We start from the raw sequence: 57,018 nt of genomic DNA, 5'->3' as shown, positions 1-57,018 counted from the left end.
GATCGAGCCCCAGGCGAAGGCGCGGTCCCACCAGTGGCGGTTGGCCCGGCTCTTGAAGCGGAACTCGAACGCGACGCCGCGGAAGATCAGCGCGAGCAGCATCAGGAGCAGCGGCAGGTAGAACGCCGGGAGCAGCACGGCATAGGCCAGAGGAAACGCCCCCAACATCCCCGCCCCGCCGAGCACGAGCCAGGTCTCGTTGCCGTCCCAGACCGGCGCCACGGTGTTCATCATCACGTCCCGGTCCTCGTCGTAAGGCGGGAACGGGAACAGGATGCCGATGCCGAGATCGAACCCGTCCATGATCACGTACATGATGACGCCGAACGCGATGATCCCGGCCCAGATCAGCGGCAGGTCGATCTGCATGGCGGTCACTCCGCGGGTTCCGGCCGGATGCCGGGCTCGTCGGCGGCCGCGAGAGGGCGCTGCCCGCCGGGCTCGGCCGGGGTCTCGTGCGCCTCGCTCGGGACGGCACGCATGAGGCGGAGCAGGTAGACCGTGCCCACGCCGAAGACGAGCGTGTAGACTAGGACGAACAGGACGAGCGAGGTGGCCACGCTCGCGAGCGGCAGAAGCGTCACCCCGTCGGCGGTGCGCAGGATGCCGGTGACGATCCAGGGCTGGCGGCCGTGCTCGGTGGTGATCCAACCGAAGGTCACGGCGAAGAAGCCGATCGGGGCGGCGATGGTGCAGACGCGTAAGAACCATTCGGTGGCGTAGAGGCGTCCCATCCAGCGCAGCACCAGCGAGATCACGCCGATCGCGACCATGATGACACCGAGCGCCACCATCAGCCGGAAGGTCCAGAACAGCACGGGCGCATTCGGACGTTGATCCGGCGGGAAGGCCTCGAGGCCCTTGATCTCGCCGTTCCACGCGTGGGTCAGGATCAGGCTGCCGAGCTTCGGGATGCCGATCTTGTAACGGGTCTCCTCGGCCTGCATGTCGGGCAGGCCGAACAGGAGGAGCGGCGCGCCGCGCTCGGTCGCGAAATGGCCCTCCATGGCGGCGATCTTGGCGGGCTGATGCTCGAGCGTGTTGAGGCCGTGCAGGTCGCCGGCCACGAGCTGCAAGGGCGCTACCAAGGCTGCCATCCACATCGCCATCGAGAACATGCGCTGGCTGGGGCCGTCCCAATGCCCCTTCAGGAGGTGCCAGGCACCGACACCGCCGACGACGAACGCCGTGGTGAGATAGGCGGCGAGGACGGTGTGGACGAAGCGGTAGGGGAAGGACGGGTTGAAGATGATTTGCCACCAGTCGACGGGCACGACCAGGCCGTTCTCGATCGCGAAGCCTGTGGGCGTGTGCATCCAGCTATTGGCGGAGAGGATCCAGAAGGCCGAGAACAGGGTGCCGAGCGCCACCATGCAGGTGGCGAAGAAATGCAGCCCCTCGCCCACCTTCTTCCAGCCGAACAGCATGATGCCGAGAAAGCCGGCCTCGAGGAAGAAGGCGGTGAGCACCTCGTAGGCCATCACCGGGCCCATGACGGCCCCCACCATGTCGCTCATCCGGCTCCAGTTGGTCCCGAACTGGTAGCTCATGACGATGCCGGACACGACGCCCATGGCGAAGGAGACGGCGAAGATCTTGAGCCAGAACTGGTAGAGCTGGCGGTAGACCGCGTCGCGGGTCCAGAGCCACAAGCCCTCGAGCACGGCAAGGTAGCTCGCGAGCCCGATGGTGAAGGCCGGAAACAGGAAGTGGAAGGAGATCGTGAAGGCGAACTGGAGCCGGGCGAGTACCAGAGGATCGGTGAGGTCCATGACGAGGTCCCGCGCTGCAGTCGACCCGAAGCCGACGACGCTCTGGCATATAGAAGCCACCTTTCCCGCGAACAGGAGAGAACTGCAACAGGGTCATGTCTGCGGCGCAAGGCTGGTGGCACGCCCGTCCGAATGTCGTTCCGGACATGGCGCTACCGGAGCCAGGACACGGGATGGCGCTGGATGTCGGCATCGGCAGTCACGAGGACGAGGCCGTCCTCGATCACCTGGGCGATCAGCATGCGGTCGAACGGGTCGCCGTGAACGGGCGGCAGGCGCGCGGTTGCCTCGATATGGGTGAGGCTGATGGGCAGGAGATCCGTGTCGGCATCATGCACGAGATCGCCGAGCGCCCCGGCCGGGAGCAGGCGCCCCAGAGCCATCCTGGTCGTCAGCTCCCATATCGAGGCATGGCTGAGCCACAGCTCGTGCTCGCGTCGCTCGAGAGCGGCCTTCGCTCCGGGCGAAAGCCGATCGGGATCCGATGCGGCCCAGAGCAGGACGTGGCTATCGAGCAGGAGGCGCATCGAGTGAATCGCCCGGATCGGGCTCGCCTGCGAGCGCTCGCCCGATGTCCTCGGGCCAGGGCGCATCGAAGTCGTCGGCGATCCATACCTTCCCGCGCCACTGGCCGAGCGGCCGCTTGCCAGTGACAGCGGGCTTTTCGGGCAAGGGGACCAGCCGCGCCTCGGGCTTGCCGTTCTTTGCGATGGTGATCTCCTCGCCGGCGGCCGCCTCCTCTACCAGCGCCGAGAGACGGGTTTTCGCCTCGTAAAGGCTCAGCGTCTTGGCCATGGCTCGCTCTCGTTCGGAACGAAGCTACGGCTCTTGACCAGATTGGCCAGTAGCCAACCACTCGGAGAGCAGAGAGTCCCTCGCCTTCAGAGCTCGGGATAGGGGTGCGTCTCGGCCTTGCCGCCCGGATGGGTCACGGCGCCCTTCTCCGCCGGGCCCACGGTCTGGGCGTAGCGCCAAAGGGCGCCCGAGCCGTAGATCGAAGACCGGGGCCGCCAGCCGCCGCGGCGCGCGGCGAGGTCGGTCTCGCTGAGCTCGACGTCGAGCGTGCCGGCCTCGGCATCGATGGCGACGATGTCACCGTCCTTGAGGAGGCCGATCGGTCCGCCCACCGCGGCTTCCGGGCCGACATGGCCGATGCAGAACCCGCGCGTCGCGCCCGAGAAGCGGCCGTCCGTGATCAGCGCCACCTTGTCGCCCATGCCCTGGCCGTAGAGGGCGGAGGTGACGCCCAGCATCTCGCGCATGCCGGGTCCGCCCTTGGGCCCCTCGTAGCGGATGACCAGAACCTCGCCCTCCTCATAACGCCGCTCCTGGACGGCGCGCATGCAGTCCTCCTCGCAATCGAACACCCGTACCGGTCCGCGGAACTTGAGATTCTTCAGGCCCGCCACCTTCACGATCGCCCCTTCCGGCGCCAGCGTGCCCTTGAGGCCGACCACGCCGCCCATGGGGCTGAGCGGGCGCGAGACCGGCCGCACCACGTCCTGCTTCTCGTCCCAGGCCGTCCCCTCCAGGTTCTCGGCGACGGTGCGGCCGGTGACCGTGATGCAGTCGCCGTGGAGATAGCCGCCATCCAAGAGCGCCTTCATGAGCAGCGGCACACCGCCCGCCTCGGCCAGATCCTTCATGACGTAGCGGCCGGCGGGCTTGAGATCGGCGATGTAGGGCGTGTCGCGGAAGATCGCTGCGACGTCGTGGAGATCGAAGTCGATCCCGGCCTCGTGCGCGATCGCCGGCAGATGCAGTGCTGCGTTGGTCGAGCCGCCCGAGGCCGCGACCACGCGCGCCGCATTCTCGAGGCTCTTTCTCGTGACGATGTCGCGCGGGCGGATGCCTCGCGCCAGGAGCGCCATCACCGCCTCGCCCGACTCTTCCGCCCACTTGTCCCGCGCTTCGAAAGGTGCCGGCGTCCCGGCCGAACCCGGAAGGGCAAGGCCGATGGCTTCTGAGACGCAGGCCATGGTGTTGGCGGTGAACTGGCCGCCGCAGGAGCCGGCCGAAGGGCAGGCCACCTGCTCGAGCTCCTCGAGCTCGGCGTCGCTCAAGCTCCCGACGGCGTGGCGGCCCACGGCCTCGAACACGTCCTGGACGGTGACGTCCCTACCCTGCCATTTCCCGGGCAAGATCGAGCCGCCGTACATGAACACCGAGGGCACGTTCAGTCGCACCATCGCCATCATCAGCCCCGGCAGGGACTTGTCGCAGCCGGCGAGGCCCACGAGCGCGTCGTAGGCGTGGCCGCGCACGGTGAGCTCGACCGAATCCGCGATCACCTCGCGGCTGACGAGCGAGCTCTTCATCCCCTCGTGGCCCATGGCGATGCCGTCGGTCACGGTGATCGTCGTGAACTCGCGCGGCGTGCCACCGGCCTTGGCCACACCGCGCTTGACCGCTTGCGCCTGGCGGTGCAGCGCGATGTTGCAGGGTGCGGCCTCGTTCCAGGTCGTGACCACGCCGACGAACGGCCGGGCGATGTCGTCCTTGGAGAGGCCCATGGCGTAGTAGTAGGAACGGTGCGGCGCCCGCTCGGGCCCGAGCGAGCTGTGACGGCTCGGCAGCTTGGACTTGTCGAACACCGTGATCGCAGCCATAGGGTCCAGCCTCGGGAAAAGAGGACATCGACCGGCATAATGGTCACGAAGGGCGCGCAGGCTCAAGACGGCAGCCGCGGCACGGACGGAGGCAGGGTTTGGCAAGGATCGAGCAGGTGATGCTGCGACCCGAGGAACCGGGCGACGAGGCCGCGATCGGCGCCGTCCTCGCCGCGGCCTTCGGGCGGCAGGACGCAGCCGATCTCGTGGCCCGGCTCCGTGCCGCGGCGGGGCTCACGATCTCGCTCGTGGCGGTGGCGGGCGGCGCGATCGCGGGCCACGCGGCGTTGAGCCCAATCACGATCGAGGGTGCCGAGGCCGGTACGCGCTGGTTCGGGCTGGCGCCGGTGGCCGTGCGGCCGGACCACCAGCGGCAGGGCATCGGCACGAGGCTGGTAGAGGAGATCTTGCAGCAGGCCACGGCGTTGGGTGCGAGCGCGGTGTTCGTCCTGGGTGATCCCGGCTATTATTGGCGATTCGGCTTCGCGGAGGCCGGGCCGCAGGGTTGGCGTTGCCTTTACGATGCGCCATCGGCCGCGTTTCGCGTGGCGCTGCTCGGGCCGCGCACCGACCCGCCACCGCCCGGAGTGGTGCGCTACCACCCGGCGTTCGATGAGCCGTGAGGTGGAGAGATCCCCTCGGTCGCACAGCTTGGCGTCAACGGTGGCGCCTGTCTACGCTGTGGCATCCGCATAGCGAAGGGACCGGCGGGTGCAGGAGCAGAACAGGCGTCAGCAGCGGGTACGACAGCGTCGGCGCGAGGGGCCGCTGCGGCTGGTGCGACGCACGCTCTGGCAGGCCTATTACCGCTTCGAGCAGGACCATGGCTGGGTGCTGGCCGGCCACATCGCCTATATGGGCCTGTTCGCGCTGTTCCCGTTCCTGATCTTCCTCCTCGCCCTCGCCGGCTTTCTCGGCCAGGGCGAGGCCGCCGACACCTCGATCGAGCTGGCGCTGGAACTCCTGCCGCCCGACGTCGCCTCGGCGCTGAAGCCCGCCATCGACGAGGTGCGCAACGCCCCCCATGCGGGCCTGATGACCTTCGGCATCCTCGTCACCTTGTGGGCCTCGTCCTCGGGCCTCGAGAGCCTGCGGCACGCGCTCAACCTCGCCTATGCCGTGGCCGACCGGCCGGCGATGTGGCGGACCAGGCTCGAGAGCCTGCTCCTCACCATCGTCGCCGCGATCGTCGTCATCGTGGTGATGGTCCTTCTCGTCGTGCTGCCGCTCGCCCTCGATGCAGTCCGCTTCCTGCTCCACGAGCCGACGATCCAGGAGTCGTTCTACGACGGCACGCGGCAGAGCCTGGGCTTTCTCCTCCTGCTCGGCCTGCTCATGCTGCTCTACAAGGTCCTGCCCAACGTGCAGCTCCGGCCGATGGAGGTGGTGCCGGGAGCGATCGTGGCCTGGCTGCTCTGGCTCGCCGTGGTCTGGGGCTACACCGTCTATCTGCGCAGCGTGCGCAGCTACAGCGTGACCTACGGCAGCCTCGGCGGCATCATCGTCACCCTGCTCTTCTTCTACATCTCGGCCGTGCTGTTCATCTTCGGCGCCGAGATCAACAGTGTGCTGCGTCGTCGGCGCCAGAGCCGCACGCGCTGACCGTTGCGCGTGGGCATCAGCGCGGCGCTCCCGCATCGCCCGAGATGGTGACGATGTCTCGATCATCGGTCGAGGATACCGGAGTTCCTCTTCCGGACGGAAGGGCACGCGACTAGGATGCGCGCCCCGTCCCCTCGACGACGTCTCGTTTCTGGAGCTCGCGCCGATGACCGAAGCCAAGCCGCTCATGCAAGGCAAGAAGGGCCTGATCATGGGCATCGCCAACGACCGCTCGCTCGCCTGGGGCATCGCGAAGACGGTCCGGGCGCACGGTGCCGAGATCGCGGTCACCTACCAGGGCGAGGCGCTCTTGAAGCGGGTCAGGCCTCTGGCCGAGCAGCTCGGCTCGGAGCTGCTGCTGCCGGCCGACGTCACCGAGCCTGCGAGCCTCGACGCACTGTTCGCCGAGATCCAGGCGAAGTGGGGCCGGCTCGACTTTCTGGTCCATGCCATCGCCTTCTCCGACAAGGAGGAGCTCAAGGGCCGCTACATCGATACCACGGCCGACAACTTCCAGCGCACGATGCTGATCTCGTGCTACTCCTTCACCGACCTCGCCCGGCGCGCCGAGCCTTTGATGACCCAGGGCGGCAGCCTCGTCACCCTCACCTATATCGGCGCCGAGCGGGTGACGCCGCACTACAACGTCATGGGGGTGGCGAAGGCGGCGCTCGAGGCCTCGGTGCGCTATCTCGCGGTCGACATGGGCGGGCGCAACATCCGGGTGAACGCGATCTCGGCAGGGCCGGTGCGCACGCTCGCGGCATCCGGCATCGGCGACTTCCGCTATATCCTGAAATGGAACGAACTCAACGCGCCCCTGAAGCGCAACACCACGCTCGAGGACGTGGGCGGGGCCGGGCTCTATCTCCTCTCCGACCTCGGCAGCGGCACCACGGGCGAGGTGCTGCACGTCGATTCCGGCTACCACGTCGTCGGCATGAAGGCGGTGGACGCCCCCGACATCTCGGTCGTGAAGGACTGATGGCCGGCAATTCCTTCGGCGAGCTGTTTCGCTTCACCACCTGGGGCGAGAGCCACGGGCCGGCGATCGGCGTCGTCGTCGACGGCGTGCCCTCGAAGATCCCGCTCGCGGCCACCGAGATCCAATACTGGCTCGACCGACGCAAGCCCGGTCAGTCGAAATTCACGACCCAGCGCCGCGAGTCCGACCGGGTCGAGATCCTCTCGGGCGTGTTCGAGGGCATGACCACGGGCACGCCCGTCTCGCTCCTGATCCGCAACGAGGATCAGCGCTCCAAGGATTACGGCGAGATCAAGGACCTCTACCGGCCCGGCCACGCCGACTACACCTACGACGTGAAGTACGGCATTCGCGACTATCGCGGCGGCGGGCGCTCGAGTGCGAGAGAGACCGCGTGCCGGGTCGCGGCGGGCGCCATCGCGCGCAAGGTGCTGGGGTCCGAGGTCAGGATCACGGGCTATCTCGTGCAGATCGGGGCGGACGCTATCGACCGCGCGCGGTTCGATCCGGCCGAGATCGAGCGGAACCCGTTCTGGTGCCCGGACGCCGAAGCGGCTGTCCGCTGGGAGGAGCAGCTCACGGCCGTGCGCAAGGCCGGCTCCTCGGTGGGAGCGATCGTCGAGGTGGTGGCGAGCGGCGTGCCGGCGGGCCTGGGCGAGCCGGTCTACGACAAGCTCGATGCCGACCTCGCCAAAGCGATGATGTCGATCAACGCCGTGAAGGGGGTCGAGATCGGGGCGGGTTTCGCGGCGGCAGCGCTGCGCGGCGAGGAGAACGCCGACGAGATCCGGATGGGCAACGACGGCCCGCGCTTCCTCTCGAATCATGCGGGCGGCATCCTCGGCGGGATCAGTACCGGCCAGGACATCGTCGTGCGCTTCGCCGTCAAGCCCACCTCCTCGCTCCTGATCCCGAGAAAGACCATCGACCGCCACGGCAACGAGACCGAGATCGTCACCAAGGGCCGCCACGATCCGTGCGTGGGCATCCGGGCGGTGCCGGTCGGCGAGGCGATGATGGCCTGCGTGCTCGCCGACCATCTCCTGCGCCATCGCGGGATCTATGGCGGGCGCTGAGTCTCAGGTGGCGAGCGCCGCATCGAGCGCTGCCTGCGACGCCGCGAGCTCGAGCCGCGCCGCCTCGTCCCGCACCCGCAGGAGCTCGGCCCGCACCTCGGGGGCGTGCGGATTGCGGGCGTGGGCCGCGAGTGCGCGGGCGCGGGCGGCGAGAAAGCGGCTCCAGGGCAAAGGCTCGGCGGCGGTGTAGCGCTCGAGCGCTGCAGCCTGGCGCAGGGCTTCGTCGGGATCACCGGCGACGAGCGCGGCTTCGATCGCATAGCGTCGGAACCACAGATGGTTGTGGCTGAGCGAGCCTCGCTCGAGCAGCGCCTCGCCCTCGGCGAGCGCCGCCTGCCTCTGGCCGGAATCGTCGGCGGTCCAGGCGATCAGGCCCAGGATCGAAGGGCCGACATAGCTGAGCGTCGTCTCCCGGGCGACCCTCATCGCCTCGTCGGCCAGCTCGGCCGCGGCTTCGCGGCTCCCGCCGAGCAGGCGCGCCTCGGCCAGGAACATCAGGTTCTCGGCCTCGAATCGCCTCGCCCCGATCGCGGCCGTCAGCGCCTGCGCCTCCTCGATCGTCGCCTCGACCGCGGCGAGGTCGAGCCGGAGGAGATGCGCCAAGCCGGCCGCATGAGCGGCGATGATCGCACCGCGCGAATGACCTACCCTGAGCGCCAGATCGCGCGCCGCAGCGGCCTCGCTCAGGATCGCCGCGAGGTCGAGCCGATACCAGGAGGTCACCGCCAACATCGGCAGATTGGCGGCCTCGATCCGACCGAAGCCGTGCGCGTGGGCGAGGTCGCAGCAGCGCTGGAACGCCTCGTGTGCAGTGCGCATCCGGCCACGCGCATAGGCGGCATCGCCGAGACCACCCAAGGCACGTGCCTCGAGCTCGGGCGATGCGGTCCTGCGCGCGAAGGCGAGCGCAGCCTCGTGCGCCCGCGCGCACTCCTCGACCCGGCCGAGCGGGAACAGAAGGTTGCCGCGCAGATGGTGGAGGCGCGAGAGCTCGTCGACGAGGCCCAGCTCTTCCGCCGCCGGCTCGGCCGCATCAAGCTGCGCCATGGCCTCCTCCAGCCGGTCGGCCAGCCGCATGGCGGCGGCAAGGCCCAGCCGGGCGCGGCAGCACTCCCGATCGTCGCCAGCCTCCGTCAGGGCCGTGGCGAACGCCGCCTCTGCCGGCGCGGCACGCCCGAGATCGAGCAGCAGGCGACCGGTGAGGCAGGCGAGCGCCACCCGCTCGCTCCGCTCGCGGGCGAGCTCGAGGCCGCGCGAGGCCAGCTCGAGCGCCGCCTCGCCGCGATAGGCCCGCGCCTGCTGCTCGGCCGCGGCAGCATAGGCCATGGCTGCCGCCGCATCCTCGGCCCGGTCGAGGTGCCGGGCGTGGAGCACGGCATCGCGTCCAGCGAAGAAAGCGGCCGCCCGGCGATGCAGCTCGCAGCGCTGCGTGCGCAGGAGCAGCGCATAGACCGCATCGCGGATGAGCGCGTGCACGAACAGGTAGCCGTCGCCGACGGGCCGGATCAGGAAGCGTCGCACCAGCGTCTCCGGCTGGTAACCCTCCCGGCCGAGGACAGCGCGCAAGCCCGCGAGCGTGAAGCGCTGGCCGAGCACCGCGGCGGCCCGGAGCGCGTCGCGGTCCTCCGGGCGCAGGCGGTCGAGCCGCGCCTGCACCAGGCTCTGCACGGTGGCGGGCACGACGTCGTCCTCGCGGCGCTCGCGCAGGTGACGCAGGAGCTGCTCCAGGAACAAGGGATTGCCCTGCGCGCGTGCCACACAGCGCTCGACGATCCGCTCCTCCTCGCCGGTCAAGAGCCGTCTCGCCAGCAGCCGCGCCTCGGCGTCGCGCAGAGGAGCGAGATCGATCGTGGTCAGGGCCGTGGCCCCTGCCCGAGCACGCCAGGCCTCGTCGATCGGGTCGCCGTCCCGCCGCGTGGTCAGCACGAGCACTGTCGGCAGGGCGGCGCAGGCCTCGGCCAGGGCAGCGAGATCGTCGAGGAGCTCGACCTCGGCCCAGTGCACGTCCTCGACCAGGAGCAGCACGGGTGCCTGCTTCGTCGCCGCCGTCAGGACGGCTGCCACGGCTTCCTGCCGGCGGCGGCGGCGCTGGCTCTCGTCCATGGCATCGACCAGGAGTCGGGCATCGGGTGGCAGGGGCTCGCCCAGAAGGTCGAGCAGGAACGGCTGAAGCGTGACGGCGATGGCCTCCGCCGCCAGGAGCGCCGACACGGCAGCCTGACGCCTAGCCGGATCGGCCGCTTCCAGCCCGAGCAGCCCGCGCACCAGCACACGGATCGGATCGCGGCCCTCGCCCGTGCCGAAGTCGAGCACGAGCGCCTTGTGGCAGGCGAAGCCGCGTGCGGTCGCGAACGCGCGCAGCTCGGCGACGAGCCGTGTCTTGCCGATCCCGGCCTCGCCACGCACGAGCGCTATCTCCCCCTCGCCGGTGCTCTGCGCCCGCTCGAGCAGGATGCCGAGCTGGGCCAGCTCGGTCTGCCGGCCGACGAGCGGGGTCGGCTCCTCGGCCGAAGCGAGGCCGAGGAGCCGGTGCACCCGCATCGCTGCCGCGATACCCCGGATGGCCACCTCGCCCCGATCCTCGAGCCGTGCACGCCCACCCAGCATGAGCCGGATCGCATCCGACACCAGAAGCTCGCCCGCGGCCGCGAGCTCGGTGAGCCGGGCGGCGACGTTCACGGTATCGCCGGTCACGGTGTAGGAGCGGTGCGCCTCGCTGCCGGTAGCACCCGCCACCACCTCGCCGGCGGCCACGCCCATGTGGACGGCGAGCTCACGGCCCACCTGCGGCGACAGGGTCGCGACCGCATCGCGGATCGCGAGCGCCGCCCGCACCGCGCGCTCGGCATCGTCGCCGCGCGCGAGCGGGGCGCCGAACAACGCCATGACACAGTCGCCGATATGCTTGTCGACCATCCCGCCGTGGCGCTCGACGACACCGTCGACAGTGGTGAAGAACGCCTCGAGAAGGCTTCGGGTATCCTCGGCGCCGAGCTCGCTGGTGAGGCGCGTAAAGCCCACGAGATCGACGAACAGCACCGCCACCTGCCGGCGCTCGGGTGCGGTCGTCGCTGGCTGCGGTCGGCCGGCCAGCGCGGCACCGCAGCCACCGCAAAAGCGCGCGCTCGAATCGTTGGCGAAGCCGCAGCTCGGGCAAGACGCGGCGAGCGCAGCTCCACAAGCGCCGCAGAACCGGCGCCCGACGGCATTGTCGGCATTGCAAGCGATACAGCGCGTCACGACTGCGGCCGCCCGAATTTGCTATATTAGCATCATGTTACCGCAGCCCTGCGCGGTGGACAACGCACCCGCCGGCGGGGCGGCGGATCCGCGGGTCGTGATTGCCCTGCCCGAGGTTTCGCACCACTCTGCCGCCCGGCAGTGGCGAGAACGGACGAGGATCGAGGGACGCGATGAGGCTCTATCGCGAGTTCACGACGCAAGAAGAGATCGATGCGGTCTATAACCCGGCGGCCACGGCACCCGATGCGGATGCCGTCATCCAGAGCTGGTTCGACCGCAGCGCCGCCGCAGTGGCGGCGCTCGAAGGCCGGCTCGGCGTCAAGTACGGGCCGACGCGCGAGGAATATTGCGACGTGTTCCCGGCAGGCCCCGATGCTCCGGTCCATGTCTTCATCCACGGCGGCTACTGGCGCCGGTTCTCGGCGCGCGACCACGCCTTCGTCGCCAGGCCCCTGGTCGCGGCCGGGATCACGACGGTGGTGGTGAACTACGCGCTCTGCCCGCGCGTCACGCTCGACGAGATCGTGCGCGAGGTCCGCGCCTCCATTGCCTGGACCTTCGCCCACGCCGAGGACTTCGGCGCCGATCCCGAGCGCCTCACCATCTCCGGCCACTCGGCGGGCGGCCATCTCGTCGCCATGGCGCTCCTGACCGACTGGAAGGGCGACTACGACCTGCCGCGGACGATCATCAAGGGAGCGGTCGCGATCAGCGGCCTCTACGATCTCGGCTTCCTGCCCTGGAGCTACGTTCAGCCCAAGGTCCAGGCCACCTGGGACCAGGTGGCGCGCCTGAGCCCGCTCCATCACCTCCCCCGCGAGGCACCACCCCTCGTGGTCGCGGTCGGTGCGCAGGAGACCGCCGAGTTCCGCCGCCAGTCGCGCGACTTCCATGCGGCCTGGACGGCGAAGGGTCTGCCGGGCTCCTATCTCGAGCCGGCCGGCCGCGACCACTTTACGGTCCTGGACGAGCTGGAGCGCCCGGAAGGCGAGCTGTTCTCGGTTCTCGTCCAGCTCGCGCGAGGGAGCGCCTGACGATCCGCGTCAGTGGATCTCGTCGGCCTCGGCCATGGCGACGCGCAGCTTCTCGATCGAGAAGCCGGGCTGCCGCGCCGCGGCGATGATGGGTGCTTCGCGCCGGGTGACGAGATCGATCGCATGCGGCAGGCGCTCGACCGCATCCGCGGGGATCGTCACGGCACCGTGCTTGTCGGCGTGCAGAAGATCGCCGTGCCGGACCGTCATCCCGTGCACCGTGACCTCCTGCGCGAACGATTCGACGTGCACCCAGGCATGGCTCGGGCCAACGCTGCCGGCAAGAAGCTGGAAGTCGGTCGCGATCATGTCGAGATCGCGGATCGAGCCGTTGGTGATGCAGCCCGCCACGCCCAGCCCTTTGTGGATCGCGGTGTTGACCTCGCCCCAGAACGAGCCGAAGCCGGGCTCGGGATCGAGATCCTGGACCACGACGATCGCGGGTCCGGCGCCACCCGCGACATACTCGTAATAGGCGAGCCGCCTCGCCTTGAGCTCGGCCGCCGGAAGGTCCGGCCGCTCCCTGGCGCGGATCGTGGCGGTGCGGGCGAAGCCCAAGATCGGCGGCATGGAGGGGAAGGCGCAGACGAAGGGCTTCGTGGTGAAGCCGGTGACCCGACGCTCCGGGGCCACGATCTCGAGCGCGTTGCAGATCGTCGGCGTGTCGAACGCCCGCAGGTGATCGAGCAGCTTGGGGTCGATGGTCACGCCGCGGCCCTCCCCTCGTGGTCACGGCGCGCATGGGAGGCGAATGCCGGCGCTCAAGTCAAGGCTCACCCTGCTGCAGAGCGACGTCTCTTCATCCGAAAAGCGAATCGCATCCGGCAGAAAATCGCCCCTTGCGCACTTTCCTTCGGACCGCCTATCATCGTGCTCGAACATTCCGGCGAGCATCCTTCATGGCCATGGATCTGGCTCCCCTGCTGCGGCCGAGCCTCGCGGGCCTGGCGCAGCGGAACCCGGATCAGGATTTCCCCGTCCTCCTGCTCGGAGGGCCTACGCTCCGGTCGACCGTCGAGGAGCTTCTGGCCGATGCCGGGCTCGTCACCGCTCACCTCTCCGCCGTGGCCTCGGTCGAGGAGGCTTTGCAACATCTCGCGGTCGACCGGCCGGCGATCGTGTTCCTCGGCGTCGCCGCACCCGGCACGGGCTGCCTGAACGCGCTCGTGCGCCTGCAGGCGGCCGCACCCGGCATGCCGGTGGTGCCGCTGCCGAACCTCGCCGAGCGCGAGGGCGCATCGCCGCCCTGCGGGGCGGTGGGCGGCTGCCTCGAGCTCGACCGCGAGGAGGTCGTGTCGCTGCTGCAGCAGCTGGCGCTTCTCGACGACCGGTCACGCCAGCTCTTCTATCTCGCGACCCACGACCGCCTGACGGGGCTCGCCAATCGCTGGCTGCTCGAGGAGCGGCTGCGGCAGGCGATCCTGCGCAGCGACCGCACCGGCGTCGCCGGTGCGCTGCTGTTCATCGACCTCGATCGCTTCAAGGCGATCAACGACCGATACGGTCATGCGATCGGCGATCGCATGCTCGTCGTCGCAGCGCAGCGGCTGACGCAGTCGGTGCGGGCATCGGACACGGTAGCGCGCTGGGGCGGCGACGAGTTCGCGGTCATTCTCGAAGGCGTGCACCAGCGCAGCATCGCCGAAGCCAAGGGATGGCAGCTCATGGAACGGCTCGCCGCGCCCACCGAGATCACGGGCGTGACCGGCTGCCTGCGGGCGAGCGTCGGCGTCGCCCTGTTCCCGGACGAGGGCCGCGACATCCATACCCTCTTCGCCAAAGCCGATCGTCGGATGTACCGCGCCAAGGGCCGAGGACTGGTGGCGACGCTGCTCCGCCGCGCGTGATCGTCCGGCCTCAGTGGCTCCGGTAGAGCAGGACGCCGTTCGGCCCCGGCCAGCGCCGCAGCATTCCCTGCCCCAGCAGATAGTTGAGATGGGCCAGCGTCTCGGCGAGCGCGAAGCCGGTCTGATGTGCATCGAGCGCACGGGGGAAGAGCGTCTCGAGCACGCCGGCCGCCGTGGTCGGGTGCCGGCAGGCGGCGAGCGTCGCCTCGAGCCGCTCCTCGTGGTGCGCCACGAGCTCCTCGAGCCGGTGGTGCAGGCCCTGGAACGGCAGGCCGTGCGACGGCAGGACCTCGGTGTCCTCGGGGAGCTGCCGGTACTGCTCGAGCGAACCGAGATAGTCGGCGAGCGGGTCGGCATCGGGCTGCGACGGCCAGACGCCGATCACGGGCGAGATGCGCGGCAGGATCTGATCGGCCGCGATCAGCAGCCTGCGCTCCTCGCAATAGAGGGTCACCTGCTCCGGCGCGTGGCCTTCGCCGATCAGCACCTCGAAGGTGCTGCCGGCGAGCGCGATCCGGTCGCCGGCCCGAAGCCGCACGAAGGCGGGCGGCAGCTCGCCGACGCCGCGTCGGTAGGTGTTGCCGCGGCTGCGCTGCCGCACGATCGCCTCGTCCGGCATGCCGGCCTGGCGGTAGCAGCGCTCGGTCTCGGCGACGGCGCTCTCGGTCGCATCGAGAGCCAGCATCCGGCCGGTGAGCCACTCGGTCCGGCTCATCCACAGCTCGGCCCCGGTCGCCTCGCACAGCCAGCCCGCCTGTCCGACATGGTCGGGATGGAAATGGGTGACGAGGACCCGGCGCACCGGGCGGCCGGCCAGCAGCCTGCCCCGCAGCTCCTGCCACATGGTCCGCGTCGGCGCATCGCCGTAGCCGGTATCGATGACGGTCCAGCCGTCATGATCGCTGCACAGCCAGAGATTGACGTGATCGAGCGCGAACGGCAGGCGGACGCGCAGCCAGAAAATATCGTCCGCGATGGCGACGGGCTCGCCATAGGCCGGAGGCGAGCGCAGCACGACAGGCCGGGCAGCCGAGATATCCACGATATTATTAACATTATGATACATCAAAGCCACGGTTCGAAGCCTCCGCGCTTGCCTCCCTCGCACCCATGAGGGGCATAATATGGGATGCGCATGTCGCAAGGAATCCGGCTGCTGTCAGCTGTGACAAATCGTGGCGCGGCCGATGCGCAACCGTCGAGTTTGGGCTAAGCCGAACGGACAGGAGGCGTAAGCGGAAACGCCGTTCTCCGCGCGCCACTTGACCGCAACCACGTTGCCGGACAGGTTGGCTGGCCATGACTCACGCGGAGCAGGAAGCAGGTCGCACGATCCGCCGTCTGATGCGGTGCTGCGGCCGGGTGAGCCTCGGGACCCTCGAGCGTGACGGCGCGGGCCCTTACGTCTCGCTCGCCATGGTGGCACTCGACCAAGATGCCACACCGCTTCTCTTCCTCTCGGATCTGGCCGACCACACCAGGAACCTGCAGGCCGATCCTCGCGTCTCGCTCCTGTTCGACGGCACGCTCGCGAGCACCGTGCCCTTGGCCGGCGAGCGCGCCACCGTCCAGGGCCGGATCGAGGCGGTGGACGACCGGCGCCTTCTGGCCCGCTACGTGGCGCGGCATCCCGATGCGGCCGGCTATGCCGGCTTCCGCGACTTCCATCTCTACCGGGTCGTCGTCGAGCGCGCCCATCTCGTGGCCGGGTTCGGCCGGATCCACTGGGTGCCGGCGGCGGCGGTCGTGCTCGATCCGGCCCTGACGGCACCGCTCCTGGCTCAGGAGCAGGACATCCTCGAGCACATGAACCGGGATCATGCCGACGCGGTCCGGCTCTATGCGCAGCGCCTGCTCGGGCGGAGCGGCGAGGATTGGATCATGATCGGGATCGACCCCGAGGGCTGCGACCTGCGCTGCGGCGCCGGGGTCGCACGCCTCTGGTTCGACGTCACGGTCACGAACGGGGAGGAAGTGAGAGCGGAGCTGATCCGCCTGGTGCGCCAGGCCCGCTCCGAAGCTGCGGGACCATGAGGCGGCTTCGAGGCGTATGCATCCATCGGCATGCACGCATCAGGAAGTACGAGCGTATGCCGATGCGCTTCGAGTTGTTTGGCAGCGGGGGTTATCCGAGGTGACAGTCACCAGCCTTCATCATCTGGCGACGAAGGGCGTGCTCGCGGAAGCGCGTCCGGGGCGAGCATGGCGCAACCTGCAGCCGGCGCGCCTCGTGAGCGAGGCGATCCGGCGCGAGGAAGTCAGGCTCAGCGCCGACGGCGCCGTGGTCGCCACCACCGGCCGGTTCACCGGCCGCTCACCCAAGGACAAGTTCTTCGTGGCCTGGCCCGAGCTCCAGGACATCGATTGGGGGCCGGTCAACCAGCCGCTCGAGCCCGAGCGTTTCGCGGGCCTACTCCGGCGCGCGATCCGGCACGTCGCCAGTCGCGAGCTGTTCGTCCAGGACCTGTTCGCCGGCGCCGACCCGGCGCACCGGCTCAGGGTGCGCGTCGTCACCGAGCAGGCCTGGCACAGTCTGTTCGCGCGCAACATGTTCATCCGGCCGAGCCGGGCCGAGCTCGAGGGCTTCGAGCCCGACTGGATCGTGCTGCAGCTCCCGAGCTTCGAGGCCGAACCCGCGCTCGACGGCACCCATTCCAGCACGGTGATCGCGGTCGACTTCCGCGAGAAGCTCGTGCTGATCGGCGGCACGGCCTACGCGGGCGAGATCAAGAAGTCGATCTTCACCGTCCTCAACTATCTCCTGCCCGCCGAAGGCGTCATGCCGATGCACTGCTCGGCCAACGTGAACACGGCCGGGCACGTCGCCGTGTTCTTCGGGCTTTCGGGCACAGGGAAAACGACCCTCTCGGCCGATGCCAGCCGCACGCTGATCGGCGACGACGAGCACGGCTGGGGTCCAGACGGTGTGTTCAACTTCGAGGGCGGCTGCTACGCCAAGGTGATCCGCCTCGATCCCGAGGCCGAGCCCGAGATCCACGCCGCCTCGACCCGCTTCGGCGCCGTGCTCGAGAACGTGGTGCTCGACCCGGAGACGGATGCTCCCCGCTTCGAGGACGACAGCCTCACCGAGAACACCCGGAGTTGCTACCCGCTCGACTTCATCCCGAACGCGAGCCGCACGGGCCGCGCCGGGCACCCGACCAGCATCGTCATGCTGACGGCCGACGCGTTCGGCGTGCTGCCGCCGATCAGCCTGCTCTCGCCCGAGCAGGCGATGTACCATTTCCTCTCCGGCTACACGGCCCGGCTCGCCGGCACCGAGCGCGGCGTCACCGAGCCGCAAGCGACCTTCTCGACCTGCTTCGGAGCACCGTTCATGCCGCGCCATCCCAGCGTCTATGCCGGGATGCTGGGCGAGCTCATGCACAAGCACCGGGCGAAATGCTGGCTGATCAACACCGGCTGGACCGGAGGTGCTTACGGCACCGGCCGGCGCATGCCGATCAAGGCCACTCGTGCGCTGCTGCACGCCGCCCTCGACGGCAGCCTCGAGAAAGCGCCTTTGAGCGTCGATCCGGTGTTCGGGCTGCGCGTGCCCCAGGCCTGCCCCGAGGTCGATCCCACACTGCTCAACCCGCGCTCGACCTGGGCGGACAAGGCCGGCTACGACCGCATGGCCCGCGAGGTCGCGGCCCGCTTCGAGCAGAACTTCGCGAAGTTCGCGCCCTTCGTCGGCGACGAGGTGCAGGCGGCGGGTATTCGCGCCGCGGCCTGAGCCGGCAGCGGCGAACGAGGGCGGCGGCCTCGGGCGGGGCCGCCGCCTTTTTCTTCATCCTTCGGCCATCGCCGTGTTCACGGCGTGGAACACGTCGAGGCCGCCCTCGTAGATCATCTTGAAGGCGACGAAGAGGACGATGACGAGGCCGACATAGGCGATCCAGCGATGGCGGTCGATCATGCGGGCGATCATCTGCGCCGCCATCGCCATTAGCGCTATCGAGAGCAGTAGGCCGAAGATCATGATCCAGGGATGCTCCATGGCCGCGCCGGCGACCGCGAGCACGTTGTCGAGCGACATGGAGATGTCGGCGACGGCGACTTGGATGATGGCCGAGCCCATCGTCTTCGGCACGGGCGCCGTCTCGTCGGCGCCGGGCTCGGCGGCCCTGTCGTGGCCGCCCTCGCGGAGCTCGCGCCAGATCTTCCAGGCCACCCACAGCAGCAGCAGACCGCCGGCTAGGAGGAGGCCGATGATGGCGAGAAGCTGGGTCGCGATCAGCGCGAAGGCGACGCGGGCCGCCAAGGCCAGGCCGGCGCCGATCATGATCACCTTCCGCTGCTGGCGCGCGGGCAGGCCCGCCGCGGCGGTGCCGACCACGACCGCGTTGTCGCCGGCCAGCACGATGTCGATCAGCACGACGCTGACCAGCGCCGTGAGCTGAGAAGCCAGTTCAGCGCCGAGCATGGATCTCCATAAGGACTTGGACGGTGGGGTGGTTTGCTCCTAAGCGATGCCGCCCGCAGCTTCAACGCTCCGGAAAGGCTCTTGTTTCCACCGCGGTTTGCGCTAACCCCCTCGACGCCACGGACGGCGGCAGTTTCTGCGCGCCTTTTCCCACGGAGGAATCGACCCTGACGCAGCCGCTTCCCCTCGTGACCCTCGTTCTGGGCGGCGCCCGCTCGGGTAAGAGCGCCCGCGCCGAGGCGCTGATCGCCGCCTCGGGCCTGATGCCGGTCTATATCGCGACCGCCGAGCCGCTCGACGCCGAGATGGGCGAACGGATCCGGCATCACCGCGCACGGCGCGGGTCGCGCTGGACCACCATCGAGGAGCCGCTGGAGCTCGCCCGGACCTTGCGGGCGCAGGCGGGGCCGGAACGCGCCGTGCTCGTCGATTGCCTCACCTTGTGGCTCACCAACGTGATGCTCGCCGGCCGGGACGTGGATGCCGAAATCGGGCGGCTCGCCGATGCGCTCGGGGCTCTCCCCGGCCCGGTCGTCCTGGTCTCGAACGAGGTCGGGCTCGGGATCGTGCCGCTCGATGCGATGAGCCGCGCCTTCGTCGACCATGCCGGCCGCCTGCATCAGCGGATCGCGGCCATCGCCGACTGGGTGCAATTCGTGGCGGCCGGGCTGCCGCTCGACCTCAAGACGCCCGGTATGCGGCCGGGCTGAGCCCAGGAGGGAGCATCGCCTCATGCATCTTCTGAGCGCTCAGGTCGCGGCCACGGCCGATGTCGAGACCGCGGTCGATCTCGAGCAGAGTCCCGGCGAGATCGTCGTCCTCTCGGCGGCCGACACGGAGCTCGCCTGCCTCGCCGCCGCGCACGCCCGCCTCGGCGAGGCGGCGCCGAGCGTGCGGCTCGCGAGCATTTTGCGCCTCACCCACCCGCTCTCGGTCGATCTCCACGTCGAGCGCGTTGTGAGCCGTGCGCGGCTCGTGATCGTGCGGCTCCTCGGCGGGCGGGGCTATTGGGCTTATGGGATCGAGCAGGTCGCGACTACCTGCCGCGAGCACGGCATCCTCCTGGCCTGCCTGCCCGGCGACGACAAGCCCGATCCCGAGCTCGCCAGGTTCTCGACCCTGCCCGAGAACGCGCGAGAGCGCCTCTGGCGCTACCTGCTTCACGGCGGGATCGACAATGCCGAGCAGGCGCTGCGCTACGCGGCCTCGCTCCTCGGCCGCGATCTGCCCTGGCGGGAGCCGCAGCCCCTGCCCCGCGCGGGCCTCTACCATCCCGCCCTGCCGAGCCCCGACCTCGCGAACCTGCTCGCCCGCTGGCAGGGCGAGCGGCCGCGGGCGATCCTCGTCTTCTACCGGGCACTCGTGCAGAGCGGCGATCTCGCCCCGATCGAAGCCCTGCTGCATGCGCTCGACGCGGCCGGCCTCGATGCGGCCGGGCTGTTCGTCACGAGCCTCAAGGACCCGGAGGCCGCAGCGCTCGCCGAGGCCGTGCTCGCCGCCACCCGGCCCGCCGTCGTCCTCAACGCCACCGCGTTCGCAGTGGGCAAGGCCGACGGCGGCACCGGCGACGACGATCCGCTCGCCGCGGCCGGGGCTCCTGTGCTCCAGGTCGTGCTCGCCGGCAGCGGCGAGGAGGCCTGGCGCCGCGGCACGCGCGGGCTCGGCCCGCGCGACCTCGCCATGAGCGTGGCCCTGCCCGAGGTCGACGGCAGGATTCTCGCGCGCGCGGTCTCGTTCAAAGCGCTCATCGAGCGCGATCCCCGCACCGAGGCCGACCTTGTCCTCCATCGTCCCGTCGCGGACCGGATCGCGTTCACGGCCGAGCTCGCCGCCGCCTGGGCGCGGCTGCGGACGACCCCGAAGGCCGGGCGCCGGGTAGCGATCCTCCTCGCCAACTACCCGAACCGCGACGGGCGGCTCGCCAACGGCGTCGGACTCGACACGCCCGCGAGCTGCATCGAGGTGCTACGCGCGCTGGCGGGAGCCGGCTACACGGTAACGGACATCCCCGAGGATGGCGACGCCCTGATCCGCCGGCTCGCGGCCGGACCCACCAACGACCTCGCCGCCCTGCCGACGCGCGAGGTCCGGGTCTCGCTGCCGCTCGCCCGCTACCGCGACCTGTTCGCGGCGCTACCCGTGGCGGTGCGGGTGGCGGTGGTGGAGCGCTGGGGCGAGCCCGAGCGCGATCCCCATCTCGTCGAAGGTGCCTTCGCCCTACCGCTCCTGCCGCTCGGCAACATCGTCGTCGGCATCCAGCCCGCCCGTGGCTACCACATCGATCCGGCGGCGACCTACCACGCGCCCGACCTCGTCCCGCCGCACGCCTATCTCGCCTGCTATCTCTGGCTCCGGCACGTGTTCGGCGCGCACGCGATCGTCCATCTCGGCAAGCACGGCAACCTCGAATGGCTGCCCGGCAAGGCCACCGCCCTTTCCGCCGAATGCTTCCCCGAGGCGGCGCTGGGACCGCTGCCGCACCTTTATCCCTTCATCGTCAACGATCCCGGCGAGGGCACGCAGGCCAAGCGCCGGACCTCGGCCGTGATCGTCGACCACCTGACCCCGCCTCTGACCCGGGCCGAAAGCCACGGGCAGCTCGCCGAGCTCGAACTGCTGGTCGACGAGTATTACGAGGCCGCCAACCTCGACCCGCGCCGGCTCGAGCATCTGCGCGGCGAGATCCTGGCACGCAGCGAATCGCTGGGCCTCGCCCACGATCTCGGCATCGCGCGCGACGCCGATCCCGAGGAGCACCTCGCCCGTCTCGACAATCACTTGTGCGAACTCAAGGAGCTGCAGATCCGGGACGGCCTCCACGTCCTCGGCCGCTCACCTGTGGGCGAGCAGCTCGCGGATCTCCTGGTGGCGCTGCTCCGGTTGCCGCGCGGCCGGGGGGAAGGCGCCGATGCCTCGATCCTGTGCGCGCTCGCAGCCGATCTCGGTCTCGCCTGGAACCCGCTCGGCGCCGAGCTCGGCGCCGTCTGGCAGGGCCCGCGCCCGGCCGTGCTGCGCGAGATCGTGCCCGGCACCTGGCGGACCATGGGCGACACGGTCGAGCGGCTCGAGCTTCTCGCCAAGGCGCTCGTCGCCGGCACGCGTGCGCCCGATCCCGCCTGGGCCGCGACCCGTGCCGTCCTGGACGGGCTCGAGGCGTCTTTACGCCCCGCCGTGGCCGCCTGTGGCACCAGCGAGATCGCGGCCGTGCTGCAGGGGCTCGACGGACGGCGCATCGCACCGGGGCCGAGCGGGGCACCGACGCGCGGCCGGCCCGAGGTGCTGCCCACGGGCCGCAACTTCTATTCCGTCGACTGTCGTGCCGTGCCGACGCCGGCGGCTTGGCATCTGGGCTGGAAGTCGGCCGAGCTCGTCCTCGAGCACCACCTGCAGACCCAAGGCTTCTACCCGCGCCACATCGCCCTCTCGGCCTGGGGCACGGCCAACATGCGAACCGGCGGCGACGACATCGCCCAGGCCCTGGCGCTCATGGGCTGCCGGCCGGTGTGGGACGCGGCGAGCAAGCGGGTGACGGGTGTGGAGGTGCTGCCGCTCTCGGTCCTGGGCCGGCCGCGGGTCGACGTCACCTTGCGCGTCTCCGGCTTCTTCCGCGACGCCTTCCCGGTCCAGCTTGAGCTGCTCGACGATGCCGTGCGCGCCGTGGCGGCGCTCGACGAGCCACCGGAAATGAACCCGCTCGCCGCCACCGCACACGCGGCAGCCGCCCGCCTCGAGGCAGCCGGCCTCGCACCCGAGCTCGCGCGCCGCCGCGCCACCACCCGTATCTTCGGCAGCCGGCCCGGCGCTTACGGGGCGGGCCTGCAGGCCCTGATCGACGAGCGCGGCTGGAACGACGTGGGCGATCTCGCCGGAGCCTGGCTCGCCTGGGGCGGCTATGCCTACGGGCGCGGCGAGGAGGGTCGGGCCGCGGTGAGCGAGCTGAGCGAGCGCCTCTCGCGGGTCGAGCTCGTGCTCCACAATCAGGACAATCGCGAGCACGACCTGCTCGACAGCGACGACTACTACCAGTTCGAGGGCGGGCTCGCCGCCACCGTGCGCCATCTCTCCGGCCGTCAGCCCGAGATCTACCACAACGACCATTCCCGGCCGGAATTCCCGCGCGTGCGCACGCTGAAGGAGGAGATCGGCCGGATCGTGCGCGGGCGGGCCGCGAACCCGAAATGGATCAGAGGCGTCATGCGCCACGGCTACAAAGGGGCGTTCGAGATCGCCGCCACGGTGGACTATCTCTTCGCCTTCGCCGCCACCGCCGCGGTGGTCGAGGACCATCATTTCGACGCGCTGTTCGACGCCTATCTCCAGGACGAGGAGGTCCGCGATTTCCTCGCCCGGCACAACCCGGCGGCCTTGCGCGAGATCGCGGAACGGTTCGACGAGGCCGTCGCTCGGGGCCTGTGGCGGCCGCGCCGCAACAGCGCCTCGGCTCTGCTCGACGAGCTCAAGGGCCGGGATCGAGCCTCCGGATGAGACCGCGGCAGGACCACGAAGCCGCCTTCGGGCAAGATCGAGGACGATCACGGGCTATCGCGGCCCATCGCCTGCTGCTAGCAAGGCTCGCAGAATCGCGACGACGGAGACCGGCATGAGCGAGGGAAGCGAGGTGCGGGACGAGGCGGCGCACCGCGAAAAGATGGCGCGGATCAAGGCTGCGAAGGATCGGCTCTACGCCAGCAAGACCAAAGAGAAGGGCCTCCTCATCGTCCATACCGGCACCGGCAAGGGCAAGAGCACGGCCGCCTGGGGGCTCGCCATGCGCTGCCTCGGCCACGGCCTCAAGCTCGGCGTCGTCCAGTTCGTGAAGGGCCGGCGCGAGCCCGGCGAGCGCAAGTTCCTCGAGCGCTTCCCCGAGCTCGTCACGATCAAGGTGATGGGCGAAGGCTTCACCTGGGAGACGCAGGATCGCGAACGCGACATCGCCGCCGCCCGCGCCGCCTTCGAGGAGGCGAAGCGCATGATGCAGGCCCCCGAGCTGCACATGGTGATCCTCGACGAGCTCAACATCGTGCTGCGCTACGACTACCTGCCGCTCGACGAGGTCCTGGAGGCGCTCGCCACCAAGCGGCCCGATCTCCACGTCGTCGTCACCGGCCGCAACGCCAAGCCCGAGCTGATCGAGGCCGCCGACCTCGTGACCGAGATGCGGCTCGTCAAGCATCCGTTCCGCGAGGGCGTGAAGGGCCAGCTCGGCGTCGAGTTCTGAGGCGGCCATCCGGACGGGCCGGGCGGCGCCACGCCGCCGCTCGGCCGGGGCGGAAGCCCTGCCGGCTCCCGGCGGCAGGTGCTCTCAGCTCACCGGCAACAGGGTCGCCCAGAGGTCGTATTCGTCGGCATCCTCGATCAGCGCCGTGACCATGTCGCCGGGGCCGAGGCCTTGGGCCTCCTCGATATGGACGGTGCCGTCGATCTCGGGCGCTTCGGCATAAGTGCGGCCGTGGGCGGTGCCCTCCTCGTCGATCGCGTCGATCAGCACCTCGACCATGGTGCCCACGCGCTGCTGCAGGCGGCGGGCGCTGATCTCCTGCTGCGCCTGCATGAAGCGGTGCCAACGCTCCTCCTTGACCTCCTCGGGCACGTGGTTCGGCAGGTGGTTGGCGGCCGCACCCTCGACGTTCTCGTATTTGAAGCAACCGACCCGATCGAGCTCGGCCGCCTCCAGCCAGTCCAGCAGCTGCCGGAAATCCTCCTCGGTCTCGCCAGGGAAGCCGACGATGAAAGTCGAGCGCAAGGCGAGCTCGGGACAGATCTTCCGCCAGGCGCGGATGCGCTCGAGCACGCGCTCCTGGTTGCCGGGGCGGCGCATCGCTTTCAGCACCCTGGGGCTCGCGTGCTGGAAAGGGATGTCGAGATAGGGAAGAACCTTCCCCTCCGCCATCAGCGGAATCAGCTCGTCGACATGCGGATAGGGATAGACGTAGTGGAGCCGGATCCAGGCATCGAGCTCGCCCAGCTCGCGGCAGAGCTCCGTCAGCCGGGTCCTCACCTGCCGCCCGCGCCAGCTCCGTTCGGCATAGCCGAGATCGAGCCCGTAGGCGCTCGTGTCCTGCGAGATGACGAGCAGCTCTTTCACCCCCGCCTTCACCAGACGCTCGGCCTCGGCCAGGACGTGATGCGCCGGGCGGCTCTGCAGCTTCCCGCGCATGGAAGGGATGATGCAGAAGCTGCAGCTATGGTTGCAGCCCTCGGCGATCTTGACGTAGGCGTAATGACGCGGCGTGAGTTTGATGCCCTGCGGCGGCACGAGATCGAAGAACGGATCGTGCGCCGGCGGCACGGCGTCGTGCACGGCCTCCACCACCGCCTCGTACTGGTGCGGGCCCGTCACCGCGAGCACGTCGGGATAGGCGTCCCGGATCGTGTCGGCCTCCGCCCCCATGCAGCCCGTCACGATCACCCGACCGTTCTCGGCCATGGCCTCGCCGATGGCCTCCAGGCTCTCGGCCTTGGCACTGTCGAGAAAGCCGCACGTGTTGACCAGGACGACGTCGGCGCCGTCGTAGGACGGCGAGATCTCGTAGCCCTCGGCGCGCAGGCGCGTGAGGATGCGCTCGGAATCGACCAGCGCCTTGGGGCAGCCGAGGCTCACGATCCCGACCTTGGGCGCGGGCCGGGGCTTCTTCGCGGGTGTCGTGTTACGCATGGACGCGGATATAGGCGAAAAGCGGCTTCTACCCTAGCCCCCGAGGGCAAGTTGGCGCAGCGCGGACGGCACGATTCGTTCGTGCAATTCCCATCGCTGATCCACGTCGGCAGCTCTCGCCGGGTTCAGGCTCGCAATCCTGTCATACGTCGGGCGAAGGACAATGTCGGGCTCCGGATCAGGGCGGCGGGCCGGCCAGGGTCGCAGCCTCCGCCTCGGTGAACAGACGGCTCCGGGTGAGGAAGCGAACCCCTTCCGGAGCCTCGAGGGAAAAGCTGGCGCCGCGGCCGGGAACGACGTCGACGACGAGCTGCGTGTGCCGCCAGCAGGCGAACTGGGCGGCCCCGATGAAGAACGGACAGCCGCCGATCTCGCCCAGGAGTACGTCCTGGGCGCCGATGCGGAACTCGCCTCGCGGATAGCACATCGGTGCCGAGCCGTCGCAGCAGCCGCCGGACTGGTGGAACAGGAGCTCGCCGTACGCGGCGCGCAGGCGCTCGATCAGGGCGAGCGCCGCGGGGGTGGCGGTGACGCGATCGACCATGGGCGGACCGTCCCTTGCGAGAAGAAGACGAGGCGCCGGCAGGCCGGCGCCTCGAGATGGAAGCATCGAGGGAGACCCCGGATGCTTCGGGGGAGGCTCAGAAGAAGCCGAGCGCCTTGGGGCTGTAGCTGACCAGCAGGTTCTTGGTCTGCTGATAGTGCTCCAGCATCATCTTGTGGGTCTCGCGGCCGATCCCCGACTGCTTGTAGCCGCCGAACGCCGCGTGCGCCGGGTAGAGGTGGTAACAATTGGTCCACACCCGCCCGGCCTGGATGGCACGGCCGAAACGATAGGCGCGGCTGCCGTCGCGGGTCCACACCCCGGCACCCAGGCCGTAGAGCGTGTCGTTGGCGATGGCGAGCGCTTCCGCCTCGTCCTCGAAGGCGGTCACCGACAGCACCGGCCCGAAAATCTCCTCCTGGAAGATCCGCATCCGGTTGTGGCCGACGAACACCGTCGGCTCGACGTAGTAGCCGCCCTCGAGCTCGCCGCCGAGATGCGCCCGCCCGCCACCGGCGAGCAGCTCGGCCCCCTCCTGCCGGCCGACCTCGATGTAGGACAGGATCTTCTCGAGCTGGTCGTTGCTGGCCTGCGCCCCGATCATGGTCGAAGGATCGAGCGGATGGCCCTGCTTGACCCGGCGCACCCGCGCCACCGCCTTCTCGACGAAGCGGTCGAAGATCTGGCGCTGCACCAGTGCCCGGCTCGGGCAGGTGCAGACCTCGCCCTGGTTGAGCGCGAACATGGCGAAGCCCTCGAGCGCCTTGTCGAGGAACTCGTCGTCCTCGCGCATCACGTCGGCGAAGAAGATGTTGGGCGACTTGCCGCCGAGCTCGAGTGTCACCGGGATGATGTTCTCCGCGGCGTACTGCATGATCAGCCGCCCGGTCGTGGTCTCGCCGGTGAACGCGACCTTGGCGATGCGCTTGTTCTGCGCCAAGGGCTTGCCGGCCTCGACGCCGAAGCCGTTGACGACGTTGAGCACACCTTCGGGCAGGAGATCGCCGATCAGGTCCATGAGGACCATGATGCCCAGGGGCGTCTGCTCGGCCGGCTTGAGCACGACGCAGTTGCCGGCGGCGAGCGCGGGGGCGAGCTTCCAGGCGGCCATCAGGAGCGGGAAGTTCCAGGGGATGATCTGACCGACCACGCCCAGGGGCTCGTGGAAGTGGTAGGCGACGGTGTCGTGGTCGAGCTCGGCGAGACTGCCCTCCTGGGCGCGGATGCAGGCGGCGAAGTAGCGGAAATGGTCGATGGCGAGCGGCAGGTCGGCGGCCCTGGTCTCGCGGATCGGCTTGCCGTTGTCGAGGGTCTCGACCATGGCCAGGAGCTCCTGCCGCTCCTCCATCCGCTCGGCGATCTTGTTGAGGATGGCGGCGCGCTGGGCGGGCGGGGTGCGCGCCCACGCCTCGCGGGCGGCGTGGGCGGCGTCCAGGGCCAGCTCGATGTCCTCCGCGGTCGAGCGGGCGACCTCGCACAGCTTCTGGCCAGTGACCGGGGTGATGTTGTCGAAGTACTGGCCACGGACCGGGGCGACCCACTGGCCGCCGATAAAGTTGTCGTAGCGGCTTCGCAGCGGGAACGTCGCGTTGATCTGGGCCAAGGTCTGGTGAAGCATGACAGGAATCCCCCCGGATATTTGCCGATGGAGAAGCTAGCCTCCGCTCCTGCTCCGACCTAGCCACACCTTGGTCGCAACCGACTTTAGGCCAATACCCCGGGCCTGCCATCTTGCGGGCCGAGGACGGACAGCGCATGGTGCCCGGTCGCCGGAGCGGTCCCGCGGCCCGATCCCGGCCGGGTGCGACGAGCCGGTTCCACACGGAACCGGGAAAGATGTTCGTTGGTTGTTGGCGCTGGAACGGGCGGGACCGGCCGGTACCGCGGACGGCCCCGCCGCTTGGTTTCGCGGCACGCGAGCGCCTGCATCGTGTGCGCGGCTCACGCCTCCCCGACCCGGCGCATCCCACGGTGTGCGCCGTCACCCGTAACCGGCGTGCGGCGGGGGAACGATCTGGACGATCGGCGACCGTGGGCGCACAAAACAAGGCGGGGAATCGTCCCTGCCGGTAGAAGGTGGACTCCATGAGCCTCGGCACCATCCTGCTGATCATCCTGATCCTGCTGCTCATCGGTGCGCTCCCGACCTGGCCCTATAGCTCCGGCTGGGGCTACTACCCGAGCGGCGGGCTGGGGCTGATCCTGATCATTCTCATCATCCTGCTCCTGATGGGACGGATCTGACAGGAACCCGAAACGCCGTCGCGGCGTGCCGCGAGAATGAAGGAAACACCGAGCCATGCTCAAATGGGCGCTGATCTTTCTCGTGATCTCGATCATTGCCGGCGCCCTCGGGTTCTCGGGCGTCTCGGCGGCAACCGCACGGATCGCCAAGGCGTTGTTCGTGATCTTCCTCGTGATCTTCGTGATCATGCTGATCATGGCGGTGATGGCGGGGCAGGCGATCTTCTAGCCCTCCGTTCGCGGCTCCCGTTCCGGCGCAGGCGGTATCACAAGGCCGTCTGCGCGGTGCACCTGCTGCCGAGCAGCATGCATCCTGGGCACGCCCGCGCGCCCGAAGGTGGACAAGGTCTCCGTCTACAGGCTTCCAGAATCCGAGATTATTGACGAAAAACGAACAAAGATTTCTGAAAGATGTAGGATAAGATAATCCCCTCGTCACATTTCAGCCATGGCGCCACATCCTGACGGGATGCAGGCAGCGGATGTTTTTGCTCGCGAAAGCGGCAGGGCGACGAAGGGAGTGATATCATGAACTCGCGACTGGATCGCGCCCGCTGGCGGCGTGGCGCGCGACGCCTGTCAGGCAGCGCTGCGAGCCTGGCCGTGCTGACGTTGGCATCCGCCGTCCCGATGGCTCAGACGAGTGCCGGGTCGCCAGCCGAAGCGGTGTTCGGGCGGCCGACCACCTCGAGTCCGATAGCCCTCTCGCTCGACGACAGGCTCGTCTGGTCGGTCAACCCCAAGGACGACACCGTCTCGGTGATCCGCACCGACACGAACCAGGTGGTCCGGACGATCAGGGTCGGCGACGAGCCGCAGAGCGTCGCCCTCGACCCCAACAACCAGTTCGCGTTCGTGGCCAATGCCGCCGGAAGCTCGGTCTCGGTCATCCGGATCACCAATCCCCATCAGGCCGGCTTCAACGCCGTGGTCGAGCGTACCCTCGTCACCGGCGCCGAACCGTGGAACATCGTGATCTCGCCCGATGGCAAGCGCGTGTTCGTCGCGAACAGCGCGCAGGACACGATCACGGTGATCAACGCCCAGACGCGCACCGTCATCGGCCACGTGGACCTGCGCGACAGCCTGTGCAACGCCCCCGACCGCCGGCGGCATTTCCAGCCACGCGGCCTCGCGGTGACCCAGGCCAACGACCTGCTCTACGTCACCCAATTCCTGTCGTTCACGCGCCGTGGCGGCCGACAGGGCATCGATACCGGCAAAGAAGGTGCGGTCTGCCAGCTCAGGATCGACACCAACGCCACGCAGATCGGCGGCTACCAGCCGCTGCGGCGCATCGCGCTGGCGCCGAGCAATACCGGCTTCGCCATCGACGCGAACGGGGACGGCACGCCGGACCCGACCCGCGCCTTCCCCAACCAGCTCCAGAGCATCGTCATCCGCGGCGATCGCGCCTTCCTGCCCAACATCGCCGCCTCGGCTTCGGGTCCGCTACAGTTCCAGAACGACACCGAAGCCTTTCTCAACGTCCTCCAGGGTGTGACGGGCGGCGGCGCCCCGGTCGATCGGACCGCGCTCAATCTGCACCTGGGCGCGCGCAATCCCGAACCCGGCAGAAAGACCCTGTTCTTCGCCAATCCGTGGGCGATCGCCTTCACCAACCAGAGCGGCAACGGCAACGCCTATGTCGTCTCGGCCGGCAGCGATCTTCTCGTCAAGCTCAACGTGTCGGCAGCGGGTGTGATCGGCTTCACGGTCGACATGGACACCACGCGCTACATCGACCTCAACGATCCCAACGATCCCGACACGCGGGGAGACAATGCCGGCAAGAACCCGCGCGGGATCGCAATCACCGGCGACGGGCGTAAGGCCTATGTCGCGAACTTCGTCTCGCGCAACGTCTCCGTCGTCGATCTGACGCGCGATGCGGTGGCCGACGTCGTGCGGACCGCGGCTCTGCCGCCTCCGGGCTCGCAGGCGGAGAGGGTGCTGGTAGGGGCGGAGATGTTCTTCTCCTCGCGCGGGCACTTCAACCGCCGCGGCCTCACGGTCCCGACCGACGAGCGCCTCTCGCAGGCCGGCTGGCAGAACTGCGCCAGCTGCCATTTCGAAGGCCTGACCGACGGCGTGGTCTGGCAGTTCAACCCCGGACCGCGCAAATCGATCTCTCTCGCCGGCACCTTCGATCCTCACAACCGGAATCGCCAGCGGATCCTCAACTATTCGGCCCTCCGCGACGAGGTCGAGGACTTCGAGCTCAACATCCGCAACGTGTCCGGCCCGGGCGGGCTCGCCAACCCCATCGGCTGCAGTGCGCCTCCCCCGCCCCAGAGCAACTTCGATCCCAACCACGGCCTGCTCCTGGGCGACGTCGACCGCAACCAGCCGCCCTGTGTCATCAACGATTTCCTCAAGCCCAACCGTGGGCGCACGCAGGTCACCGTGACCCTGCCGGGCAGCTCGGTGGCGGTGCCGGCGCTGGATGCCCTGAACCTCTGGGTGAAGTTCGCCGTCCGCACGCCCAATGCCCCACTCACCGACGCCCAGATCGCGGGTGGCGTCCCGCGTTCGCAGATCCAGGCCGGCCGTGCGCTGTTCGCGAGCGCAGGCTGCACGAACTGCCACAATGGCGGCTTGTGGTCCAAGAGCGTCCTGGATTTCGGGCCGCCCCCGGCCGCCGGCGACATCTTCTGCGAGCGCAACATCAACAACCCGGCACTTCCAGGCTGCCAGACCGATCCGATCAGGGGCAATCCGGTTGCCTTCCAATATCTCGATCGCTTCCTCGAGGATGTCGGCTCGTACAATCTCGGGGTTCGTGGCGGGAACAACCCGATCGGCAACAATGTCGGCGCCGTCGAGCTCGCGACGCAGGTCCTGGTCGCCGGCAGGGCTCAGCCGCCCCAGGACGGGCTCGGCATCGACTTCAACGGCGACGGCAGGGGTGTGGGCTTCAGTGTGCCGTCGCTGCTCGGCATCCACGCCGTCCCGCCCTACATGCACAACGGTGCTTGCGAGACCATCGCTTGCGTCGTGAGCGATCGCGAGCACCGCACCGGCAACGGGCGCTTCCCGGACCGGCTAGCCGACCCGGCGCAGCAGAGGCTCGTGACCCGCTTCGTCGAAGCGATCGACGCACGCGCCACACCCTTCCGATGAGAAGCAAAGGATCATGCCCGGCCGGACCCGCCCGGGCATGATCGCCGCCGTCCGACTTGACAAGCCGAGGCAGGATCATAACTTCGGATTATGATCGGTCCGCTTCGCACCACTTGCCGATTCCAGCTTCACGCCGGGAGCCTCCGAGCGGGCTTCCCGGCCTCGGGCGCGCGCGACGCCTAGACCGTCGCTTTCGGCCCCGAGGCGACGAAGCGCACCTTCACGATTCCGTTAACCGCCGGCACCCAGCGGCCCCTGCTCGTCAGGCCACCGCTCCGGTGCCGTGCATTCCCGCATCCTGCCACCAGCCTGTCCGCTTCCGCGCCGAAGGTCGGACGAGCGCGCGCGGCAGAAGGAGGACCTCAACCATGAGAAGAAAGATCGAGACGATCAGCGCAACGAAACATCCCCCTATCACCATCACGCGATCGGACTATCTTCGTCTGCTCGACCTGGCCTGGGCAGCGCGGGCACGGTCGCCGGAGGTAGGCGAGTTCCTGCTCGAGGAGATCGATCGCGCCCAGATCGTCGAGCCACAGGCGATCCCGCGCTCGGTGGTGACCATGGGCGCCATGGTCGACTTCCGCGACGACCACACCGGCCAGGAGCGCCGGGTCACGTTGGTCTATCCGGGGGAGCAGGACATCGAGCTCGGCCGGATCTCCGTGCTGACCCCGATCGGAGCCGCCCTCATCGGCCTCGCGGAAGGTCAGTCGATCGCCTTCCGCACGCCCGCGGGCGAGGAGAGGAGCCTGACCGTGCTGCGGGTGACCCAGCCCTGAGGCTCCGGCGTCGGGTCCGCCAGCGCCGGTTTGCGGTGCTGGCCGCGGCCCGCCTATAGTCCCGTGCATGCCAGCCCGCGTCGTGATCCGCCTCGACCTCTCCGCCCAGGCCCGCATCGGACCCGGCAAGATAGCCCTCCTCGAGCAGATCGGGACCACGGGCTCGATCTCGGCCGCCGGACGCGTGCTCGGCATGTCGTACCGGCGTGCCTGGCTTCTGGTCGAGGAGCTGAACCGGATGTTCAAGGAGCCCGTGGTCAGCGCGCATCCGGGCGGTATCGGCGGCGGCGGGGCGACGCTCACCGGCTTCGGACGGCGCGTGATCGAGGGCTATCGCCGGATCGAGGCCGCAGCGCAGGCGAGCGCTGCCGGCGAGCTGGCCGAGCTCGCGGCGGCGCTCGCGGCGCCACGCGAGAGCTGAGGCGTCCCGAGGTGAATGGGACACGGCATCCCTGTCGACGGCCCGTCTTGAATACAAGCATTTCCTAGGACAATATTCCAAATCACTCCAAGGGTGACCGCGCTGCGGAAGCCTGCGATCGCGCGAAGCGGAATTGCACGAACGAATTCGAAAAACCTTGCAACTGCAATGGCCAACATTTTTCGCGTCGGTGCGGTTCCCAGCTGGCGCTTGGCGGGCGGAGAACGTCGCTGTATACGCTCGGGCATAGCGAACGACCGCCCCATGCCCCGACCGCCGATCGGGATCGGGTGCGAGAGGAGAGAGCATGGATCGACGGCTGTCGCGACGCCGGCTGGCCTTCGCCACTGCGGCCGTCGCTTTCCTGTCCGCCTTCCCGCTCTATGCCGGCGAGCCACCTCTGGTGGCGGCCGCGGCCGACCTGCAGCCGGCGCTGGAGGCGATCGCGGCCGCGTTCACGGCCGAGACCGGCGAGACGGTACGCCTCGTGTTCGGCTCCTCCGGCAACTTCGCCCGCCAGATCCGACAGGGGGCCCCGTTCGCGCTGTTCCTCTCGGCCGACGAGCAGTACGTGCTGGAGCTGGCGCGCGACGGCCTCGCCCGCGACGAGGGCGCGCTCTATGCGGTCGGGCGGATAGCGCTCCTGGTGCCGGCGGGCTCGCCGCTCCAGCCGGACGGCACCCTCGCCGATCTCCGGGCAGCGCTCGCGGATGGCAGACTGAAGCGGCTCGCCATCGCCAACCCGGAGCACGCACCCTACGGCCGGCGCGCCGAGGAAGCGCTGCGCCATGCGGGCTTGTGGGAAGCGGTCCGGAACCGGCTGGTCTACGGCGAGAACGTGGCGCAGGCGGCGCAGTTCGCGAGCACCGGTGCGGCGCAGGCCGGCATCGTCGCCTACTCCCTCGCTCTCTCGCCCAAGCTGACGCCCGGCACCGCGCACGCGCTGATCCCGGCCGACTGGCACCAGCCCCTGAACCAGCGCATGGCGCTCTTGAAGAGTGCCGGGCCCGTGGCCGAGCGCTTCTACGATTTCCTGAGGGCCCCTGCGGCGCGGGCGATCTTTCGTCGTTCCGGCTTCGTGCTGCCGGACGAGCAGGCCTGAGCGGCAAGCGGCAAAGAGGCATGGACTGGACGGCGCTCTGGCTCTCTTTGCGGCTGGGTGCCGTCACCGTCTTGCTCCTGCTGCCCTTGGGCATCTGGGCGGGGCGCGTTCTGGCCTACCGGCGCTTTCTCGGCCGCACCCTGGTCGAGGCCGCGGTGGCCCTGCCGCTGGTGCTGCCCCCTACGGTGCTGGGCTACTATCTTCTGGTCGGCTTCGGTGTCGACGCACCTTTGGGACGGCTCTGGCAGAGCCTCGCCGGCCGGCAGCTCGCCTTCAGTTTCGAGGGTCTGGTCCTCGCTTCGGTAATCGTGAACCTGCCGTTCGCAATCCAGCCGATCCAGCGCGCGTTCGAGGCGATTCCGCGAGCGGTGCGCGAGGCCGCCGCCTGCTGCGGCATGCCGCCCTTCGCGGTGCTGCGGCGGATCGAGCTGCCGCTCGCCTGGCCCGGCATCCTCACCGCCATGATCTTGAGCTTCGCTCACACGCTGGGTGAGTTCGGGGTCGTGTTGATGGTGGGCGGCAGCATCCCGGGCGAGACCCGGACGGTCGCGATCGCGATCTACGACCGGGTGCAGGCCCTGGACGAGGCGGGGGCGGGCCGGATGGCCCTGCTCCTCGTCCTGATCTCGCTCGCGACGATCGCCCTCTCCTTCGTCCTGTCGCGCCGGATGGGCCGGCGTCTCGACTGAGGGCCCGACCATGAGCCTCGAGGTCGAGCTCGCGCAAGGCGCACCGATCCCGCTCGCCGCGACGCTCGCCTGCGGGCCGGGCGAGCTGCTGGCGCTGGTGGGCCCGTCCGGAAGCGGCAAGACGACGATCTTACGCGCGATCGCGGGCCTGATCGGCGTCGCGCGCGGCCGGGTCACCTGCAACGGCGCGGTCTGGCTCGATACGGCCATCGGCATCCGGCTGCCGCCGCACCGCCGGCGCGTGGGCTTCGTGTTCCAGAGCTACGCGCTCTTCCCGCATCTGAGCGCTCTCGACAATGTCGCGGCAGCACTGCGGCACCTGCCGCGGGGCGAGCGCAGGATACGGGCCGCCTCCCTCCTGGAGCGGGTGCATCTGGGCGGCCTGGAGGCGCGCCTGCCGGGCGAGCTCTCCGGCGGACAGCAGCAGCGCGTGGCGGTGGCACGCGCCTTGGCGCGCGAGCCTGCCGTCCTGCTGCTGGACGAGCCGTTCTCGGCCGTGGACAAGATCACGCGCGAGAAGCTCTACCGCGAGCTGGTCGAGCTTCGGGCGAGCCTCGCCATCCCGACGGTCCTGGTCACGCACGATCTCGACGAGGCCGCCCTTCTGGCCGATCGGCTGACCGTGCTGCACCGGGGCCGCACGCTCCAGACCGGAGCGCCGCTCGAGGTGATGCAGCGGCCGGCGAGCGTGGAGGTGGCACGGCTCACCGGCGCCCGCAACCTGCTCACCGGTACGGTGGCCGGCCACGAGCCGGATGCCGGCCGGACTTGGCTGCGCTGGGGCGGGCTCACGCTCGAGGCCCGGCTGCAGCCGGCGTTCCCACCGGGAGCATCGGTCGCCTGGACGGTGGCTCCTGGCGACATCATCCTGCACCGACGCGACCGCCCCTCGCGCGGCGAGCGCGAGAACCCGGTCAAGGGTACGATCGGCGACGGCATCGTGCTGGGCGAGAGCCTGCACACCTGGCTCGTTCCCGATACAGCACCGGGCAGCCGCCTCGCCCTGGTCCTGCCGATTCACACCGCGCGGCGAAACGGGATTGCCCCAGGCGTGAGCGCCACGGTATCGCTCCTCGCCGCCGCCATTCACCTCATGCCGGTAGACGATGCAACGACGTGACCTGCTCCGTAGCGCCGCCACCCTGCCCGCCTGGGGTGCTCTGGGCGAGATCCTGCTCCGGGCGCCCGCACTCCTCGCGCAGCCGGCGCTGGGGCCGGCTCAGCCTTTCGACTGGGAGTGGCTGCAGAATCATGCGCGCGGGCTCGCGACCCAGCCTTACGCGCTCCCCGGCGATCAGCGGCCGCCGCAGGTCCAGGCCCTCACCTGGGACCAGTACGAGGCGATCCGCTTCCGCCCCGAGCACGCGCTCTGGGCCGACACCAACCTGCCGTTCAGGATCCAGTTCTTCCATCTCGGCTCCTACTATCGGGTGGCGGTCAAGATCTTCGAGGTGGATGGCGGCCAGGCGCGCCCGGTCGAGTACGACCCGAGCCTGTTCGACTACGGCCCCACCAGGTTCGACCCACCCTTGCCGAAGGATCTCGGCTTCGCCGGCTGGCGGCTGCATTTTCACACCAACTTCCCGCAGGACGTGGCGGTCTTTCTGGGCGCCTCCTATTTCCGCGCCACCGATGCGGGTGATCAGTACGGCCTCTCGGCGCGCGGCCTCGCGATCGACACCGCCCTCGGCCGGCCCGAGGAGTTCCCGATCTTCACCCGCTTCTGGCTGCAGCGCCCGCGTCCGACCGATACGACGCTCACGGTCTATGCGCTCCTCGAGAGCGAGAGCATCACAGGGGCCTACCGCTTCGGCATCGAGCCCGGCGGGGTCACGATCATGGACGTCTCGGCCCACCTCTACCCGAGAAAGCCCATCGAGCGTCTCGGGATAGCACCCATGACCAGCATGTTCTGGTTCGGCGAGAACGAGCGGCGCAACGCCGACGAGTGGCGCGAGGAGATCCACGACTCGGACGGACTCTCCATGTGGCGCGGCAACGGCGAGTGGGTCTGGCGGCCACTGACCAACCCGCCGCGGCTCCAGGTCTCGACCTTCCTCGACGAGAACCCGCGCGGCTTCGGCCTGCTCCAGCGCGACCGCGAGTTCACCCACTACCAGGACGAGGCCTTCCGCTACGAAAGGCGCCCCTCGCTCTGGGTCGAGCCCTTGGGCGACTGGGGCAAGGGTGCGGTGATGCTGGTCGAGATCCCGACCGAGGACGAGACCTTCGACAACATCGTGGCGTTCTGGCATCCCGACGCCCCGGTCGAGCCCGGCCGGCCGATCGACCTCTCCTACCGTCTGCACTGGACGCAGGTGGCGCCGGTGCAGTCGGCGCTGGCCCGCTGCGTCAACACGCGGATCGGCCGCGGCGGCGTCATCGGCCAGCCCAACCCCAAGAATCTGCGGAAGTTCGTGGTCGACTTCGCCGGCGGTGACCTGCCGCTGATCCCCAAGGACGCGCCGGTCGAGCCCGTGATCACGCTCTCGCGCGGCAAGGTCGAGCCTCTGACCTCCTTGGGCGGCCTGTTCCGCGTCTCGCCGCTCCTACGCCCCCTCCCCCAGATCGGCGGCTGGCGTGTCACCTTCGACATCTCCTGGGAGGGTGCGGAACCCATCGACATGCGCCTCTTCCTCCGCCTCGGCCCGACGACGCTGACCGAGACGTGGCTTTACTTGTGGACACCGCCACACGCGTGAGCTTCCCTGGGGAAGCACCTATGGCCGAAGCAGGGCGATGCTGGAATGGCTGCTCTTCAACGTCGCCCTGCCCCTCCTCTCCATCCCGCTGATCCGCTTCGTCTCCTGGCCGATCAACAAGAACCGGAGCTCCGTCGCGATCCTCCGCGACGAGCGGCTCTGCTTCCGTGCGACGACGCTCACGGCGGCGGCTGCAGCCTCGTGTTCGCCTTTTCCGCCCTCGCCTAGGAGTGGCCGTTGTCATGGCGGGCAGCGATGATAGGATCCATCGACGCAAGTTCGCTGGGGCGTCGGTCATCATCGCCCTGAGCACCACGCTCGTGGTCTTCGGGCTGCGCTGGGGGCCGGGGCTTCTGACATGATCAGGTGGTCGCGGTACGTGGTGGCCGCGCGGCTCCGGGGCAGCTCCGGAGGCGCGCTCGCGGCCGCCACCGTGGCGGGCTCGGCGCTCGTCGCCGGCGGTCGAGACCCTTGTCGGCTTGTTCGCCCTGGGTACCTTGGTCGGGACCGCCGCTGGCGCTGCCTGGGCGCATCTGCACGAGCGGCGGCACGGCCCGAACGTCGGGCAGGCCCGGCCGAGCGAGCGGCGCCCGTAGGGGGCGACCCTGCCATCCTGCCACAGCGCGCTGGTCTTGCGGCGCCGTGCGGTGTAGGACCACCGGCGCCGTGCTGCGCGGGGGCTCTCGCGCGGGCGGATTGGCTTGTCCCGATCGGGGAGCACCCGTCTCATGAGCAACGTCGCCGTCGTCGGCGCCCAGTGGGGTGACGAGGGCAAAGGCAAGATCGTCGACTGGCTGAGCGAGCGGGCGGACGTCGTGGTCCGCTTCCAGGGCGGCCACAATGCCGGCCATACGCTCGTCATCGACGGCAAGACCTACAAACTCTCGCTCCTGCCCTCGGGCGTGGTGCGCCCAGGCAAGCTGTCGATCATCGGCAACGGTGTGGTGGTCGACCCCTGGGCGCTCCTGGCCGAGATCGAGACCCTGCGCGGCCAGGGGGTCACGATCGGCACGGACACGCTCCGGATCGCCGAGAACGCGCCCCTTATCCTGCCGCTCCACGGCGAGCTCGACCGTGCGCGCGAGCAGGCGCGCGAGAAGAGCAACCAGGGGACCGGCAAGATCGGCACGACCGGCCGTGGCATCGGCCCGGCCTACGAGGACAAGGTGGCGCGCCGCGCCATCCGTGTGTGCGACCTCGCCGATCCCGACACGCTCGAAGCCAAAGTTCACGAGCTCCTTCTGCACCACAATGCGCTGCGCCGCGGCTTCGGCATCGCGGAGGTCGACGGCGAGGCGCTCCTGGCCCAGCTCAAAGCCCTCGCCCCGAAGCTCCTGCCTTTCGCCGAGCCCGTCTGGCTGCGGCTCGCCGAGCTCAGGCGGGCCGGACGGCGCATCTTGTTCGAGGGTGCCCAGGGCACCATGCTCGACGTCGACCACGGTACCTATCCCTTCGTCACCTCCTCGAACACCATCGCGGGTGCTGCGGCCCTGGGCTCGGGCATGGGGCCGGACAGCGTCGGCTTCGTCTTGGGCATCTGCAAGGCCTACACGACCCGGGTGGGCTCGGGCCCGTTCCCGACCGAGCTTCTGGACGAGGTCGGCCGCGGCATCGGCGAGCGCGGCCGCGAGTTCGGCACCGTGACCGGCCGGCCGCGCCGCTGCGGCTGGTTCGACGCCGTGCTCGTGCGTCAGGCGGTGAAGCTCGGCGGCATCAAGGGGCTGGCGCTGACCAAGCTCGACGTGCTCGACGGCATGGAGACCTTGAAGATCTGCACCGCCTACACGCTGGGCGGACAGCTCCTGCACCATCTTCCGGCCGGCATGGGCGCCCAGGCGGCGGCGAAGCCCGTCTACGAGGAGATGGAGGGCTGGCAGGAGAGCACGCGAGGAGCGCGCAGTTTCGCCGAGCTCCCGGCCAATGCCGTGAAGTACGTGAAACGCCTCGAGGAGCTGGTCGAGTGCCCGGTGGCGCTGCTCTCGACCAGCCCCGACCGCGAGGACACGATCCTGGTGCGCGATCCGTTCGTGGACTGAGCCCTACCCGCCCCCGGCCCGCCGCGCCGCGACGGCGCCCTGCTCGGCGGCGTCGAGAAGATAGCGGCTGTCGTGGCGGCGGGCGACCATGTAGCGGCGGAGCGGTGCCTCCTTGCCGCGATGATAGGCTACGGCCCTGGCCTCGAGCGCGACGTCGGCCCGGGTCATGCGGCGACGCAGGCGCTGGTGCTCGACCCAGTCGGCCAGGACGAACGCCTCGATCCAGTGCGTGTCGTCGGCCACGTCCTGGAACAGGCGCCAGCGCAGCGCGCCGTTGCGGCGGCGCAGATGGCCGACCTCGTCCATGGCGGCGACGAAGGCCGGGGCATCGGCAAGGTCCACGGTGTACTCGATCTGCACCATGACCGGGCCGGCTTCGACGGCATCGGGCAGGGCCGGCAGCGGCTCGTGGTGCGTGGCGGGGTGCAGGTCGGGCGCTTCCCCTGCCGGAGCCGGCAGCCACCAGTGGAAGGCGAGGCCCAGAAAGAGCAGAGCGCCCGCGGCGAGGTGTGCCGTCTCGAGGCTCGTGAGACCCGCGACCTCGCCCCAGATCCAGGCCCCGAGCGCCATCGCCCCGAACACGATCGTCTGGTAGAGCGCGAGCACGCGCGCCTGGACCCAGAACGCCGTGCTCATCTGGACCGCGATGTTGAAGGTCGAGAACGAGCCGAGCCAGGACGTGCCGGCAAGGGCCAGGGCCGCGAGCACGAGCGGGAAACGCGAGGGTGCGAGGCCGAGTGCCAGGAAGGCGAGCCCGCCCATGGCGCCGAGGCTCGTGATCACGAACTCGGCCCCGCGCCGCTGGCGCAAGGGGTGGACGAGGAAGGCGCCGAGCAGCGCGCCGATGCCGAAGGCCCCGAGCAGCACACCATAGACGATCGGTCCGCCGCCCAGCCGGTCACGGGCGATCAGCGGCAGAAGCGCCAAGACCGCCGAGGCCGCGAAGCCGAACACCGCCCCCCGGATCAGGATGGCGCCGATCGCCGGCGTCTCGCCGACATAGCGGAGCCCCGTGACGACGGCGCTCCCCAGCCGCTCGCGCGGCAGATCGTCGGGCGGCAGCTCGCGGCGCCAGAACAGGAGAACGGCGACGAGCGCCAAGGCACCCACCGCGTTGACGATAAAGGCAGCCTCGGTGCCGTAAGCCGCGACCACGGCGCCTCCGACCGCCGGTCCCAGGGCGCGCGCCAGATTGAAACCGATGGCGTTCAGCGTCACGGCGGCGGCGAGCTGCTCCTTCGGCACGATCTCGCGCACCACCGCCTGCCAGGCTGGGCCGTTCAGCGCTGCACCGGCGCCGATCAGGAAGGTGAACAGGAGGAGGATCGTGGGCGTGGCGAGGCCGAGCCCGCTCATGAGGGCGAGCCCCGCCGAGACCATGCTGACCCAGAGCTGCGCCACGAGCAGGACCAACCGCCGGTCCCACAAATCGGCGAGCGCTCCGGCCAGGAGCGCGAACAGAAGGATGGGCGCCTGGGTCGCGGTCTGAACGAGGGCCACCATCTCCGGCGTACCGGCGAGCGTGGTCATCAGCCAGCCCGCGCCCACGCCCTGCACGAGCCAACCGGTCGAGCCGATCAGGTTGGCGGTCCAGATCGATCGGAACAGGGGCAGCCGCAACGGCGAGAGAATGCCTCCGCCGGCGACCATGCCTGGCCTCGGGATCGTGCTCATGGCAGCGACCTACGCTACGTGTCCGGGAGGAGCAAGCGCAGGGCGCGCGGATCACACATCACCGGCATCGGCGCATCGTCGTACCGCAGTGCGGGAACTCGCGCTCCCGCATCGGGTTATGCCGGCAATCGCGGACAACCGGCTGCCCGGTGCGGCAGCCCGATCGGAGCTATGGACATGGCCAGCGCTGCGCCCCCGAACTATGGTCGCGCCGACCGCTACGCGACCGAAAGCTATCACGTCACCGCCCCGGTCGTCGTCCGGCGTATCTCCTGGGGCTCGATCTTCGCCGGCATCGCCGTCGTCCTCGTCGTCGAGCTCGTCCTGATGCTGCTCGGGCTCGCCATCGGCGCCGCCACCATCAACCCGGCCGCGGGCGACACGCCGCAGGCCTCCACGCTCGGCATCAGCGGCGGCGTGTGGTGGCTGGCCTCGACCGTGATCGCGGTGTTCATCGGCGGCTGGATCGCCGGGCGACTCGCCGGCATGCCGACACGCACCGACGGCATGCTGCACGGCATCGTCACCTGGGCCGCCGCGACCCTGATCGGCTTCTACCTGCTCACGACCACGATCGGCAGCCTCGTCGGCGGCGCCTTCGGGGCGCTCGGCACCACCGTGCAGGCGCTGGGTCAGGGCACGCAGACCCTCGCCCAAGGGGCGATGCAGGTCCTGCCGGACCAGATCCGCAACGCGGCCAACGATCTCTTCAGCCAAGCGCCCGGCGCTGCCAATCAGGTGCAGCAGCAGGCCGAGCAGGCGCGGCAGGCGGCCGGCGGCGGCAGCATGATGGATGCGCTCCAGCGCGTGATCCGCGGCGTGCAGCCGGGTGCCTCACCGCAGGACCGGGATGCCGCGATCAACGTGATCGCCCAGCAGGCGGGCGTGCCGCGCGACGAGGCGGAGCGGCGCCTGAGCCAGTTCCAGCAGACCTACCAGCAATACAGCCAGCAGGCCGCGGAGCAGGCGCGCCAGGCGGCGGACAAGGCTGCGCGCACGATTGCGCAGGTCTCGTTCTGGTCGGTGATCGCTCTCGTGATCGGCGCCGTGGTCGCCGCCATCGGCGGCAGCCTCGGCACGCCGCGCGACCTGCGCGAGCCCGTCTACTGACCTTCCCCTCGACATCCCCTCGGATCTCTTGCCGCCGGCGTGGGTCGCCCCGCCGGCGGCATCGCGTTCGATGGCCGGATCCCGTTTCTGGCTGTTGCGGTCCGAAGCCTAGGAAGTGAAAATGGGCATCTCCGGATTCGCTCGAGATCAAAGGGAAGCCGGTAAGGCGACAAAAGGGAGGTTGGCATGCAAGGAGGTATCTTGCGGCGGGCGGCGTTTGCGCTCGCCAGCACGCTGCTCCTCGTGAGCGGCGCAAAAGCTGGGCCGGTGACCGGCGATGACCTGCTCCGGGCGCAGGAGAATGCCGGTGAGTGGCTGATGTACGGCCGCAATTACCTGAACCAGCGCTTCAGCCCGCTCTCGCAGATAACGCCCGAGAACGTGGTGCAGCTCAAGCCGGTCTTCGCCTACTCGACCGGCGGCAAGTTCGCCGGCCTCGAGGCGACGCCGCTGTTCCACGACGGCACACTCTACTTCACGGGCGATTATTCCCGGGTGTTCGCGCTCGATGCCCGGACCGGCACGGTGAAGTGGTACTGGGAGCCCAAGTACGAGGACGGGCTCGAATCGGTCTTGTGCTGCGGCCCCAGCAATCGCGGCCTCGCGATCCTCGGCGACAAGGTGTTCGTGGGCACGCTCGACGCGCGCCTCGTGGCGCTCGACGTCAAGGACGGCACGGTCGCCTGGGAGCAGAAGCTCGAGGAGTGGAAGAACGGCTACTCCTCGACCGGAGCGCCGCTGGTCGTGGGCGATCTCGTCATCACCGGCATCGCCGGTGCGGAGTACGGCGTGCGCGGCTTCGTCCAGGCCTTCAAGGCCGAGACCGGCGAGCCGGTCTGGAAGACGTTCGTGATCCCGGGCCCGGGCGAGCCCGGCAACGAGAGCTGGCCCGGCGAGACCTGGAAGACGGGTGGTGCCTCCACCTGGCAGACCGGCGCCTACGACCCCGAGACCAAGACCCTCTTCTGGGGTACCGGCAATCCCGGCCCCTGGAACTCCGACCTACGCAAGGGCGACAACAAGTGGAGCTGCTCGCTGGTCGCCATGGACGTGGCCACTGGCAAGATCAAATGGGCGTTCCAGTACACGCCGAACGACGCCTGGGACTATGACGGCAACAACGCGCCGGCTCTCCTCGACGTCACGATAGACGGCAAGCCGCGCAAGGTGGCGGTGCAGAGCAACCGCAACGGCTTCCTCTACGTGATCGACCGGGAGACCGGCGCCTTCATCTACGCCACGCCTACGATCCCGGGCATCAACTGGACCAAGGGTCTCGATCCCGTGACCGGCCGACCGCAGGTCGACGAGGCGATGCGGCCCAGGAGCGGCGGACCCAAGATCGAGCCCATCGTCCCGGGCCTCGAGGGCGGCACCAACTGGTTCCCGATCGCGGCCGACCCCGAGAAGGGAATCGTCTATCTCAACACCAACGACTGGGCGATGTCGCTCAAGGCCTGGAAGCCCGAGGACGTGGTCTACCATGCGGGCAACGTCTACATGGGTGTGGACTACCAGATGTACCGCCACAAGGAGCAGACCGGCTTCCTGAAGGCGTTCGACGTCGCGAACAGGAAGTGGCTGTGGGAGCTGCCGAGCCCCTTGCCCATGTTCGCAGGTGTCCTCGCGACCAGGAGCGGGCTCGTGTTCACGGGCGACCAGCTCGGCTTCTTCAAGGCGATCGACGCCAGAACCGGCAAGGAGCTCTGGAAGTTCCAGACCGGCTCCGGCATCAACGCCTCGCCCATCACCTACGAGCTCGACGGTGTCCAGTACGTCGCGATCCTCTCGGGCCTGGGCGGCGACCCCGGCTTCTACTTCTCCGGCCCCAAGGGCGGGATGCTCTGGGTGTTCGCCATCAACGGCAAGGTCGCGGACACGACCTCCTTCAACCCGAGGATCATCGAGACGGCGCTTCCGGTCTATGGCAAGCAGTAACCGCTTGGCGAGCACCGGCGCGAAGGCCGGCGTCCTGCTCACGGCCATCCTCGCCGCCGCCACCGCGGCGGCGACGGAGGCCCTCACCAATCCCGTGCTCGGCGATCCGTCCGCCATCGCCGAGGGACGGAAGATCTACCGGCAACGCTGCTACATCTGCCATCTGAGCCACGGCGGGCGGGGACCCAACCTGTTCGCGACCCAGCTCAGCGACGAGGCGTTCCTGATGACGGTGATCAACGGGCGCAAGGGTGCGATCATGCCGGCCTTCGGCCTGCAGATGTCGCCGGACGAGGTCTGGCAGGTGCACGCCTACGTCAAATCGACGGATCACTACGAATGAGGGCGCTGGCCGTGGGTCTGCTGCTTTCGGCTCTCGCCGCCGCCAGCGCCGCCGCCGAAGACCCCGTCAAGGGTCAGGGCAAGGCGCGCGGTCCCGACACGATCGCGGTGGCGGGGACGCGCATCCGCCTCGCGGCGATCGAACCGCCTGCCGAGGGCATGGTCTGCGTCGGCAGCGGCGGCGCCGTCCCCTGCACCGAGGCGGCGGCCGCCGCCCTGGACGCACTCCTCGCCCGCGGCGAGGTCGCCTGCAGCAAGGAGCACCGGCTCGGGCACGGCTATTTCCTCGGCCGCTGCACGCTCGGCGACGGCACCGATCTGGCCTTGGCCCTCCTCGGGCAGGGATTGGCGCAGCCGGCCGGAACGGAAGCGCCGGACGCCTATCGCACCGCCGGCGCCGAGGCCAGGGACGCCCGGCGCGGCCTGTGGGCCGCCGGCTCCTGACCTCCTGTCCGTGGGCCGGCCGAGCCGGCTCACGGACACGTGATATTTCCTCCCGCCGCGGCTCGTGAAATCATCATCCATTCCCTTTGGGGAAACACGGGGAGGATGGCTCATGATCGGTCGTCGGTCGCGTCGGTTCGCGGCGTGCGCTCTTTCCATCGTGGCAGCGATCACCGTGCTCGGCCCCGCCGGGGCCCGGGCCGAGGACGGGCTGCCCGGCTCGGATGCGGCGCGCATCGCCCAGGGCTTCAGGATAGCTCCCGTCCGGCTCCGTCTCCGGGGGCTCGATGCCGTGCTCGTCGGTCTCGGCAGCTACATCGTCAACGCGCAGGGCGGCTGCAACGACTGCCATACCAATCCGCCCTACGCTCCCGGGCACAACCCGTTCCAGGGCCAGCCGAAGCAATTCAACGCCGCGCGCCATCTCGCCGGCGGCACCTCGTTCGGGCCGAATCTGGTCTCGCCGAACCTCACGCCAGACGGCCGGGGACTACCGGCCGGGCTCACGCTTCAGCAGTTCATCCGCGTGATACGCACCGGGCACGACCCGGACAACCCCAACCGCCTGCTGCAGGTCATGCCCTGGCCGGTGTACCAAGGTATGACAGACCGCGATCTCCGGGCGATCTACGAGTATCTGCGCGCCATTCCTTCACGCCCCGGAAACCGCTCCTGAGCGGAGCGCCGGCTTCGGACGTGCCGCCCGAGGCCGGCGCCCGCGGCGCTACTCGGCCTGGCTCACCCGCGGCGTCTCCAGGGCCTGGTTGATCGACCGGGCCATGGAAAGGTGCTCGCGCAGCTGCGGCAGGATCCGGGCCGCGAGCTGCGAGACCTGATCGTTCGGATCGGCCGAGGCCTGCTGCGAGAACAGGTCGACGTCCTTCTCGTGGTCCTGGACCATGCTCTGCATGTACTCGCGATCGAACGACCGTCCCCGCAGCGCCGCAAGCTGGTCGTGGAGGCTCTGGTGCGTCGCATCCATCGCGGTCGGCACCGTCAGGTCGCGCGCCTGCGCCATCGCCTCGAGCTGCGCGTTGGCGTTGCTGTGATCGTCGACCATCCTTTGCCCGAAGTTGCGCACCTCGCGGCTGCTGGCGCGCTCGCGGGCGAGCCGGCCGAGTTCGACCTCGGCGATGCCGGACTGGATGGCCGTGGTCAGGAACTTGGCATCGCTGCCCATCAGGCCAACCGACTGCGCCATGGTGGCGCCGGACCTGGCCATGCTGCTCATGGCGCCCGAGGCTTGGCCCATCATGCCCGAGCCGGACGACTGGTCGGAGCCGGAGCTGCAGGCGGCGAGCCCGCCCGAAAGGATCAAGGCCAGCGCGGCGGCCATCGCTTGCTTGCGCATCTCGGTATCCCTTCTCCTGCCCGGGGCGCACGGCCCTCGATGGTTCCATCGCGGAACAAAAGACGAGCCGGCATCGGGAGTTCCGTGGATGCGCGCGACGATTGCTCAGCTTCGCGGCAGCAGCCGGAAGATCGGGGCCCGGTCGGGCACCGTGGTCACGACCGCGACCGGCGTCACGCGCCTGGGACCCACGAGCTCGAGCCGGAAGGAGGCGAGCAGCCGGGCCAAGACGAGAGTCGCCTCGATCAGCGCGAACTGGGCGCCGATGCACACGCGCGGGCCGACGCCGAAAGGCAGGTAGGCGTAGCGGTCGACCGGCGGGGCGCCGGGGAGGAAGCGGGTGGGATCGAACCGCTCGGGATGGCCCCACCGCTTCCGGTGGCGATGCAGGATCCAGGGCGCCACGACGACGAGGCTGCCCTTCGGGATCGCGTGGCCCAGGATCTCGTCGCGGTCGAGCGCCAGGCGCACGATCGAGAAGGCGGGCGGATAGAGCCGCAGGGCTTCCTGGATCACGGCCCGGGCGAGCGGCAGCCGCTCCTTGGCCGAGGCCGCGGCTTCGGGCGAAAGATCGACACTCCTTGCCTCCTCCGCCACCAGCTCCTGCACCTCGGGTGCCAAGCCCATGAGATAGCAGGCCCAGAACAGGGCGAGTGCCGTCGTCTCATGGCCGGCGACGATGAGAGTGGCGATCTGGTCGTGCAGTTCTTCGGGGTCGAATCCCTTGCCGGTCTCCGGATCGCGCGCGGCCACGAGGACATCGAACAGGTCGCGCGGCTGGTCCGCGGGCGGGCTTCGACGACGCTCGGCGATCATCCGGTCGAGTGCCCGATGGAAATCGCGCGCCAGCCAGTGGCGCGCGACGTCGACGGGACTCGGCGCCGATGCCGGCAGGAGGAAGTCGAGGAAGGACGGCCGTGCGACCCGGGCACTGTACCGCCCCATCGCCGCCCGGATCGCGGCCCCGTGCTCGTGCATGGCTTGGGAGAAGAAGCTGCGGCCCGCGACCTCGAGCGTGAGGCGCCGCATGACGCCCAAGAGGTCGACGGCGCTGGTGCCGTGCGCCGCCAGCTCGGCCACGGTCTCTTCCGCGACGCTCGCCATGTGGCGCGTGGCGACGTCGAGGCTGCGCGGAGCGAAGGCCGGTGCGGTGGTCCGCCGCTGCAGCTTCCAGGCCGCTCCTTCGGCAAGGAGCAGGCCGTCGCCGAAGATGGGATGCAGGATGCGGATCGTAGCGGGCGTGCGGCCGTAATGGGCGTGGTTGTCGACCAGCACCCGGCGGATGGCGTCGGGGTGATTCAGAAGGAAGCTCTCGTTACCGAGGAACGGGCGGGAGAGGATCTCGAGCTCGTAGGCCGGCTCGCCCCAGGTCGAGATCACGTTGCGGCGGAGTTGCAGGACGAGCCGCCAGAGCGGCAGCACCTCGGTCGCGGGCTTGGGTGCGGGCGGCACCACGGGCTCTCTCGCGAGCGCCGCGGCGAGACCGGTCCAGGGTGGCGTGGCCGCCTCCAGCGGCGCCGTGGCGATGGCTGCGCTCATCCTCCCTCTCCCTTCCGGCACGCGGCGCCGCCACGGGCGGCACCGGCGATCGTCGATGATCTCGCCGGCGCCGCCCCGATTTCAAGGCCGGTCAGTGATCGGCACGGTAGAGGATCTGGTCGGCGATGCCGGTATCGTAGGCGAGCCCGGCCACGGTCAGGGCAGGCAGGCCGCGCGGTCCCGGCTTGACGAGGCCCTTGCGCTCGAGGGCGCCGTAGACCGAGGGGTTGAAGAGGCCGGTCGCGTCACGGCTCCTGACCACGGCAGAGCCGACGTGGAAGTGATCGCCGTGGGCATGGGGCAGATGGCGCAGCGCCACTGCCCCCTCCTCGTCGGGCGGGCTCGCGATCTCCGGCATCTTGGCCAGCTCCTGGAGGATGGCGAGCGTCTTGGCCTGGAGCGGGTTCAGCTTCAGAGGATTGGGGCGTGCGGTCATCGGCGCCTTCGGGTCCTGCGTGGATGATGAGAGGCGCCGAGCCTATAAGGGATCACGAGCCTGCAAAAGGCCCGCCGCCACGCGCGGCCGGCTCCGATCTGGCGGCCCTGACGAGCGCGGCGGCGAGCACGTTCTGCCGCACCGGCTTCTTCAGGAGCGCGACCACCGATCTGGTCATGGTGTCGGGCATCTCGGCGAAGCCGGTGGCGAGGATGACCGGCAGCCCGGGCCACTCCGCCTCGATCGCCACGGCGAGCTGCAGGCCGGTCATGCCGGGCATGGCCTGATCCGTCAGGACCACGTCCACGGTCCGGCCACTGCGGAGGATGTCGAGAGCTTCCTGCGCCGAGCCCGCCTCGATCGCGGTATGGCCGAGATCCGCCACCAGCTCGGTCGTTCCCATCAGGATGAGCTGGTCGTCGTCGACCACGAGGACCGACAGCGCCCGCGGCTCCGGGCCAGCCTCCGCCTCGATCGGAGGAGCGGAAGGCTCGGCTCTCGGCTGCGGCGGCGCCACGGGCAGCAGGATCTCGGCCGTCGTCCCCCGGCCGGGCTCGCTCGCGAGGGTGAACCGGCCACCCGACTGCGCCGCGAGCCCGTCGACCATGGACAGGCCCAGCCCCGTTCCCTTGCCGACCCCTTTGGTGGTGAAGAACGGCTCCATGGCCCGCTCGAGCGTCTCCCTGTCCATGCCAATGCCGGTATCGGTCAGGCGCAGGCGGACGTAGGAGCCGGGAGGGAGCGAGGAGTCTTCGCCGATCCGCTGCGCGTCGACCTCGATGATCAGCACGCCGCCGTCCGGCATCGCGTCCCGCGCGTTCACGGCGAGGTTGAGGATCGCGAGCTCCAGCTGGTTCGCATCGACCAGGGCCTTGGGCAGATCGGGCGCGAACCGGGTCTCGATCCGGATCATCTGCGGACCCAGAGACCGCCGCAGAAGCTCGGTCATGCCGGTGACCAGATCGGGCACGGCGACCGGCTCGGGCTTGAGGTCCTGCTTGCGCGCGAAGGCGAGCATGCGTCGGGTCAGCGTCACGCCCCGCTCGGCACCCTTTATCGCGTTGTCGATCAGCCGCATCGTTCGCAGGTCGTCCGCCGGCAGCCGCTTCTTCAGCAGATCCAGACTGCTGAGCACCGCCATGAGGAGATTGTTGAAGTCGTGCGCGATGCCGCCCGTGAGCCGGCCCAGGCTCTCCATCTTCTGGAGCTGCATCATCTGCTTCGCCGCATGCTGGACGCGCTGCTCGAGATCGACGTTGAGGCGGGTCAGGGCCGCTGTGGCTTCGTGCCGCTCGGTTACGTCGTAGCTGACGCCGATCATGCGCACGGGCTCGCCGCCCGCGTCGCGAAGCACGTCGCCGCGGGCGGCGAGCCAGCCGATCGTCCGATCGGGCCGGACGATGCGGAACTCGATGTCGAAGGGCTGCTCGTTCCGCAAAGCGGCCTGGGCCCGATCCTGGATCAGCCCTCGGTCGTCCGGATGGACCGTCTGCAGGAAGGTGCCGTAGGACGGCCCGAGCCTGTCCGGGGGCAGGCTGCTCTTCCGCTCCGACCATGTCGTCGCCTCGCCGGTGGCGATGTTCCATTCCCAGGTCGTGACGCCGCCTGCCTTCTGTGCGAGCTGCAGCCATTCCTCGCTTGCCCGCACGCGCTGCTCGGCCGCCTTGCGCGTGCTGACGTCGCGCTGGGTGCCGACCACCCGCAGCGGCCGACCTTCGCCGTCACGGGCGATGACCTTGCCGCGATCGAGGATCCACAGCCAGTGTCCGTCCTTGGTGCGGATGCGATGCTCGGCCTCGTAATGATCGGTGCGGCCATCGAGGTGATCCCGAAGCGCGCGCATCATCTCGGCCCTGTCGTCGGGATGGACGAGCTGCTCCCAGGCGTGCACGCTCGGCTCGATCTCACCGGGCGCATAGCCCAGCATCGTCTGCCAGCGAGCCGAGCGCCGGACCTCCCCGGTGACCACGTTCCAGTCCCACAAGCCCTCGTCGGTGCCTTCGAGCAACGACGCCAGACGCTCCTTCGCCTCCTCGAGCTGCGTCTCGCCTGCCTTGCGCTCGGTCACGTCGACCATGGACATGGCGACCCCGACGACGTGGCCGTCGGCATCCTTCATCGGCCAGAAGGAGGCGATGTAATCGCGCGGGACGCCGCCGGTCGCAGGCGTAGCGATACGGATATCGCGGTCAAGCACGGGCTCGCCGGTCTCGAGCACCTGCCGGTGGATCGGTTCGATCTTGTCGGCCACCTCGGGCGCGATCTCACGGATCGTGCGGCCGATGTGGGCGGCGACCGGTCGGCCGTCGATCGCCGCCAGCCAGTCGTTGACGGCGCGAAAACGCAGCCCCCGATCATGGTAGGCGAGGCCGACGGGCGCGGAGGCGTAGATGGCGCCGATCTCGGCCTCGCGTGCCGATAGCGGGATTCCGGTCCGCCGGCTCCGATAGGCGAACAGCAGAACGGCGGCAGCGCCCGACAGGAGGACGATCACCATCGTGATGGCCCGTATCGCCGCCTGGCGCTGAGCGGCAGCGAACTCGGCCACACGTTCGGTCGCGAGTCGCCGCTCCTCGGCGGTGAACGCCCCGACGGCCTCGCGCAGCTCGTCCATGCTCCTTTTGTCCTCGCCCGAGCGCACGACGGCGCGGGCACCCGCCTCGTCGCCGCCGCGACGCAGGGCGATGGCGCGCGCGAGCTCGGCAAGCCTGTGGTCGACAAGCCCGCGGATGGCGGGCAGGCGCGCGGCCTGCGCCGGATCGTCGGCAGCGAGGTGCTCGAGCCCCTGCAGTTGCGGACGTACACGGGCGGTCGCCCGATCGTAGGAGGCGAGATGGACGGGATCGCCGGTCAGCAGATAGCCGCGCTGTCCGATCTCGGCATCCTGCACGGTCGACAGCAGCCCGTCGGCCGCCCCGATCGCCTCGTAGCCGCGCTGGACGAGCCGCGCCGATGCGCCCGCGCCGCGCGCCACACCGGCCAGATCGTGGATGACCCCGGCCAGCAGCACGAGCGCCGAGCCCAGGACGAGCACGCAGGCGGCCCAGCGGCGGCCACTCGGGAAAACACGTCTCATCCAGTCTGCCCTGCAGGGAGCATGCCATTCCGTCGGCTGGCGAGCCATCGACGGGGCAGCTCGCGTTGTCCCGCATGTCCTTATTCGTACATTCCGGTCGCCGGACGCCCGATGAGGGCCTGTCAACCTTTTCCTTATTTCCTGGTCGTTTTTTTTGGCGATCAAAAATCGATTATATTATCTTACCATCGCATCCGGTTCACCTCTATAGCTAGTTCGTCGCAGCCCGGGGGCGTGTTTCCGGAATGGGCGGTTGCACCTGCCGGCATGATCGTCGCCGGCGCTCGGCCGACTGTCGCAGTGGGACGAAAGGCCTCTTGCCTCCCTCGCCGGCGCTGCCGACATTACGCTCGCGACGAGGCGGGCCGTCGCGAACGGCCCGTCGGCAGACGAGGTGAGCCATCCTTGGACGTGACCCTGGCCCGCCGGCTCGTGGCGCTAGCGCGCCGCGCCTATGCCTACACGCAGACCGAGGCAACCCCGCCGGCCTGGCAACCCGACCGGATCGACGCCTTCACGACACCCGGCTTCATGGGCTTCGCCGCCTCCGACGACAGAGCGGCCTATCTCGTCTTTCGTGGCACGAAGCTCCATCTCGATTCCCACGAGAGTTTCCTCGCCACGCTCCAGGCCTGGCTCACGAACCTCGACTACGCCCAGATCGAGGACGACGGCTGCCTCGTCCATCGCGGCTATGCGCGCGAGCTGGACGAGGTCGCCGACCGGCTCGCGGAGATGGCACAGGATCATGCGCTGGGCGGCAAGCCGATCTATCTCACGGGCCACAGCGCCGGCGGGGCGCTGGCGACGCTGGCGGCACGCCGGCTGCATGCGGCGGGGGTCCCGGTGCGCGCGGCCGTGGTGTTCTCGGCCCCGCGCGTGGGCGACAGAAACTTCGCCAAGACCTATCCCGTGCCGCTCGTGCGGATCGAGCATCGGCACGATCTGATCCCGCACCTGCCCTTCCCGCCTTCGCTCGCCCGGATCGTGGGCCACGGCCTCGTCGATCGGGTGATCGGCGCTCTCGACTGGCTGGCGCCGGCCCTGGAGCGCTACCGGCTCGCCCGGACGGAATATGTCCACGCCGGCGAGCTGTTCTACGACGACGGGTCCGAAGCGCTCTACCGGGTGCCGCCGGGGCAGTACTGGAGCCGGTTCGGGCCGATCCTGCGCCAGGAGCTCGAGGCCGATCTCCTGCGGCGCGGCGAGGGGCCCACGGCCGAAGCGTACCGCGCCGCCATCTGCCCGCGCTGGGCCACGCCGGTGCCGGCACGGCTCATGGACGGTGTCAGGCTCTCGACGACGCTCGCCCACATCGCGCGTCAGGCCAGGGCGCGGCGGCTCGACTTCCTGTTCGACCATCACATCGACGGAGCGCTCGCCTTCATCGACCGGATCGAGCGCATCACGCGCTGAGGCCGAAGGAGCGCGGTCGACACGCACGCGGCAGGGCTCTTTCCGGTGCAGGCCGGTATGGCTATCGTCGGCCCGCGGCGACAATCCAGGGAGAGCGTCGATGGGCCGAACCGCACCGGCAACGGGCAGGGCGTGACCGTCATGGCGACCGACCGCCCGCTCCTCTGCGGCATCGATGCCGGTACCAGCCAGATCCGGGCCATTCTGTTCGCGACCGATGGCCGGGTAGTGGCGCATGCGGCCGAACCCACGCCCATGCGCGAGCTCGGACCCGGTCGCGCCGAGCTCGATCCCGAGGCCTTGTGGCGGATCACGGTCTCGCTCCTGCGCCGGGTGGCGGCCGAGGCGCCGGATGCGGCGGCGATCCGCAGCATCGCGGTCGCGAGTGTGGGCGAGGCGGGCGTGCTCCTGGATGCAGACGGACGGCCGCTGGCCCCGGTCATGGCCTGGTACGACACGCGTGCCACCGCTGAACTCGAGCAGCTCCTGGCGACGATCGGCTTCGAGCAGCTCCACCGGATCACCGGACTCTGCCCGGATCCCACCTTCAGCCTCCTGAAGCTGCTCTGGCTGAAGCGGCACGAGCCCGAGCTGTTCGCGCGGGCACGCCGCTGGCTCAACGTTGCCGACTATCTCGCCTGGCGGCTCAGTGGCGAGCAGGCGACCGATCCCAGCCTCGCCTCGCGCACGTTGCTGCTCGATCTCGAGCGCCGCACCTGGGCGGCATCGCTCCTGGAAGCGACCGGGCTTCCTGCCTCGCTCCTGGCGCCGATCCTGCCGGGCGGCAGCCCCCTCGGCAGGATCCGGCCCGAGCTCGCCGGCGCCACCAGCCTGCCCGACGACTGCGTCGTCGGAGTCGGCGGCCACGATCATGTCTGCGGCATGCTGGCCGCGGGCGCCGACCGGCCCGGCATCCTCTTCGACAGCATGGGCACGGCGGAGGCGCTTACCTGCATCCGCGAGGCGCCGCTCGCCGATCCGGCGCTCGGCTGGGACGGCTTCAACCAGGGTGCGATCGAGCTCGACCGCCCGTTCTATTACGTCTTCGGCGGGCTGCCGACCGCGGCCGCCGCCGTGGAATGGTTCCGGAGCGTGCATGGCGGCCTCGACCACGCCACCCTGATCGCCGAGGCCGAAGCGGCCCCCGGGGACAGCGACGGCGTCCTGTTCCTGCCCCATCTCCGGCTCGGCTCGCCGCCGTTCCCGGACCCGGTCGGGCGCGGCGCCTTCGTGGGCCTTTCCGCCTCGACCACCCGCGGTGCCCTGTTCCGGGCCGTGCTCGAAGGCATCGCCCTCGACGGGGCCAACATCCTCGGCACCATGCTGCGCCATCTCGGCGCACGCATGCCGGAGCGCATCCTGTGCGTCGGCGGCAGCACCAGGAACCAGCTCCTGATGCGCCTCAAGGCCACGGCCTACGGGGTTCCGCTCGCCGTTCTCGATCTGCCCGATGCCACCTGCCTCGGTGCGGCGCTCCTGGGCGGGATTGCCGCCGGCATCCACGCCGATCTCGCCGAGGCCCGCAGCCGGCTCGAGATCCCGGTCCGGCTGGTTCATCCGGACTCCAACGGGGACGAGGGCACGAGGCTCGGGCGGCAGGCGATCTACGCCACGGCTTACGCCACCCTCAGGCCGTTGCACGCCCGCCTGCTCGACCGCTGAGCCGCGCGAAGGAACGTTCCCGCCACGAGCGCCGTTCGTTCTCGTGCCGGCTCGGGCTCGTGCCCTCGGCCGGCGTGCCGAACCAGGGGACGAGCTCCATGCGCTGGGAAATGGGCCGCGAGAGCGAGAACGTCGAGGATCGCCGCGGCATGGGAGGCGGCTTCGGGCGCGGGGTACAGGTGGGCGGCATCGGCGGGCTCGGCGTCGTCGCGGTGGCGCTGATCGCGATGTTCCTCGGTGTCGACCCCAGGCTCGTGCTCGACATGCTTCCGACCGACACCGGCACCCAGCCCGCCGTGGTCGAGGGCGGACGGCCGCCGGCCGACGACCAGCAGGCCCGGTTCGTCTCGACGGTGCTGGGCGAGACCGAGGACACCTGGCACGAGATCTTCAACGCGATGGGCCGGCAGTACCAGGAGCCGCGGCTCGTCCTGTTCGACGGCCGCGTGCAGTCGGCCTGCGGCATCGCCGGCGCCGCCACCGGGCCGTTCTACTGCCCCGGCGACGAGAGGGTCTATCTCGATCTCTCCTTCTTCGACGAGCTCGAGCGGCGTTTCGAGGCACCCGGCGATTTCGCCCGTGCCTACGTGATCGCGCACGAGGTCGGGCACCACGTCCAGACGCTGCTCGGCATCACCGGCGAGGTGGACCGGCTGCGGCAGCGATCCGACGAGGCGACCAGCAATCGTCTCTCGGTCAGGGTCGAGTTGCAGGCGGACTGCCTCGCCGGGCTATGGGCGCGCCACACCGAGGAGCGGCACGAGATTCTAGAGCCCGGCGACATCGAGGAGGCGATGAACGCGGCAAGCGCCGTCGGCGACGACCGGATCCAGAGGGCCACGCGCGGCTACGTGGTGCCGGACGCCTTCACTCACGGCAGCGCCGCCCAGCGCGTACGCTGGTTCCACCGCGGGTTCGATACCGGGAATCTCGACGCCTGTAATACGTTCGATGCCGGGCACCCGTAACGGCGCCGGCTCAGAGCGAGGGTCCGACGGCGAGCCGCAGCAGCCAGAGCTTCGCCGCCAGATCCTCCTCGATCTTGAGCGCCACGCTCGATTTCAGCCCGGTCGAGCCGTCGCGCCACACGGTCTGACGTTCACCACCGGCGAAGGTGAACTCGTCGCCGCGCCGCCAGTCGTGCGGATACCAGATCGGCTGCGAAAGACAGGCATCGATGTCGGCGGCGAGACTGCGATAACCGTCGAGCAGGAGATCGGGCGAGCCGCCGGCGACCGCCCCTCCGCGGCAGACATAACTGGCACCGGGCCGATAATCGCCCTCGATCCGGCACGAGTCGAGCCCCAGGGGCACCACGGCACCCTCCCAGGTCCGCTCGCCCGCGGGCTCGGCGCGCAGGCCCGCAAAGGCGGCGGGCTCGGCATCGATAATGCGCGCGAGTGCCCGGCAGAACCGATCGCGGCGCTCGGCGGGATCGAGAGCGGGCTCGACCTGGATGCGCGGCAGAGCCGCCTGCGGCGCTGCCGGCGGGGCGCTCCTGCCCGGTGCCCGGCCGCCACCGCATCCGGCGAGCAGGAAAAGGGCCACCAGGACCGCCCAGCAGCACGAGCTCCGCGCCATGAACTCAGAACCCGGCGACCTGCTCGAGTTCGGCGCGCTTCTTGATCTCGACGACGTGTTTGTCGGGAAGCTCGATCAGCTTCTCCTTGCGGAGGAGCGTGAAAGTGCGGCTCACGGTCTCGATCGTGAGCCCCAGGTAATCGGCGATGTCGGACCGGCTCATCGGCAGGGGCAGGGAGCCCTCGTGCTCGATCTTGCTCCGCCGGGCGAGCGAGACGATGAAGCTGGCCACCCGCTCGCGGGCCGTCTTGCGACCGAGCAGCAGCATCTGCTCCTGTGCTGCCGCGAGCTCGGTCGAGGTCCGGCCGAGGATCTCCTTTTCCATGGCCGGGCAGTCCTCGAGCATGTCCAGAAACTGCGGGCGGCGGAAACGGCAGACCGTGGTCGGCACGACCGCCTCGGCGCTGTAGACGTAGCTGCGCCCGAAGGCCAGGCCCAGGAAATCGCCCGGCACCAGGAAGCCCACGATCTGACGGCGGCCGTCGCTCATCAGCTTGTAGAGCTTGAGCATGCCCTCGGTGAGGGTGAACACCTCGTCGGCGACGTCACCCTCCTGAAAGAGCGTCTGGCCGGCATCGATCCGGCGCCCGGTGGCGAGAGCCGTCAGGCGCGGCAGCAGCTCGACGCCCGCAGCGGCGCAGACGGCAATGCTGCGCACGCCGCAATCCTCGCACGCCGGGTGCCCGTTGCTGAACGCCGATGGGTGAGCCTTCGCCACCATCCCTGCCCTTGCCATCAGATTCCCGACTGCGCCATGTTGCCCACCGTTCGGTCGGCCCGCGCCTCTGATCTGCAGCGCCGATCGCCGCATCCGATCTTCCGCTTCACCAATAAAGTGTGATGTTGATCTGGGTCAATGTCGGTGGCAGCGCACCCCCGCATAGGAAAGACATGACCGCGATACTCGCTCAACCGCCGCATGCCACCATCGAGGGATGGCGCTTGCGCCCGCTCGAACGGAGCGAGGCGGCGCTCGCCTATCCTCTTCTTTTGGCTCTGGAATCGCCGCCGGTCCCTCTGCCCGCGTGGCAGGAGCGCGTGCGCGGCTGGCTCGCTGGGCGACGGAGCCGGAAGTCCGACCGCGGCATCATGACGCTCCGCAATCAGGCCGGGGTGATCGCGGGCATGTTCTTCTACGTGCTCGCCACGAACGCAGAGGCGCCCCCCGTGCTGCTGGTGCCGTTCATCCGGGCGATCGAGCCGGTCGGCGGCTGGCGCGGCCTCGGCGCCGTTCTGCAGGCGATCGACGCCCTGGCGCAAAGGCTCGGCTGCAGCGGCATCCTGGTGCAGGCCGAGCCGGACGACAACGGAACCTGGATCCAGATCAGCAGCGGCCTCGAGGCGATCGGCCGCTCTCACGGCTATGTCCGGCGGGGTACGGACTGGTACCGCCCGATCGAGAACGAGGCGGGCATCGTGCGGCTGCCCGGCCGCCTGACGCAGTAGCTCGGGATGCTGCCGGGATCTCACGCCGCCTGCCGGATCCCGAGCTCGCTCCAGACGTCCTGCAGCGCCTCGACCAGGCGCTCCATGAGCGCGTCGTCGTGCAGGGGCGAG

At 69.7% G+C, this 57,018-nt stretch carries 50 protein-coding genes (1 of these 50 only partly in view); 31 read left to right on the top strand and 19 right to left on the bottom strand.

The genetic code is table 11. The features are described 5' to 3' along the window. The 5 genes from cydB to ilvD form a co-directional block, all read right to left on the bottom strand. Positions 1–369: the start of a cytochrome d ubiquinol oxidase subunit II gene (cydB, locus tag U1T56_RS19980; protein ID WP_418161264.1), read on the bottom strand. It extends 636 nt beyond the left edge of the window; the window shows 369 of its 1,005 coding nt (coding positions 1–369); it begins with the start codon at positions 367–369; its stop codon lies off the left edge, out of view. Between the two features lie 5 nt (positions 370–374). Further along, on the bottom strand, positions 375–1,772 hold the full coding sequence (locus U1T56_RS19975) for a cytochrome ubiquinol oxidase subunit I (RefSeq protein ID WP_418161263.1): 1,398 nt from the start codon (positions 1,770–1,772) through the stop codon (positions 375–377). A gap of 152 nt (positions 1,773–1,924) precedes the next feature. Then, on the bottom strand, positions 1,925–2,299 hold the full coding sequence (locus tag U1T56_RS19970) for a type II toxin-antitoxin system VapC family toxin (protein ID WP_418161262.1): 375 nt from the start codon (positions 2,297–2,299) through the stop codon (positions 1,925–1,927). Further along, entirely contained in the window at positions 2,280–2,567 is a 288-nt protein-coding gene (locus tag U1T56_RS19965) for a type II toxin-antitoxin system Phd/YefM family antitoxin (protein ID WP_418161261.1), read from the bottom strand. Before U1T56_RS19965 ends, U1T56_RS19970 begins: the two co-directional genes overlap by 20 nt. Positions 2,568–2,653: 86 nt before the next feature. Further along, positions 2,654–4,381 carry a dihydroxy-acid dehydratase gene (ilvD, locus tag U1T56_RS19960; RefSeq protein WP_418161260.1) on the bottom strand — a complete coding sequence of 576 codons (1,728 nt, stop codon included), beginning with the start codon at positions 4,379–4,381 and terminating at the stop codon, positions 2,654–2,656. 98 nt (positions 4,382–4,479) lie between these two features. Here ilvD and U1T56_RS19955 point away from each other — a divergent pair, with 98 nt between their 5' ends. The 4 genes from U1T56_RS19955 to aroC all read left to right on the top strand — a co-directional run bounded on the left by U1T56_RS19955 (position 4,480) and on the right by aroC (position 8,044). Beyond that, positions 4,480–5,004 carry a GNAT family N-acetyltransferase gene (locus U1T56_RS19955; RefSeq protein WP_418161259.1) on the top strand — a complete coding sequence of 175 codons (525 nt, stop codon included), beginning with the start codon at positions 4,480–4,482 and terminating at the stop codon, positions 5,002–5,004. 88 nt (positions 5,005–5,092) lie between these two features. Then, positions 5,093–5,983: a YihY/virulence factor BrkB family protein gene (locus U1T56_RS19950; RefSeq protein ID WP_418161258.1), complete on the top strand. Its 891-nt coding sequence runs from the start codon at positions 5,093–5,095 to the stop codon at positions 5,981–5,983. A 166-nt stretch (positions 5,984–6,149) separates the two neighbouring features. Beyond that, positions 6,150–6,968, top strand: coding sequence for an enoyl-ACP reductase FabI (fabI, locus tag U1T56_RS19945; protein ID WP_418161257.1), 819 nt, complete (start codon positions 6,150–6,152; stop codon positions 6,966–6,968). Then, a complete protein-coding gene (gene aroC / locus U1T56_RS19940; RefSeq protein WP_418161256.1) occupies positions 6,968–8,044 on the top strand; it encodes a chorismate synthase in 1,077 nt (358 codons plus the stop codon). The genes fabI and aroC overlap by 1 nt, the downstream gene beginning before the upstream one ends. Positions 8,045–8,047: 3 nt before the next feature. Here aroC and U1T56_RS19935 read toward each other — a convergent pair whose 3' ends face one another. Beyond that, the gene (locus U1T56_RS19935; RefSeq protein WP_418161255.1) at positions 8,048–11,284 is read right to left on the bottom strand and encodes an adenylate/guanylate cyclase domain-containing protein; all 3,237 of its coding nucleotides are present in this window, start codon (positions 11,282–11,284) and stop codon (positions 8,048–8,050) included. Between the two features lie 173 nt (positions 11,285–11,457). On the opposite strand from U1T56_RS19935, the gene U1T56_RS19930 reads away from it, so the two are divergent. Next, positions 11,458–12,321, top strand: coding sequence for an alpha/beta hydrolase (locus tag U1T56_RS19930; protein WP_418161254.1), 864 nt, complete (start codon positions 11,458–11,460; stop codon positions 12,319–12,321). Between the two features lie 9 nt (positions 12,322–12,330). Here the strand turns inward: U1T56_RS19930 and U1T56_RS19925 are convergent, their stop codons facing one another. Continuing rightward, complete coding sequence (locus U1T56_RS19925; protein WP_418161253.1) at positions 12,331–13,029, bottom strand: RraA family protein; 699 nt, start codon at positions 13,027–13,029, stop codon at positions 12,331–12,333. 191 nt (positions 13,030–13,220) lie between these two features. Between U1T56_RS19925 and U1T56_RS19920 the strand changes: the two genes are divergently transcribed. Then, a complete protein-coding gene (locus U1T56_RS19920; RefSeq protein ID WP_418161252.1) occupies positions 13,221–14,168 on the top strand; it encodes a diguanylate cyclase domain-containing protein in 948 nt (315 codons plus the stop codon). 10 nt (positions 14,169–14,178) lie between these two features. Here U1T56_RS19920 and U1T56_RS19915 read toward each other — a convergent pair whose 3' ends face one another. Beyond that, positions 14,179–15,183 carry an MBL fold metallo-hydrolase gene (locus tag U1T56_RS19915; RefSeq protein ID WP_418161251.1) on the bottom strand — a complete coding sequence of 335 codons (1,005 nt, stop codon included), beginning with the start codon at positions 15,181–15,183 and terminating at the stop codon, positions 14,179–14,181. A gap of 284 nt (positions 15,184–15,467) precedes the next feature. On the opposite strand from U1T56_RS19915, the gene U1T56_RS19910 reads away from it, so the two are divergent. Together U1T56_RS19910 and U1T56_RS19905 are read left to right on the top strand one after the other, a co-directional pair. Continuing rightward, entirely contained in the window at positions 15,468–16,202 is a 735-nt protein-coding gene (locus tag U1T56_RS19910; RefSeq protein ID WP_418161250.1) for a HugZ family pyridoxamine 5'-phosphate oxidase, read from the top strand. Positions 16,203–16,341: 139 nt separating this feature from the next. Next, positions 16,342–17,904: a phosphoenolpyruvate carboxykinase gene (locus U1T56_RS19905; protein ID WP_418161269.1), complete on the top strand. Its 1,563-nt coding sequence runs from the start codon at positions 16,342–16,344 to the stop codon at positions 17,902–17,904. A 54-nt stretch (positions 17,905–17,958) separates the two neighbouring features. Here U1T56_RS19905 and U1T56_RS19900 read toward each other — a convergent pair whose 3' ends face one another. Continuing rightward, entirely contained in the window at positions 17,959–18,594 is a 636-nt protein-coding gene (locus tag U1T56_RS19900) for a YjbE family putative metal transport protein (RefSeq protein WP_418161249.1), read from the bottom strand. A gap of 188 nt (positions 18,595–18,782) precedes the next feature. On the opposite strand from U1T56_RS19900, the gene cobU reads away from it, so the two are divergent. The 3 genes from cobU to cobO all read left to right on the top strand — a co-directional run bounded on the left by cobU (position 18,783) and on the right by cobO (position 23,812). Next, complete coding sequence (gene cobU, locus U1T56_RS19895) at positions 18,783–19,304, top strand: bifunctional adenosylcobinamide kinase/adenosylcobinamide-phosphate guanylyltransferase (RefSeq protein WP_418161248.1); 522 nt, start codon at positions 18,783–18,785, stop codon at positions 19,302–19,304. Between the two features lie 22 nt (positions 19,305–19,326). Beyond that, positions 19,327–23,079, top strand: a complete 3,753-nt coding sequence (gene cobN / locus U1T56_RS19890) for a cobaltochelatase subunit CobN (RefSeq protein ID WP_418161247.1) — start codon at positions 19,327–19,329, stop codon at positions 23,077–23,079. A gap of 115 nt (positions 23,080–23,194) precedes the next feature. After that, positions 23,195–23,812, top strand: coding sequence for a cob(I)yrinic acid a,c-diamide adenosyltransferase (gene cobO, locus U1T56_RS19885; RefSeq protein WP_418161246.1), 618 nt, complete (start codon positions 23,195–23,197; stop codon positions 23,810–23,812). A gap of 84 nt (positions 23,813–23,896) precedes the next feature. Here the strand turns inward: cobO and rimO are convergent, their stop codons facing one another. The 3 genes from rimO to adh all read right to left on the bottom strand — a co-directional run bounded on the left by rimO (position 23,897) and on the right by adh (position 27,411). Continuing rightward, entirely contained in the window at positions 23,897–25,249 is a 1,353-nt protein-coding gene (rimO, locus tag U1T56_RS19880) for a 30S ribosomal protein S12 methylthiotransferase RimO (RefSeq protein ID WP_418161245.1), read from the bottom strand. A gap of 178 nt (positions 25,250–25,427) precedes the next feature. Then, positions 25,428–25,793: a DUF779 domain-containing protein gene (locus U1T56_RS19875; protein WP_418161244.1), complete on the bottom strand. Its 366-nt coding sequence runs from the start codon at positions 25,791–25,793 to the stop codon at positions 25,428–25,430. A 97-nt stretch (positions 25,794–25,890) separates the two neighbouring features. After that, a complete protein-coding gene (gene adh, locus U1T56_RS19870) occupies positions 25,891–27,411 on the bottom strand; it encodes an aldehyde dehydrogenase (protein ID WP_418161243.1) in 1,521 nt (506 codons plus the stop codon). 467 nt (positions 27,412–27,878) lie between these two features. Here adh and U1T56_RS19865 point away from each other — a divergent pair, with 467 nt between their 5' ends. The 11 genes from U1T56_RS19865 to U1T56_RS19815 all read left to right on the top strand — a co-directional run bounded on the left by U1T56_RS19865 (position 27,879) and on the right by U1T56_RS19815 (position 38,892). Beyond that, the gene (locus U1T56_RS19865) at positions 27,879–28,037 is read left to right on the top strand and encodes a DUF3309 family protein (protein WP_418161242.1); all 159 of its coding nucleotides are present in this window, start codon (positions 27,879–27,881) and stop codon (positions 28,035–28,037) included. A 55-nt stretch (positions 28,038–28,092) separates the two neighbouring features. Further along, positions 28,093–28,266: a DUF1328 domain-containing protein gene (locus U1T56_RS19860; protein ID WP_418161241.1), complete on the top strand. Its 174-nt coding sequence runs from the start codon at positions 28,093–28,095 to the stop codon at positions 28,264–28,266. Between the two features lie 299 nt (positions 28,267–28,565). Beyond that, positions 28,566–31,160, top strand: a complete 2,595-nt coding sequence (locus U1T56_RS19855; RefSeq protein WP_418161240.1) for a YncE family protein — start codon at positions 28,566–28,568, stop codon at positions 31,158–31,160. Between the two features lie 368 nt (positions 31,161–31,528). Next, positions 31,529–31,942 carry a nucleoside diphosphate kinase regulator gene (gene rnk / locus U1T56_RS19850; protein ID WP_418161239.1) on the top strand — a complete coding sequence of 138 codons (414 nt, stop codon included), beginning with the start codon at positions 31,529–31,531 and terminating at the stop codon, positions 31,940–31,942. Positions 31,943–32,024: 82 nt separating this feature from the next. Continuing rightward, positions 32,025–32,363, top strand: a complete 339-nt coding sequence (locus tag U1T56_RS19845; protein ID WP_418161238.1) for a winged helix-turn-helix domain-containing protein — start codon at positions 32,025–32,027, stop codon at positions 32,361–32,363. 307 nt (positions 32,364–32,670) lie between these two features. Then, entirely contained in the window at positions 32,671–33,465 is a 795-nt protein-coding gene (modA, locus tag U1T56_RS19840; RefSeq protein ID WP_418161237.1) for a molybdate ABC transporter substrate-binding protein, read from the top strand. Positions 33,466–33,485: 20 nt separating this feature from the next. After that, positions 33,486–34,154: a molybdate ABC transporter permease subunit gene (gene modB, locus U1T56_RS19835; protein ID WP_418161236.1), complete on the top strand. Its 669-nt coding sequence runs from the start codon at positions 33,486–33,488 to the stop codon at positions 34,152–34,154. Between the two features lie 10 nt (positions 34,155–34,164). Next, complete coding sequence (locus U1T56_RS19830; protein WP_418161235.1) at positions 34,165–35,274, top strand: ABC transporter ATP-binding protein; 1,110 nt, start codon at positions 34,165–34,167, stop codon at positions 35,272–35,274. Next, positions 35,261–36,856 carry an OpgD/OpgG family glucan biosynthesis protein gene (locus U1T56_RS19825; protein WP_418161234.1) on the top strand — a complete coding sequence of 532 codons (1,596 nt, stop codon included), beginning with the start codon at positions 35,261–35,263 and terminating at the stop codon, positions 36,854–36,856. Before U1T56_RS19830 ends, U1T56_RS19825 begins: the two co-directional genes overlap by 14 nt. Before the next feature lie 37 nt (positions 36,857–36,893). Further along, on the top strand, positions 36,894–37,115 hold the full coding sequence (locus U1T56_RS19820; RefSeq protein ID WP_418161233.1) for a hypothetical protein: 222 nt from the start codon (positions 36,894–36,896) through the stop codon (positions 37,113–37,115). A gap of 469 nt (positions 37,116–37,584) precedes the next feature. Next, on the top strand, positions 37,585–38,892 hold the full coding sequence (locus U1T56_RS19815; protein WP_418161232.1) for an adenylosuccinate synthase: 1,308 nt from the start codon (positions 37,585–37,587) through the stop codon (positions 38,890–38,892). 3 nt (positions 38,893–38,895) lie between these two features. Here the strand turns inward: U1T56_RS19815 and U1T56_RS19810 are convergent, their stop codons facing one another. Continuing rightward, complete coding sequence (locus U1T56_RS19810) at positions 38,896–40,542, bottom strand: MFS transporter (protein WP_418161231.1); 1,647 nt, start codon at positions 40,540–40,542, stop codon at positions 38,896–38,898. A 201-nt stretch (positions 40,543–40,743) separates the two neighbouring features. On the opposite strand from U1T56_RS19810, the gene U1T56_RS19805 reads away from it, so the two are divergent. From U1T56_RS19805 to U1T56_RS19785, 5 genes are all read left to right on the top strand, one after another. After that, the gene (locus U1T56_RS19805) at positions 40,744–41,676 is read left to right on the top strand and encodes a PhnA-like protein (RefSeq protein ID WP_418161230.1); all 933 of its coding nucleotides are present in this window, start codon (positions 40,744–40,746) and stop codon (positions 41,674–41,676) included. A gap of 186 nt (positions 41,677–41,862) precedes the next feature. Then, positions 41,863–43,614 carry a pyrroloquinoline quinone-dependent dehydrogenase gene (locus U1T56_RS19800; RefSeq protein WP_418161229.1) on the top strand — a complete coding sequence of 584 codons (1,752 nt, stop codon included), beginning with the start codon at positions 41,863–41,865 and terminating at the stop codon, positions 43,612–43,614. A 4-nt stretch (positions 43,615–43,618) separates the two neighbouring features. Beyond that, positions 43,619–43,957: a c-type cytochrome gene (locus tag U1T56_RS19795; RefSeq protein WP_418161228.1), complete on the top strand. Its 339-nt coding sequence runs from the start codon at positions 43,619–43,621 to the stop codon at positions 43,955–43,957. Next, positions 43,954–44,400 carry a thermonuclease family protein gene (locus U1T56_RS19790; RefSeq protein WP_418161227.1) on the top strand — a complete coding sequence of 149 codons (447 nt, stop codon included), beginning with the start codon at positions 43,954–43,956 and terminating at the stop codon, positions 44,398–44,400. Before U1T56_RS19795 ends, U1T56_RS19790 begins: the two co-directional genes overlap by 4 nt. A gap of 112 nt (positions 44,401–44,512) precedes the next feature. Continuing rightward, positions 44,513–45,076 carry a cytochrome C gene (locus U1T56_RS19785; RefSeq protein WP_418161226.1) on the top strand — a complete coding sequence of 188 codons (564 nt, stop codon included), beginning with the start codon at positions 44,513–44,515 and terminating at the stop codon, positions 45,074–45,076. Between the two features lie 48 nt (positions 45,077–45,124). Here U1T56_RS19785 and U1T56_RS19780 read toward each other — a convergent pair whose 3' ends face one another. The 4 genes from U1T56_RS19780 to U1T56_RS19765 form a co-directional block, all read right to left on the bottom strand. Then, positions 45,125–45,751: a DUF4142 domain-containing protein gene (locus U1T56_RS19780; protein ID WP_418161225.1), complete on the bottom strand. Its 627-nt coding sequence runs from the start codon at positions 45,749–45,751 to the stop codon at positions 45,125–45,127. Between the two features lie 105 nt (positions 45,752–45,856). Then, on the bottom strand, positions 45,857–47,290 hold the full coding sequence (locus U1T56_RS19775; RefSeq protein WP_418161224.1) for a cytochrome P450: 1,434 nt from the start codon (positions 47,288–47,290) through the stop codon (positions 45,857–45,859). A 91-nt stretch (positions 47,291–47,381) separates the two neighbouring features. After that, on the bottom strand, positions 47,382–47,726 hold the full coding sequence (locus tag U1T56_RS19770; RefSeq protein WP_418161223.1) for a hypothetical protein: 345 nt from the start codon (positions 47,724–47,726) through the stop codon (positions 47,382–47,384). Positions 47,727–47,778: 52 nt separating this feature from the next. Next, positions 47,779–50,802, bottom strand: a complete 3,024-nt coding sequence (locus tag U1T56_RS19765; protein ID WP_418161222.1) for a PAS domain-containing protein — start codon at positions 50,800–50,802, stop codon at positions 47,779–47,781. A 411-nt stretch (positions 50,803–51,213) separates the two neighbouring features. Between U1T56_RS19765 and U1T56_RS19760 the strand changes: the two genes are divergently transcribed. The 3 genes from U1T56_RS19760 (at position 51,214) to ypfJ (ending at position 54,848) form a co-directional block, all read left to right on the top strand. Then, positions 51,214–52,218 (top strand): lipase family protein, encoded by a 1,005-nt coding sequence (locus U1T56_RS19760; protein ID WP_418161268.1) that lies wholly within the window; start codon positions 51,214–51,216, stop codon positions 52,216–52,218. Between the two features lie 57 nt (positions 52,219–52,275). Further along, the gene (locus U1T56_RS19755) at positions 52,276–53,880 is read left to right on the top strand and encodes an FGGY-family carbohydrate kinase (RefSeq protein ID WP_418161221.1); all 1,605 of its coding nucleotides are present in this window, start codon (positions 52,276–52,278) and stop codon (positions 53,878–53,880) included. Positions 53,881–53,978: 98 nt separating this feature from the next. Continuing rightward, a complete protein-coding gene (gene ypfJ, locus U1T56_RS19750; RefSeq protein WP_418161220.1) occupies positions 53,979–54,848 on the top strand; it encodes a KPN_02809 family neutral zinc metallopeptidase in 870 nt (289 codons plus the stop codon). A 10-nt stretch (positions 54,849–54,858) separates the two neighbouring features. Here ypfJ and U1T56_RS19745 read toward each other — a convergent pair whose 3' ends face one another. Further along, a complete protein-coding gene (locus U1T56_RS19745) occupies positions 54,859–55,461 on the bottom strand; it encodes a hypothetical protein (RefSeq protein ID WP_418161219.1) in 603 nt (200 codons plus the stop codon). A 4-nt stretch (positions 55,462–55,465) separates the two neighbouring features. After that, a complete protein-coding gene (locus U1T56_RS19740; protein ID WP_418161218.1) occupies positions 55,466–56,119 on the bottom strand; it encodes a cyclic nucleotide-binding domain-containing protein in 654 nt (217 codons plus the stop codon). A gap of 233 nt (positions 56,120–56,352) precedes the next feature. On the opposite strand from U1T56_RS19740, the gene U1T56_RS19735 reads away from it, so the two are divergent. Next, a complete protein-coding gene (locus U1T56_RS19735) occupies positions 56,353–56,907 on the top strand; it encodes a hypothetical protein (RefSeq protein ID WP_418161217.1) in 555 nt (184 codons plus the stop codon). Positions 56,908–57,018 lie beyond the last annotated feature (111 nt).

The sequence above is a fragment of the Benzoatithermus flavus genome (genome assembly GCF_037908215.1).
GTDB lineage: Bacteria > Pseudomonadota > Alphaproteobacteria > Geminicoccales > Geminicoccaceae > Benzoatithermus > Benzoatithermus flavus.
The sequence above is the reverse complement of the archived record's forward strand: the minus strand, read 5'-3'. Positions and strand labels throughout refer to the sequence as shown.

What these genes read in the sequence shown, in the direction of transcription:
- ilvD (WP_418161260.1), bottom strand. Translation starts at nt 4,381, where the DNA reads ATGGCTGCGATCACGGTGTTCGACAAGTCCAAGCTGCCGAGCCGTCAC.
- U1T56_RS19965 (WP_418161261.1), bottom strand. Translation starts at nt 2,567, where the DNA reads ATGGCCAAGACGCTGAGCCTTTACGAGGCGAAAACCCGTCTCTCGGCG.
- U1T56_RS19820 (WP_418161233.1), top strand. Translation starts at nt 36,894, where the DNA reads ATGCTGGAATGGCTGCTCTTCAACGTCGCCCTGCCCCTCCTCTCCATC.
- U1T56_RS19815 (WP_418161232.1), top strand. Translation starts at nt 37,585, where the DNA reads ATGAGCAACGTCGCCGTCGTCGGCGCCCAGTGGGGTGACGAGGGCAAA.
- cobO (WP_418161246.1), top strand. Translation starts at nt 23,195, where the DNA reads ATGAGCGAGGGAAGCGAGGTGCGGGACGAGGCGGCGCACCGCGAAAAG.
- U1T56_RS19920 (WP_418161252.1), top strand. Translation starts at nt 13,221, where the DNA reads ATGGCCATGGATCTGGCTCCCCTGCTGCGGCCGAGCCTCGCGGGCCTG.
- U1T56_RS19910 (WP_418161250.1), top strand. Translation starts at nt 15,468, where the DNA reads ATGACTCACGCGGAGCAGGAAGCAGGTCGCACGATCCGCCGTCTGATG.
- fabI (WP_418161257.1), top strand. Translation starts at nt 6,150, where the DNA reads ATGACCGAAGCCAAGCCGCTCATGCAAGGCAAGAAGGGCCTGATCATG.
- U1T56_RS19970 (WP_418161262.1), bottom strand. Translation starts at nt 2,299, where the DNA reads ATGCGCCTCCTGCTCGATAGCCACGTCCTGCTCTGGGCCGCATCGGAT.
- ypfJ (WP_418161220.1), top strand. Translation starts at nt 53,979, where the DNA reads ATGCGCTGGGAAATGGGCCGCGAGAGCGAGAACGTCGAGGATCGCCGC.
- U1T56_RS19855 (WP_418161240.1), top strand. Translation starts at nt 28,566, where the DNA reads ATGAACTCGCGACTGGATCGCGCCCGCTGGCGGCGTGGCGCGCGACGC.
- U1T56_RS19775 (WP_418161224.1), bottom strand. Translation starts at nt 47,290, where the DNA reads ATGAGCGCAGCCATCGCCACGGCGCCGCTGGAGGCGGCCACGCCACCC.
- U1T56_RS19805 (WP_418161230.1), top strand. Translation starts at nt 40,744, where the DNA reads ATGGCCAGCGCTGCGCCCCCGAACTATGGTCGCGCCGACCGCTACGCG.
- modB (WP_418161236.1), top strand. Translation starts at nt 33,486, where the DNA reads ATGGACTGGACGGCGCTCTGGCTCTCTTTGCGGCTGGGTGCCGTCACC.
- U1T56_RS19765 (WP_418161222.1), bottom strand. Translation starts at nt 50,802, where the DNA reads ATGAGACGTGTTTTCCCGAGTGGCCGCCGCTGGGCCGCCTGCGTGCTC.
- U1T56_RS19930 (WP_418161254.1), top strand. Translation starts at nt 11,458, where the DNA reads ATGAGGCTCTATCGCGAGTTCACGACGCAAGAAGAGATCGATGCGGTC.
- rimO (WP_418161245.1), bottom strand. Translation starts at nt 25,249, where the DNA reads ATGCGTAACACGACACCCGCGAAGAAGCCCCGGCCCGCGCCCAAGGTC.
- U1T56_RS19865 (WP_418161242.1), top strand. Translation starts at nt 27,879, where the DNA reads ATGAGCCTCGGCACCATCCTGCTGATCATCCTGATCCTGCTGCTCATC.
- U1T56_RS19770 (WP_418161223.1), bottom strand. Translation starts at nt 47,726, where the DNA reads ATGACCGCACGCCCCAATCCTCTGAAGCTGAACCCGCTCCAGGCCAAG.
- U1T56_RS19785 (WP_418161226.1), top strand. Translation starts at nt 44,513, where the DNA reads ATGATCGGTCGTCGGTCGCGTCGGTTCGCGGCGTGCGCTCTTTCCATC.
- adh (WP_418161243.1), bottom strand. Translation starts at nt 27,411, where the DNA reads ATGCTTCACCAGACCTTGGCCCAGATCAACGCGACGTTCCCGCTGCGA.
- cobN (WP_418161247.1), top strand. Translation starts at nt 19,327, where the DNA reads ATGCATCTTCTGAGCGCTCAGGTCGCGGCCACGGCCGATGTCGAGACC.
- U1T56_RS19875 (WP_418161244.1), bottom strand. Translation starts at nt 25,793, where the DNA reads ATGGTCGATCGCGTCACCGCCACCCCCGCGGCGCTCGCCCTGATCGAG.
- U1T56_RS19735 (WP_418161217.1), top strand. Translation starts at nt 56,353, where the DNA reads ATGACCGCGATACTCGCTCAACCGCCGCATGCCACCATCGAGGGATGG.
- U1T56_RS19810 (WP_418161231.1), bottom strand. Translation starts at nt 40,542, where the DNA reads ATGGTCGCCGGCGGAGGCATTCTCTCGCCGTTGCGGCTGCCCCTGTTC.
- U1T56_RS19975 (WP_418161263.1), bottom strand. Translation starts at nt 1,772, where the DNA reads ATGGACCTCACCGATCCTCTGGTACTCGCCCGGCTCCAGTTCGCCTTC.
- aroC (WP_418161256.1), top strand. Translation starts at nt 6,968, where the DNA reads ATGGCCGGCAATTCCTTCGGCGAGCTGTTTCGCTTCACCACCTGGGGC.
- U1T56_RS19780 (WP_418161225.1), bottom strand. Translation starts at nt 45,751, where the DNA reads ATGCGCAAGCAAGCGATGGCCGCCGCGCTGGCCTTGATCCTTTCGGGC.
- modA (WP_418161237.1), top strand. Translation starts at nt 32,671, where the DNA reads ATGGATCGACGGCTGTCGCGACGCCGGCTGGCCTTCGCCACTGCGGCC.
- rnk (WP_418161239.1), top strand. Translation starts at nt 31,529, where the DNA reads ATGAGAAGAAAGATCGAGACGATCAGCGCAACGAAACATCCCCCTATC.
- U1T56_RS19830 (WP_418161235.1), top strand. Translation starts at nt 34,165, where the DNA reads ATGAGCCTCGAGGTCGAGCTCGCGCAAGGCGCACCGATCCCGCTCGCC.
- U1T56_RS19755 (WP_418161221.1), top strand. Translation starts at nt 52,276, where the DNA reads ATGGCTATCGTCGGCCCGCGGCGACAATCCAGGGAGAGCGTCGATGGG.
- U1T56_RS19825 (WP_418161234.1), top strand. Translation starts at nt 35,261, where the DNA reads ATGCAACGACGTGACCTGCTCCGTAGCGCCGCCACCCTGCCCGCCTGG.
- U1T56_RS19745 (WP_418161219.1), bottom strand. Translation starts at nt 55,461, where the DNA reads ATGGCGCGGAGCTCGTGCTGCTGGGCGGTCCTGGTGGCCCTTTTCCTG.
- U1T56_RS19790 (WP_418161227.1), top strand. Translation starts at nt 43,954, where the DNA reads ATGAGGGCGCTGGCCGTGGGTCTGCTGCTTTCGGCTCTCGCCGCCGCC.
- U1T56_RS19900 (WP_418161249.1), bottom strand. Translation starts at nt 18,594, where the DNA reads ATGCTCGGCGCTGAACTGGCTTCTCAGCTCACGGCGCTGGTCAGCGTC.
- U1T56_RS19860 (WP_418161241.1), top strand. Translation starts at nt 28,093, where the DNA reads ATGCTCAAATGGGCGCTGATCTTTCTCGTGATCTCGATCATTGCCGGC.
- U1T56_RS19800 (WP_418161229.1), top strand. Translation starts at nt 41,863, where the DNA reads ATGCAAGGAGGTATCTTGCGGCGGGCGGCGTTTGCGCTCGCCAGCACG.